Here is a 57450-nt window from a genome sequence, read left to right on the forward strand (position 1 = left end):
TGGTGCTTGGCTCTTTGGGAGATAAGTTGTGTTTGTGTAATTGGGTAAAAGAGAAACATCCGGGCAGGGTAGACCAGAGATTGCAGACTGGGCTGAAAGCCGGTTATGAAGAGGGTGCATCGGATGTGCTTCAGGAAGCAATCGGGCAATTAGAAGCTTATTTTCGGCGCGAACGGGTTGCTTTCGATATCCCCCTGCTGACAATAGGTACAGCTTTCCAAATGCGTGTATGGCGTGCTTTGCAGGAAATTCCATACGGGCAGACGTGTTCTTACGGAGAACTGGCAATGCGTATCGGGTGTCCCAAAGCGGTACGCGCTGTGGCTAATGCGAATGGTGCCAATGCCATTTCCATATTTATCCCCTGCCATCGGATTATAGGAAGTGACCGTTCCTTAACCGGATATGGAGGCGGACTTGAGGCTAAAAGATATTTATTGGAGTTAGAGACAATGAAATAATACATCAATATATTAGATTATGAATCCATTGACATTGATTGATAAATTCTATCCTGAAGAAAATGAATTGAAACGCATTTTGTTGGTGCATAGCCGTTCGGTTACGGATAAGGCACTTGCGTTGGCAAAGAAACATCCCGAACTGGACTTGGACTTGACTTTTATCGAAGAGGCTGCGATGCTTCATGACATCGGCATTTTCCTGACCGACGCTCCGGATATCCAATGCTTCGGGACGCATCCTTATATTTGCCACGGTTATTTGGGGGCAGATTTGGTGAGGAAAGAAGGTTTCCCGCGCCATGCGCTGGTGTGCGAACGGCATACAGGGGCAGGGCTTTCGTTGCAGGATATCGAGGAGCAAGGCTTGCCTGTTCCCCACCGGGATATGGTGCCGGTCAGTTTGGAAGAAGAGATTATTTGCTTTGCCGACAAGTTTTTCTCGAAGACCAAACTGGATAAAGAGAAAAGCATCGAAAAGGCACGGAAGAGTGTGGAAAAGCATGGAGGCAATGGCGTGCAGCATTTCGACCGTTGGTGCGAGCTTTTTTTATAGTCTTAAAAATACATTAAAAACAGAAGCATCTGCGTGTATTTACGGGAGAATGTTTACTTTTGCAACGCATTGTGTAAAAAAAGAATGAATGACGTCATTTAGGAAAACAACATATTTGTTCTTGTCTTTGTTTTTTATGAGCTGCTGTTTTTCGTTATATGCCGAGGCTCAGCGTGTTAAAGGAAAACGGGCGAGAAAGGACAATGCAGGGCTCCGTACGGATTCCCTGCCATCGGATTCATTGTTGCCCGATTCGTTGGCAACAGATAGCCTTATGTCCGATTCGCTGGCTTCAGACAGCTCAGATAAACAGCCTTTGGATGCTCCGGTCGTGTATGAAGCGAGCGATTCTATTGTTTTTACCAAAGGGGGATATGCTCATTTGTATGGGAATGGTAAGGTGAATTATCAGAATATTGAGCTGACTTCTGCCAAGATTTCCATGAATATGGATAGCAGTACCGTATTTGCCGAAGGGGTAATGGATACGGCTGGAGTCGCTTCGGGCACTCCGATATTCAAAGACGGCGAGACACCGTATGAGTCGAAAACCATGCGTTATAATTTCAAGACCAAGAAAGGTTTTATCAACGATATCATTACCCAACAGGGAGAAGGGTATGTGACTAGCATGAACGCCAAGAAAGGTCCGGACAATGATATTTACATGACACAAGGAAAGTACACGACTTGTGACAATCATGAACATCCGCACTTTTACTTGAAACTTTCGATGGCAAAGGTGCGTCCTAAGAAAGATGTAGTCTTTGGACCGGCGCAGCTGGTGGTAGAGGATGTGCCTTTGCCCATAGCCGTTCCGTTCGGTTTCTTCCCTTTCAACAGCACTTATTCTTCTGGTTTCATCATGCCGACATACGGTGACGAGATGAACCGTGGTTTCTATTTGCGTGACGGAGGATATTATTTTGCCATTAGCGACAAGATGGATTTGAAATTATTGGGCGAAATCTATACCAAAGGTTCCTGGGGGCTTTCGGTGGCTTCGAATTATAGCAAGCGATACAAGTATAGCGGCAGTTTCAATGCCAGTTATCTGGTAACAAAGACGGGCGAGAAGAATATGCCCGACTATGCCGTTTCGAAAGACTTCCGTATCCAATGGAGCCACCGGCAGGATGCCAAGGCAAACCCGAACAGTTCGTTCTCGGCAAGCGTGAACTTTGCGACCAGCAGTTACGACCGGTCCAGCTTGAGTACGTTGTACGACCCTTCTTCGTATAGCAATAATACAAAAGCGTCCAGTATCAGCTATTCGCGTAACTTTCCCGATATCGGATTGAATATATCGAGTACGTTCAATATTACGCAGAACACGCGCGACTCATCGCTGACCATGACTTTGCCCGACGTAAACATTTCGTTGAGCCGTATCTATCCGTTCAAGCGTAAGAAAGCGGCAGGTAACGAACGCTGGTACGAAAAGATTTCGTTCCAGTATACGGGTGCCTTGACCAACAGTGTGGATACCAAGGATAACTTGCTGTTCAAGACCCCGTTCTCGCAATGGGAGACCGGTATGCGCCACAATATTCCGGTTGAGGCGAACTTTACCTTATTTAACTATATCAACATTACGCCTTCATTCAATTATACGGAGCGTTGGTATACCAAGAAAATTATGCGTAGTTACGACGAACAGGCGCAAGAAGAAGTGCGTGATACCATCAACGGTTTTCATCGGGTGTACGATTACAACATGGCAGTGTCGATGAACACGAAACTGTACGGTATGTATAAGCCGTTGTTTTGGAAAAGCAAAGATATTACCATCCGTCACGTGTTAACGCCAAGCGTAAGTTATACATATACGCCTGACTTTGGAAGATCGAAGTTCGGCTATTATGAAACATATACTTATACGGACGAGAACGGGGAAGTCCGTACTACGGAATATTCTCCTTTCGAGGGCATGCCGTATGGTGTGCCGGGACAAGGCGTGTCGCAAACCGTCGCCTTTTCGCTTCAGAATAACTTGGAGATGAAAATGGCTTCAGACAAAGACACTACGGGGTATAAGAAAATCAGCTTGATTGATAATCTGACGGCAAACTTGTCGTACGATATCGCCCAAAGACGTTGGAGTAATTTGACGATGAGCGCCCGTTTGAAGCTGACCAAGAGTTATACCTTTAATATGAACGCTACTTTTGCCACGTATGCCTATAAGTTTGACGAAAACGGAAATGTAGTGACCAGCGACCGCACCGAATGGTCGTACGGGCGTTTCGGACGTTTCCAAGGATATAGCGGCTCGTTCTCTTATACCTTGAATAATGATACATTCAAGAAACTGTTCGGCAAAGGGGATGATAAAGATAAGGAGAAAGACAAGAAGAAGGGAGATTCGGAGGAAGAAGACGGAGATGAAGAGGAAGAAAGTACCGATAGCCAGCCTTCTCCCAACCGGAAGACAGAAAATGCGACGCTTGATCCCGACGGGTATCTGGCTTTCAAGATGCCGTGGAGCTTGAGCTTGAGTTACAGTTATAGCATCCGCGAAAATACCAGTGCGAAGATTAACATCAAGAAGATGCGTTATCCGTATGCGCTTACGCATTCATTGAATATTTCAGGAAATGTGAAAATCGGCAGCCGTTGGAACGTTACGTATTCGAGCGGGTATGATTTTACATCGAAAGAAATGTCTATGACCACGGTTAATATCACCCGCGACCTGCACTGCTTTAATATGAGTTGCGGTCTGGTATTCGGTCCGTTCACATCGTATAATTTCTCCATCCGTGCCAACTCCAGCATGTTGACCGATGCCTTGAAATGGGACCAGCGAAGCAATACGGGTAGCCAGGTGACGTGGTACTAAGCAATTGACAATTGAAATCACCAGTTAATCGGTGTTTCCCCGTGCTGCATCAGGTATTCATTGGTGCGGCTGAAGTGTCTGTTCCCGAAAAAGCCGTGGTAGGCGGATAGGGGAGAGGGGTGGACCGAAGTCAGTACGAGATGCTTGTTCCGGTCGATAAATGCTCCTTTTTTCTGCGCATACGAGCCCCATAAGATAAATACCAGATGTTCCCGGTTGGTTGCTAAAGCGCGGATAGCTGCATCCGTAAACTCTTCCCACCCCTTGTTTTGGTGCGAACCGGCTTGATGAGCACGGACGGTGAGTGTGGCGTTGAGCAGCAGCACGCCCTGTTGCGCCCAACGGGTAAGGTTTCCGCTGGCAGGAATCGGGGTCCCCAAATCGTCGTGTATTTCTTTGAAGATATTCTGCAGTGAGGGTGGAAACGGCACGCCGTCATTGACCGAAAAGCACAGTCCGTGCGCTTGTCCGGGACCGTGATAAGGGTCTTGTCCGATGATTACGGCTTTTACTTTATTATAAGGACAAAGATTGAAGGCGTTGAATATCAGCTTTCCCGGCGGATAAACGGTCGTATTGTGGTATTCTTGGCGTACGAAATCAGTCAGCCGGACGAAATAGTCTTTCTCGAATTCGGGAGCCAGCACTTGCTTCCACGATTCTTCTATCTGTACATTCATGGTCTTTTCTTGTTTTGATTTTGCTGGTAAAGATATAAAATTCATCACAGAAGACACAGAGGCATACAGAGTTTTTTGAAAATAAAAACGAAAAACTCCGTGTGCCTCTGTGTCTTCTGTGATGATGAATTGTTATATTAACTGCATTCCCAATTCAGCGCATTCTTTCCGCATTTCTTCGGGCCAGATGCTTGCCTGTATTTCGCCAATATGTGCTTTCTTCAGATAAAGCATGCAGAGGCGTGACTGGCCGATACCGCCGCCAATGCTAAGCGGTAACGAACCTTCAAGCAGACGTCTGTGGAAATAGAGCTTGGTGCGTTCTTCTTTGCCTGCCAGTTCCAGCTGTTTCAGCATAGCTGCCTTGTCCACACGGATACCCATCGAAGACAATTCGAGGGCACGTCCCAATACACAGTCCCATACCAGCAGGTCACCGTTCAGACCGGGCAATCCGGTCTTAGGGTCAATGGTTGTATAGTCATCATAGTCCGGTGCGCGTAAATCGTGAGGCATGCCGTCGCTTAGTTTGCATCCGATGCCGATGATGAATACAGAACCGTATTTTTCAGTGATGAGGTTTTCACGTTCCTTCGGTGTCTTGTCCGGATACATATCCAGCAACTCTTGTGCATGGATGAAATGGATGTCATGCGCAAGGAATGACGTGATTTGCGGATAAGCTTCGCAAATCATATATTCTGTGCGGCGCATGGCAGAATAGATGCGGGTTACGATGCTTTTCAAAAACTCTATGGTGCGTTGTTCGGGTGTGATGACCCGCTCCCAGTCCCATTGGTCTACATACAAGGAATGCAGATTGCCCAATTCCTCGTCGGCGCGGATAGCATTCATGTCCGTATAGATGCCATATCCCGGTTCCACATGATAATCTGCAAGAGTAACTCGTTTCCATTTGGCAAGCGAATGCACCACTTCCGCCTGTTGGTCGGCAAGGTCTTTGATAGGGAAGGTTACCGGACGTTCTACACCGTTCAGGTCATCGTTGATACCCATTCCTTTTAAAACGAAAAGAGGGGCAGTTACTCTTCGCAACCGCAGTTCCGAAGATAAGTTTTGTTGGAAAAAATCTTTTATCTGTTTGATACCCAACTCGGTTTGTTTCATGTCGAGCAAGGGCTTGTAATTGGTTGGTTTTATTAGATAGCTCATAGCCTTTCGTTATTAGTTGTTTATAAAGTTATGCAAAGGTAGAAATATTTTGCAAAAATGCAATGGATTTTCAAAAGATATTATCAGAATGTAAGCATTCGATAAACTACAGTCATTAAATATCTATATAATGATAGCGACTGTTACTATTGGATTCATAGTGACAGTCGCTATAGTTTTGTTGAACCTGTATGTTGACGTTGTGGTTAGTTGGCGGATTCTACAGTTTGTTTGGTCAACAGGCTCTCCGGATGTTGCAGTTTCCATTTGTGCGGAAGAAGGTTAAGCAGTTCCTCATCAGCGGACTTCTTATGATACGGCATTTGGGCAATGATATCCTTCAGGTAATCCCTTGGGTTCACATCGTGTGCCTTGCAGGTGGCCAGCAGGGAACAGATTACAGACATGTTAACGGCAGCCTCGTGATTACCGCAGAAGAGATAGTTCTTGCGCCCCAAAGCAATTGGCCGGATGGCATTTTCCGCCAGGTTGTTGTCCAAAAGCAGGCGTCCGTCCTCCAGGCATCTCATCATGTTGTCCCATCGGGTATAGGCATACGAGACAGCTTTGCCGATTAGCGATTGGGGACTGTATTTGATGCCTTCCGTTTCCATCCACGTCTTCATGGCCTCCATGATTGGGCGTGTCAGTTCCCGGCGTTTCGCTTTGCGTCCGTCGAACGACAAGCCCGCCTTATCGCAGCAGTGCTCAATCCTGTACATGTACTGTATCTGGGCCAGCCCATATTCGGCTTCCTTTTTGTTTTCACCCAAGGCATGCTCAAAATCACGGCGGATATGCGCCATGCAATTGACCAGCCGCACGTCGGGGTTGGTCTTGAAGGCTGTCTCATAGCCTGCAAAACCGTCGCATTGAAGGTATCCTTTGAAGCGGTATTGGCTTGCCAGTGATTCGATGACTGATCCGGCCCGGGATCCCATGTCATAATGGAAGATGACCAGTTTTTCCATGACAGACCTGACCATCCAGAGGTATTCCTTTTCCGCCTTGTGCTTTCCTCTGTTGATGACCGGGATGGTGGTCTCGTCCGCCTGCACATAGTCGCAAGAGAAGACCTCTTTCTTAAGCGACTCATACAGGGGCTTCAGCAGTTCTACCGTCTTCTTGAACCATCCGTCCAGCGTGCTTTCCGTAAGGCCTTTCAGCCCGAGATGCCTGTATTGCCGTATCTGACGGTAGAACGGGACGTGGTATTCATACTTCTGAAGCAGTATCTCGGCAAGCAGGCTGGTATCAGCGATGCACTTGTCAACAGGCATCAGCGGCATGGGGGCAATCTCCACTCCTTTCTGTCCAGCCGGAGGAAGCATGGTGCTGTCCTTGAGTGCATATTTGGGACGGATGATTTCCTTGACGTAAAGCATGCCCGGCTTGTGTTTGACGACTTTTGTTATCTCTTCGCCTATTCTACGGTATAAAGACAGGTCAACACCTGTCGGTTCTATTGTCTCGGTCTCCAGTACGGGTAAGTCCTCTATCATTTTTCGGTTCTGACGATTCTGCTTCCGTACTTCCGCCGATTCCTTTTCAATCTTCCCAACGGCTTCGTCGCGCTTTTCTTCCGCCTGATGTTGGAGTCCGGCAAACTCGTCTGCAAAAAGATCGGGGATATTAGGGTCATATGCGCGAAGCTTCTCCGATTTACGCCCAAAGAGCTGACGGTTCAGCCATGCGACCTGAGCCGTCAGCTCCTTGATGCGCGCCTGCAGTTTTTCATTCTGCTCAGCCTGTTTTTTATTAGTGGCAGACAATGAAGCAATAGAGGCATTCAGCCCTTCTATCGTCTTGAGTAATATAGCTTTTTCATCCATTGCCTGTCTCTTTTTTACTGATGTAAAGATACTAATTATTAATGGATTATACAATAATACCAGCACTTTTTTCAATAAAAGACATGTCATACATGGTACTCCTTACGCTCTGCCCTGAGCCGCCGGAGCCTCTGCCCCGGGCTTTCCTGAATGCCCTCGACCATCATTACCAGGTCACGCCATTCCATGGGATAACTGTCTGATTCCGGGTCGTATTCCGGCAGTTTGAAGCGTCCGGCCTCCAGCCGTTTGACGTACATCACCATGCCGCCGTCTTCCGCATGAAGCAGCTTCATAAGCCTGCGGTTGGAGCCGATGAAGATGAAGACATCGCCGTTCTTCACCTCACTTTTCATCTTTTCATGCACCACCCCGCACAGCGAACTGATGCCCTTGCGCATGTCCGTCCTGCCGGGACACAGGAAGTAGCGCATCGTGTCGTTCAAGTTAAACATGGCCCTCCTGCAGACTTTGGTTCAACACTTCCATCAACAGCTTCTCTGAGCCGCTTCCAAAGTGGGCACGGAGCCCGTTGGGAAACAACAAGGACACGCCGTAAGGAGCCTGTTCATCCAAGGACAATTCTGCTGTTGGCCGTTTGATATTGATCGGAGCCAGCTCTTGTTTGATACTGTCTTTCTCGGCAGAGTATTTCTTTTGCCAATAGTGATAGGTGGAATAACTCACTCCTATCTGTCGTAGGTACGACTTCAATGACAGGCCGCTTTGTTGCACCTGCATTTCTAATTCTTCAAATCCAGTTCTGTTCATTGCTATTCGGTTTGATTGTTATGTGGGGCAAAATTACAATCAAACTATAGGGCATGCAATGTGTATTTCTTAGAATGCTTACATCAGAATGTAAAATGATAAAACTTTTTTATAGGAAAAATGACAATCTGTTTCCTCCTTTGTTTCCTGATAGACATTCACATAATAGGTGTTTGAGCTTATAGGTATTTATAGTCTTGTCTCTTCGGAATTGCAAATCCTTTTTGATGATGAATTACAAATCCGGCAAGGCTGTAGAGGGCGTTTTTGGGGGTGATAACAAAAGTACGGATACAAAAAACCCACTAAAGTAACTTCTTTAGTGGGTTTTTATCCGTTTATGACCCGGTAGTCGTACACCCGTGGGGAGTCGAACCCCAATCGTCGGAACCGGAATCCGATATTCTATCCATTGAACTACGGGTGCGTTTTTTTAATTGCGGTGCAAAAATACAATTATTCTTTTATCTATCCTAATGATTTGAGAAAAAAATAATGTTGATAAGTAGAAGCTGTTTTGAATTTCTCCAAAAAGTTTTTCTTGGCTTGATGTATTCGTTTTCGTGTGTGCTTTGGGCGATTTTTTGGTCCTTTTCGCTCCTGTTCTTCGTCAGATAGCCCGCTATCTTCCTCATCACAGAAGCGGAAATGCCTCAAAAACTCATCCCAAATCATCGCACGATAAATTCAAAACAGCTTCTAAGAGACCGTTTTTTATCACTTAGTTCCTATGTTTGTAATGTGGCTATCTTTCGTTAGCACATTACAAACATAGGAACTAAAGCTTTGCTATTTCTTTTGGACTAAGTCCGGTAGCTTTCGCTATGATATCTGTAGAAACGCCTAAACGTTTCAAGTTTTGTGCATCCTCCAGTTTACTTTTAGCCATTCCTTCTTTTATACCTTCTTCTCTTCCTTCTTTTATACCTTCTTCTCTTCCTTCCCGCATTCCTTTTTCTCTTCCTTCCCGCATCGCGTTCTCCACTCGGTCCTGCATGTCCTCCTCGTAAATACGGCTCACATAGAAACGGTCTACTGCCTTATCATAAGCCACACGGTTCGCTTCCGACAGGTTCGCTACGGCAGCCAGCCGTTCCAGATGCTTGAACACCTGTTCCTTCAGCGCATCCGGCATTCTGTTCCATTCGTTCATATTCTTCAGTGCATAGATTAGTTTGTCATACAATGTCTCGCATTCCTCCAGCTGCTTGGTGAAGTAAGGGAACTGCAAGTATATCTGCCGGAAGTGCGGATTCACCGTCCGCCCGTTCTCACGGTCTGCTACCACCGTGTCCGTACGGAATTTCGGCTCTAACTTCCCTTCCTTGAAGTTCATCAGGAATATTCCGTATACGGTTGAGAGTTTGTAGCGGTCACCGTAGCGGAGGGGTGCTTCACTTACCGTGTCCGACACACTGTCTTTTCCTCCAGACGGCAATTCCACTTCATCCGTTATGGGACGTTCTATCAACCGGCTGATGGCACGGCATACATAATACAGCGTACGGTCCAGAAAATTGCTGTGCCACCGGTTCTGCATCTCCACGATGATGTATTCCCCGCCCGAAGTCAGGCAATACAGGTCGAAGATGATTCCCCTGTCGTTTACGTTGTCCGAATTGTCTTCCTTGTCGATGAACGTCAGGTCTTCAATGTGATGCTCCCCCGCAAGCAGCTCGTTCAGCAAGGTAATGAGCAGTTCCTTGCTGGCAGGTTGCCCGAAGATGATCTTGAAGCCGATATCCGTAAACGGGTTCACGAAATGGGCCATGTATCTTTCTCTTCTTTTCATGTCTCAAAGATAGGAAAACTTGGGAAGATTCACAAATTTGCGTGTGGAGAAGTTTCTAAAGTTTTCACTTTTACAGCACAGTGACTTATGGATTTGTTCCATTTCTCACTCTTGTAACGGATAAAAAGCCTTTTGAAATCTACACTACTGTACATATCACCAAACTTTTTATATTGACAGTGCGAAGGTAGGCACATCTATCTGAACGGGCAATACGTCAGTTTTGGACGCTTATTGGTGATTGATGCAAATCCCTTTCAAATACCATTCATACAGACGATGGATGCCTTCGTCTATCTCCACTTTGTGATGCCATCCTAAATTATGCAGTTTGGTTACATCCGTCAGCTTACGCATCGTTCCGTCCGGTTTTGTGGCATCCCAGCGCAGTTCTCCCTTGAAGCCGATTTCTTTCACAATCTTTTCGGCAAGTTCTTTTATGCTCAGTTCTTTTCCTGTGCCTACGTTAATGTGACAGTTGCGGATTTCCTTATCACCCTCTTTATAGGTGTCTTTGAAGTCTACGTTCAACAATACATGTACACTGGCATCTGCCATTTCTTCACTCCACAGGAACTCACGCAGGGGCTTGCCTGTTCCCCATAATATGACAGCTTCGGGCGTGATGCCGAACTTGGCCAACTTTTCCAGTATCTCTTCGCTGGTGTTACTGCCGTTCACGCCTTCCACCGGGCGCAAGTCGATGTCCTTGCGCACGGCTTCCCAGTTCCCTTCGTTCAGGCATTTGGCAAGATAGACCTTGCGTATCATTGCCGGAAGCACGTGGCTGTTCTCCAAGTGGAAGTTGTCATTCGGCCCATACAGGTTGGTAGGCATTACGGCAATGTAGTTCGTGCCATATTGCAGGTTGAAGCTCTCGCACATTTTCAGTCCGGCTATCTTGGCGATGGCATACGGCTCGTTGGTGTATTCCAAAGGAGAAGTGAGCAGCACTTCTTCCTTCATCGGCTGGGGAGCCTCACGCGGATAGATGCAAGTGCTTCCCAAGAACAGCAGCTTCTTCACATGGTGGCGGAAGCTCTCGCCGATAACGTTCTGCTGTATTTGCAGGTTCTGGTAGATGAAGTCCGCACGGTATTGCAGGTTTGCCATGATGCCGCCGACATGTGCCGCTGCCAATACCACGGCGTCAGGCTGTTCCTCATCGAAGAAACGCTTTACGGCAGTACCATCCAATAAATCCAGTTCTTTATGACTGCGTCCTACAAGGTTTGTATATCCTCTCTGCAAGAGGTTGTTCCAGATGGCGGAACCCACCAGTCCATGGTGTCCCGCCACATATATTTTCGATGATTTTTTTAACATGATTGATACCTCGTCACCTTATTTTACGATTCCTTTCTCCAAATATTCGGCAAGGTTGGTGCGCACTTTCTGTCCGGCATCCTCAGCGGCTACCTTTGCCATATCAGCATCTACCATGAGTTTTACCAATTCTTTAAATGTAGTCTTTTCCGGGTTCCAACCCAATTCAGCCTTCGCCTTAGTCGGGTCTCCCCATAAGTTCACCACATCCGTCGGACGGAAGAAATCAGGCGAAACCTCTACCAACACCTTGCCGGTAGCCTTGTCTATGCCTTTCTCGTCAATGCCTTCACCTTGGAACTCCAGTTCGATGCCTACATGCTTGAATGCCTCGTAACAGAATTCACGTACACTGTGCTGCTTACCCGTGGCGATGACGAAATCCTCAGGCTTGTCATGCTGCAGGATAAGCCACATACATTCCACGTAATCCTTGGCATATCCCCAGTCACGAAGTGAAGACAGGTTACCCAAATACAGTTTCTCCTGCTTGCCCTGCTTGATGCGTGCGGCGGCAAGCGTAATCTTGCGTGTCACGAATGTCTCCCCGCGCCGTTCACTCTCGTGGTTGAACAGAATGCCCGAACAGCAGAACAATGTTATATGCCTCACGATATTCCTTCACAATCCAATAACCGTATAGTTTTGCCACGGCATACGGGCTGTAAGGATGGAAAGGCGTATTCTCGTTCTGCGGCACTTCCTCCACTTTGCCATACAGTTCCGAAGTGGAAGCCTGATACATGCGGCAGGTATCAGCAAGACCACACTGGCGGATGGCTTCCAGGATACGAAGCACTCCCGTAGCGTCTACATCAGCGGTAAATTCTGGGGAGTCAAAGCTGACCTGCACATGGCTTTGAGCGGCAAGGTTATATACCTCCGTAGGACGCACCTTGTTCATCACCTGAATCAGGCTCATCGAATCTCCCAAGTCCGCATAATGCAGGTGGAAATGCGGCTGTCCTTCCAGATGGGCGATACGTTCGCGACAGTCCACCGATGAACGACGGATGGTGCCGTGTACGTCATATCCTTTTTCTAATAAAAACTCGGCAAGGTAGGAACCGTCCTGACCTGTGATACCGGTGATTAATGCTACTTTTCTCATTGTATATGAAATCTATCTTTTTGATTTTTATAGGAGTTATTCTAAACATTGCTTGTCATTATCCTCAAACCAGCCGACAATAGCTTCTTCAATTGATGAAACTTATAAAATTCCATCAAATGATTCTTTGTAACTTTTAATATGTAATCCATGTTTTTGAAAAAAAGTCTTTATGCTACTTAAATGCAACAATGTCTTTTTACTAAATTTAGAACTACCTCTTAAATGATTGTGTATCATTACAGCATCTGGATAATAAATAACAGGTCTATTCATTTTCCATGTTCGTAAACAAATATCTTCATCTTCCATATACAGAAAATAATCCAAATCAAAACCTCCTAATTCAGCAAACATTTCTCTTGACAGAAACATTGCAGCACCAATAGCCCAGTCTACCGCTTGTGTTTTACCAAAATCCAAATGCTTGCATAAATAATTTTCTACATTCCTGTTAACGGCATTATCTTTCCCTTTTGTTATGATTCTCGCCCATAACGTACTTAATGAAATAAATCCTCGTACAGAATATTGTATAGAACCATCAGGATTCAGTAATTTAGGTACGACCATCCCTATTTCTGGATAATTATTGGCATATTGATAGAGCTTATCTAAACTATCCGGTTGTAAAATTATGTCCGGATTGATAATAGCTATATATTTACCAGTAGAAGCCAAGACACCTTTATTGTTGTTTTCTCCAAATCCTAAAGGTTTTTGATTGACGATAATCTTTATTTGCGGATAATATTTCTTGATATATTCTACACTTCCATCCGTAGAACAATTATCCACATAAATCATCTCAAAAGAAACTTTGGGCTTGTTATTACCGAAAATAGAAGATAATAATGACCTGAGATATGAAAGATGATTCATACCCACAGTAATAACTGAGACATTAATCATATGATTTTTGTAATAAAAGTTACAATTTGAACCGAGAGTTTGTTTGTCACGTGGGATATGCCAGAACAGCCATGAAGCTTTGCCGTTCCTATTACACTATGATAAGTGGCGGCCATCTCAGCACCCGCATCACTGCCATAATGAAGTGAATTGTTGCGTTGAGTTGTCAGCTTTCGAATGGTCCGCTCCGCAAGATTATTGTCAATCGGGAGTTCACCGTCATTCAAGTAAGCAAAGATCTCTTTTCAGGACCGGTTCAGGTAATTAAGGGCTCCTGTATAATATTGGCTTCTGAATTCTGAATCCTTTGACAGTTCACTGACCAACAGACTGCGCAATTCTATCAGGAGTTCTTTCGTTTCCATGCTTTGCCTTCTAGAAAATGTTATGGGACTTTGTTCTTGACACAAAACGATTGGAGAGATTCTCCATGAGGCAATGCCTCGCTCTGGTACTGAAAGTAAAACCTTTCAAGATCTTCACTGCTATACATAATCTTTTTTTAGTTCGCAGCAAAGTTATTCCTTTCAATTTGACTGCTTACAAAATTTTAGAAATCATAAATACATATTCTTATTTTACCTTGCCCCTAATTTCGGCATGTTTACTTGCCCCAACCTTAACAAGAAAAAGTAAAAAGGAATAATGCAAAACTGTATAGACGTTCCTAAATACAATAGAAATAAACATATTCCAATACTCAATGTAACATAGTATTTGATGCGGAATGAAAAACGTTTGTCATAATGGCTCATAAAAAATTTGGTCCAACGCTCTTGCGGCAACCCTTTTCCTCCTGAACATATTTCTATCAATTTAATAATAGGATAAGATAGGAATAATACCAAAATGCTAATTCCCCAATTTTGACTATAAGTTGAAGTAAATAAAAATAATGGCATACAATATCGATAAGCTGTCAAGACTACAATAAAATATAAATTAATTCTTCCGCGAATTCCATTGTATAACATATATATAGGTATTATAGACCAAAAGGACAGTATGACAACATAAGAAACATTCCAATAAATAAAAATGCAGGACAGGAGCACTCCTATTACTAACCTAAACCCATAAATAATGACTTTATATTTTTCGTAGTATGCCAATCCTGAAGGACTGATTCTTAATGTAGGGTGCTTTTCTTTCTTTATTGTCTCACAATCATTTTGGATATAACCTATTTCATAAAAGTTATAAACCCCAACAAGCGAGAGTAGAGTTTGTATTGTAAAGAACGCTTCTTGATTGGCTAAATACATAGCCAATAACACAGGGATTAAATACTCTGTTCCCCATACTAACACACCTAATTTGCTACGTCGTAAAAATCTGGTTTTAATAGCATAAACGAACGGGATATAAAACATTAACATGCTATGATGTTTGCATTCCAGCCTTTTTTCTTCAATAGTCGTTCCCATTTTTCCTTTGTTTTAGGATATACTATAATATTTTTCTCTTTAGCTTTTTCCAGCAAAGTCATATCCGATAAATCATCGGTATAAACACCTTCAAAATATCTTTCAAAGTCAGCAAATATTTTTTCAACTTTACGCCCTAACAAGTCAACAGATAATTTTCCTTGGCATACGCCATTTTGATATGCAAGCTGAGAACTGTAACAACTTTGGCAAGGTACATGTCTGGATATGATATCTGCAATAAAATCGAGCGTTGCAGATACGATAATAATTTTATTGTGGGGATCCAACGACAATGATTTTAGTGAATCAATAACCTTTACGTTTTGATGAGGAATGAGATATTCATTATAAAAAGATTGTGCAGCATCTTTTAGTTCATCATAAGTATAACCTTTAAGAAAACACAAGGCTATGATTCTTGTCATATCCATACGCAACAATTTAACAGCAATCTTGTTAAAAAGGCGCCAAACAATTGTTTTTCGCAGAATATTATAATAGCGATAATAAATGTTTGTATCTTTCAAGAAATATTCAAGGAAATCAAAAGTTGTGTTTGAACGATAGAGAGTACCACAGATATCAAAGATATAAATTCTATTCATGTCAGTAAAATTACGGCTTGATTCATATCCTTCGTCCTCGCCTAATAATTTTATCATAAAGCAATCTAAAGAATTTGTTATAAAGAACATTCCCAATACAACGTATAATAGGATTATCATATTTGATGATAAAGTCGGCATCCGGCGACATCCGCTCGGGCAGAAGTGCTTTAATTGCCCTGTAGCGCTCTTGCAGCGACTCATTAAGATTGCCACTTGCCCCTGCCTTCTCGCAGGCACAGACATTGACTGATACGTCAAGATAAGAGCAATTATCAAGCACCAATGCCTTAAAGAAAAACTCCGTATCACTCACGATTTTGTAATTTTCATTATACATATATCGCTTCATCACTGCTGCCTTTATAAACGCAGCCTGATGATTCATACTGTTTTTAAGGAAGAAAGTCAGCGATAATTCTGTCGGCTTGGGCGGTCTTATCTTGTAGTTTTCGGCATAGCCAATGCCGGTCACAATAGCCTTTTCCTGTTGTAGAAAAGGGGTTATTTGTTCCAATGCCAGTTCATTGCAAAATATGTCACCGGAGTTCATGAAATTAAGATAGTCGCCGCTGCTCATTCTTATACCCTTGTTCATAGCATTGTAGATACCTGAGTCTTTTTCAGACACATAGCTTAAATCAGCGATGCGAGGTATGTAGCTTTTAATCACATCCACACTTTCATCCGTACTGGCTCCATCTATCACTATGACCTCATAATCTCTGTAAGACTGACATGATACACTTTCAAGCGTGGCCTTCAACCCCATCGCATTGTTGAAGTTGACGGTTATAATACTTACTTTCATTGTTTATTTAAATATTCGAATACAAATTAGAAGTACCCAATTAGCAAATCTGCTTACACTAGTCCCTGTATAAATTTGCGCACCAAATCAAAAAACGCTGTGGAACAGCGATGTGGTTCATGATACTTTCGTACCTTCTCCATGCCCAAACGAGCCATGGATTCATAATGAGATGGTTGTGCAAGAATATCCTCTAATATACCAGGCAATTGATCGGCATATCTATAAATAATACACGATTCTTTATCTCGAACAGCTATATTTTCTAAGGCTACATTAGTACCTATAGTCAACAAACCATTGGCAATAGCATCCAACGTTTTACCTTTTGTACCTGCACCTACTTCTATCGGATAGAGGAATATGTCATATTTAGCTATGCTTTCCACATAATTTTCCACCCAACGTACAGAAATAGCATCACAACCGGATTCTTTCAACACATTACAGCATTTCTCCCATCCTGCTCCTATAAAAGTAAAACTGAATGATTTTTTAAGATGGTCGTCCATACGGGTCAAAACTGAGACTATTTCATCCATGGCAGAAATTGTACGTTCATCATATGCACCGGCAAACAGAATCTGCAAAACCGGTTTTGAGAAATCTATTGTAACATGATCTGCCAATTCATAATGCGGATGATACAAGAAGAAGTATTTTTTATCGGGCGCAACCTTTCTTACTACCTCAAGATCTTCTCTACCTACCACATGATAAATAACATTGCTACCTACAGGATATCTCATCTGTTTAACTGTAGAATAAGTGACCTTTGCTAATCCTAAATAGAAAATAAGGCTCCTGAAACTGTATAGGTCAACTATCTGGCGATAGTAAGTTAATGAAGGGCTATCGGGACCAGTTATAACATGCTTAAACTGAGGCAAACGTTTACTTAACCCAATAAAAGTGTCCCAATAATGCCAAATCACATCCGGTCGGTTAGCCGTCAACTGTTTTAGTTGCTTATCGGAGGGTTGGATATAACAAAATAAAGGGTAATTGAAAAACACTCTTGCCATTGTCAGGTCATATCTTACCAGAAAGGAGTACCAGCGAGGCAATCGCCAAACATGTATGCGCAAATTCAGTGATTGCTCTACTTGTCGGATCTGATCTACCTCAATCTTATTCAAATTGAAAGAAAATACTTCGACATCAATGTCTGAATTCCGATGTTTCAGTAAATAATAAGGCAAGGCTGAAGGTCCACGAACATTTTCGCGCGTAGGTGTAAAAAGTGTTAGTAAACTGACTTTCATAATGAAATATTGTTGTTTCGGTTATACCAATTTGGTTAATAGTTTCTTAGTTTGATGAAGTTTGGTTTAAGTTAGACATGTATGAACTTTCATAACATTTTATCGCAATCTCCCATGAATTATAAGAATATTGGGTGACTCCCGTTAAACTCATATTTAAGCTCCTTTGGACGTTTTCCTATCACCTTTGCCGGCACCCCCCCCCACAAGTGTGTAGGGGGGTACATCCTTGGTTACTACGGCTCCTGCAGCAATCACAGCACCTTCTCCGATAGTCACATCGTGTAAGATAATGGTACGCGGATCAATCCATGCTCGATCTTCAATCTTTACAGGACCGCAATGTTCGGGATTACATGCAAAATAAGGATCACGATAGTCGTGCTGAAGAGTCCAAATATGCACACCCGAAGCAAAGCAAACATTTTTACCAATTTCTATACCCTCTCGTGCATCTAGTATAGCATTGTCGCCAATGATACTTCCACGGCCGATTTTCAACGATGTAGGATTACGAATTTCAGCACCTGTATAAATCACCACCTTATCTGCCATATCTATCAGGTAGATATGCCGATAGAAGAAGTTACGTATATGATGAGATGGTATTTCACTGATCCATTTCAAAGCCAAGCGCTCTACATAACCATTACTCGAAGCACAGATATAGTTACGGGCTTTTTCAAACAAGTTCCGTCCTTTGCAAAATTTCCCTTTTACACGACGCGCCTCATGAGAGTACAACCATAACAGCGGTGAAGTCAACAACAAGATTAGTAGCCTATAGAATATGGCCACAAAAAGAACGATGAGTAATAACATCAATTGATTCATAATAGATATTTGAAATAATGTTTACAGTGACCTTTATCTGATTCGTTTTCTTCTCTCCACAGCCATAGTCTTTTGCAGCAGTACAAAGAGTGCGTAGTAGATAACAATATCCTTGAGTTGTGTAAAACTCATTCCGGCAATAGAACCGACAAAAAAGCTGATAAAGAGGATAAGTGAAGCGAAAGCCAAAGGGTGATTGCGGTAGCGATAAAAGTAGAGACCTATATATCCCCAAAGACAGAGCAGAATAATAGTGCCCAATATGCCAAACTGGGTGACACAATTACCCCAAGCAATGTCATACGATCGAAGCACCTGACTGTCGTTTGTACCATCGTAACTGTTCACGGCAAATCGGCAATATTTTCTCATGATCGGTTCGTCATCAGGAATGTAAGGCAGGCCCATCAGTTGCTCAGGCAAGGGACGTTCTGAGAGATAAGTTGCTCGCTCATAAAACCAAGCCACACGATAGAGCAAGGTGGTTTCCTCACCTTGTCCCTTATAACCGGTGGCATAATTTTTATATTCGCCTCTAAATATGCCTTCTATGTCGCCACCTGTTCCGCGATTTTGAAATGAAGTCTGCACAATGACCAAAACTGGAGTAAGTAGTATGAAGCCAAGAACCACCCATTTGAAATATTCTTTTCGTTTCCAACATATACCCAAAAGTAGCGAAGCCATGGTAATCAAGATGCTTGTACGCCCCATTGTTGCCAATCGCATCAACACATACGTACCTGGCACTAGTAGTTTCTGCTTAAAACGCCACAAAACAAAGGTCTTACCCGTGAATACACTGAGAAACAGAAACATATTTGCGTAGGGCGGCATATTGGTAAATCGTGAAAATCCACCATAGTCTGCACTGGCAACAACATCTTTGGTATTAAGCAGCAGACTTTGGTTAAGCGGTAATTGAAATATAAACAATATAGCCGTAACGAATGTCAGCGTGCCCAACATACGGAATGTTTTTACAAGATCTGTATAACTCTGGTCTCTGATTATAAAATAGGCAAGCACAAATAAATGAAATCTAGCCATTCTAATAACATAAACATAGGGTACCTCATAATAGATAATGGAAAACAATGTCACGGCCATTATGAAAGCAAGCATCCACCATACACGCTTGGCCAGTCTGTCGAGCGAGAAAAACGACCAGTCTCGTATGGCTACATGATAACCGCAAATTAGCAGTATGAATGCTAGAGACATATCATCTATCTTAAATGTGCCTTCACCATAAGGGAATATACTGCATCCATTACCCAGACAAATGAAAAACAAAAAGAGCGACCAAGCTCTGTGACGCTTGTAGAGCACAAGCATCAGAAAAAATACAATCAGTGAAATCACAACGTTTTTATTTCAATATCTATTACTTAATCTTTTACTAATCTTCTCAACTTCTTTTCCCCATTAAATAGCGATTCTCTGCCAATGTCATAGGGGATTCGGATAGTTATGGGCTATTTGAGGATAGTCACCAAATTTTATTAATATGAATAGACACTCAAATAAATGCTTATATCTTTTTGATGAACTTAGCCGGATTTCCTCCCCAGACCTCATTGGCAGGTACATCGTCTACGACAACACTTCCAGCCGCAATCATGGCATGATCTCCTATGGTGACGCCTTTACAAATGATGGAACGTGCACCGATGAATACCACGTCACCAATAGTTATGGGCGCATTACGAGGGTTCTCGATATCTTTTTGCCTGTCTAGTCTTTTATGCCAATCTGTAGAATGGAAATTTGTATCCATAATCAGGCATCCAGCACCTATATTAACGTGATGACCTATCTGTATACGTTCATAGCATTGGATGATGGTATTGGTCATGCCAGAGTGTTCGCCTATTGTCAATGTGGCGTTGTCCCGTACACAAATCTTACAGCCATTGCCGCAGTCGATAGCTGCCATGATGCCGGAATTGGCGATAAAATCGTCACCGATTGAGACTTTGCATCCTTTACCTAAGTTCAAATAGGTGCGTCCGTTGAAATAACATTCCTTGGGGTCAAACTTTACCTGATGATACAATAGATAATGTTTTGCAGTCCAACTATAAAACCTGCGTTTTACCCCCCCCCCAATTTGTTAATAATTACTAATGATACTATTGGTAACAAAGACTTCAATCTCATATTTTATCGTATTTTTTTAATAATATTCTTTAAGCCTACCCATATTGGTAATCAATTGCCAATGCTCTTTAAACCATTCCTCGGGATTGTTTCACCATTTTGTTTCCAGCAAGAATTTTTTGATGTCTTCATCGTATCGGTATCCCTCGCAACCTCTTAGCCAGAAGACGGAATTCCTCCCATTTTGTCTAATTGTGTTACTTGTTTTAGGGTGATTATGTTTACTGTTTATGATTCTCTTTCATAACTGTCTATAAAGGAACTTTTGGTGCAATTTAAAATAGTGACATTGCTGTATTTTGAATAGTCAGCCAATATATCATGACTTTCAAACAGTCTTCCCCAATAAGCAATATATTCACTGACTTTCCAATATTTTCCATTGTCATTTCTCTTCAAGGGTTTAAGAGATACCTCCTTCTTATCATAAAAATGAGTATCGCGATTGCATAAATGATTGTTCTCATCCACACAAAGAGTTTCGAAAAAATTATGATCCACTCCATATACACGAACCGTGGAATACCCAGAATTAATGCCTACATATATACACATTTGTGCTACGGTTTCTATGCGTGGTATGGCCATCCCTTTTCTGTAAAAGAAAAAACGGAATCGTTCGAAACCTTTATACTCTAGATAGTTGAGCGGAACAATATGGAGGTGAGGGTTGGACAAATGACTGAACGCTTTGAATGCATTTAAATATACAGATGGAATATAGATATTTAAATCCCAATCCACGTTCTTTTGCAGCACGGCGAAGAGATGTTGTGCTTCCTGTTTTCGGTGAGTTTCTTTGAAAAACATCGGGTCAGCCAGACAATAATGTATCGGTTTGATTTTGAAGAAGATGTCTTCGAACGCGAAGTAATTCATGACGATGTAGTCCACTCCTTGAAAAACCGGATCGGTCTGTAGGGTGGGAATCACTCCTTTTAAGGAAGGCCCATTGGCCAATACAGCTACAGTGCCGTGGTATTGTCTCTTTATAGGATTGATATAAGCTCTGTGCCAGACGACCCGTAGCAAAAAGAGCGTAAACTTCAATGATTGGACGAAAAATTTAGCAATTTGTTTGATTAATATTTTCATTTTCTAAGTTTGAATTTTGTTTGAACTAACAGTAATAAGTCTTTATTAATGAACGCAAAGATACCCACAACTGATACAAAACCAATCAGGTTGAACCAATAGGGCGTTACCTGAAGGCTTGCGGCAACAATATACAATCCTGTGAGAACGAGCATCCATATGTATTTCCAGACGTTGGTGATTTGAACATATTTCCATCCGTACCAGATACGAGACAGTGCCATCACCACAAAAGAGAGCATTACTGACAGTGCAACTCCCCATATAGCCAAAGAAGGGATGAGTATGAAATTGAATAAAACAGCTGCAACCGCTCCCCACACACTGGAATAGAAGAAGTATTTGCTTGTGCGTGTAGCAGAGAAATTACTGCCAGCCATGCTTGACACACAGGAAAACACGGTGCCCAACACTAAAAGAGGAATATATTGCCATGCCTCAAAAAAGTCATCAGATGTGAAAAGACTGACTAGCAATTTGCTACACAGTGTGATGAGTAGCGATACTATCAACAGTCCTGTGACAACTGACCGGAATACTCGGTTGAAAAACACTTCATATCCCTTCTTTCCAAATTCCTCCAATACTGAAATCTGCCAAGAAGTGACAAACACCGTGAACAGCATACTCAGAATGCCTGGGAATTTATTAGCAACAGCAAATATGCCGATTGCATACATACCTAAATGAGCTTCCATTAACGGACGGTTTAGGGCACTGACCAGCCACCACATAATACCATTAGGAATTAACGGGATGGAATACTTTAACATTTCTTTGCATGCATTTATCGAAAACCGATGGCATGACCAATATGTATAACCTCTTGAAAATGTAATGGAATATAAAGCCGATAACAGGTATGCACCAATCATGCTCCAAACATATCCGTCCACTCCCCACTTGGGTATCAGCATAAATGCAAATAATGCTGTAAAGCCAGTGAGAACAATGCCCGTTATGCTGTAGACTTGTATTTTATCTATGCTGCGTGTAAACTGCTGTGCAAATTGTTGAACTATCATACCTGCAAGCATCCCATAAATCAACCATAAATTATCTGAGAAACTGTTATGTATGTCACATCGTTTAAATACAACACTGGCAACGCCAAAAATGAGGGCAGTCAGTCCAAGCATCAGGAATAAAAAGAATGATGCCGAAGAAAAATAAATTTCCTGCCGATCTCTATCAGCTCCTTTTGGAAAAATGAATATGGATTCCGCAATGTTGCAACTGACAAATCCTGTCAGGAATGTCACATACACTGTAATAATATCCGTTGATCCATAGTCTTCAACACTGAGCCACCGTGTATAGAACGGAAGCATCAACAGGCTGATCAATTTAGCCCCTGCATTGCCTATGAACACGAGCAGCGTATTTTTGCCAAGACGGCGATATTTGCCCATAGAAACAGACTCTATATTATTCAAAGTTATTTAACCACAAATCTATACTTTACCTCTGGATATATAAACTGGATATATAAACTTTCCTCTATAGACTTTACTCTCCAGCTTGCAAACATGCTCAACACTTTTTTCTTAATACTTCTACTAACTCTGCCATAACAAACTAAGTCGTTAAATACGTTTATGCGTATTTAAAATATGTTCAACAAAAAAGCCATTCTATAAACTCCCTGACAGCACCATTCCCACCAGAGAACCGTGATTGGAAATCTGTGATGTCTTGTACTTCTTTGACCGCATCGGCAGGACACCCAACAATTCCATGGTTTTCTTTTATGAGTCGAATACATGGAAGATCATTCAAATCGTCACCTATGTAAGCGCATTCTCTTAACATGACATTATGCTCTTTGCAATATGTCATGAGGTGTTCTTTTTTGTTCTTAATTCCTTGATGTATTTCAGATATGCCAAGTTCCTTACAGCGTCTCTCTACAATTTCAGAACATCGTCCTGTAATGATTATCGGAATAATACCATTGGGTAATAAGATGTCGTGGATTCCATAACCGTCCTTTATATCGAAAGCCTTCATCATTTCACCATTGGCTCCCATATAAATCTTGCCGTCTGTCAACGTTCCATCGACATCCATTACCAAACATTTGATTCTTTTATTCATAACGGGATGGCGTGACAAATTTTACATCAATACTTTCTAAGCGCAGTTTTGAAACAAAGTTTTTATAATACCTGTTTCTTCTGTCTGCTTGTTCCTCGTTTACAGGCCGACGTAAATTCGGGTCATAATAGTTCTCATTGATATTTACCGAGAATCCGTCCAAACCTGCAAGATAGATGCTCCTAACCCCACAGGCTTTCAATAGGTTTGCTGCGATTACAAATGAAGAGTCGTGTGTGCGATCATCGATTTCAATCCAATTCTTGTAGTTCAATATTTTAACATTACCTCTCGCACCTTTAGAAACATTAGAAGTAGTGATGATAGGGATGCCATTATTTATAGAATTGTCAAAGACATCTTTCCTTGTTGTAAGTAAATAATCAACTTTAGTCTCACCAGTCAGATTAAGACCAATGGAAACAACATTCTCCCTGTCTTTGATTACATCAATCTGAGAAGAATATGCTAACAGGCTCTTACCAGGAGCAATAATAAGTACCTCTTTCCCCTCAAAAGCAGTCTTCAATTCCTTTACCACATTTGAATCATCAACCGTCTTGCTTTCGTTGTAAGCTCTATATAGTTCTTCTGCATATTCCTTGTCAAAGGAGATTTTCTTTTCTTCTTTAATGAGGCTCAACAATTCGGCAACCTGGTCTATCGGAAGCATGTGCTTGTTATAAAAATGGCTCGCATAACTGGGCGTACAATGATTGGCGGACGATAGGTAATATTCGGGCGCATACCCCCAATAAAACTCAGAATGCAACTGGTTTATCACCTTGTCTATCACTTCCAGCAAAGGGGCTATGTGGTAATGACCTCCATAATAAAGGTTGAGATGCTCTAACAAAAGCTCTGTATTCAAGTTCCCGGCTCCTTTTCCCATACCCATAATCGAGGTGTCCAGCATTAAATCTCTGTTAGTCGGGAATTGGAGCATGGCACAAGCGTTGGAATAGGACATCTGAAGATTGTTATGAGAATGAAAGCCCAACAACATCGAAGGTATGAGATTGTGGTCAACAAGATTGAGCATCCTGCTCATGTCATTAGGTCGCATTTCTCCAAAACTGTCAACAACGTAGAAGCCTGAAGCCTGCGGCAATTCGGTGTTGACAAGCTCAATCAATTCCAAAAGCTCGGCATCGCTATAGCGGAGTGTAATCATGGGTTGGATATACAGTTCGTATCCTTTCTCCATAATCTGTTTCCCTATGGTCACGATGTCGTGCATGTTTTTTTTATGAAAAGCGACCCGTATGCCGTCTATATAGTTTTCAGTCCTTGAAGGGAATTTTTCTACCGAATATTTCCCATAATCCATCATGGCAACATATTTTATACCCGCTTTCTTTTCTTTCAACAAGGTGTCACTGATTGCAGGAATGGAAATCCACTGCGTACGTCCGGATTGGGTTCCCTTATTCTCATCGAGATAACCCATTTCTATGACATTCACGCCAGATGCTTCCTGTGCAGCAAGTATCTTTTCCATATATACTTGTCCGAAATTGAAGTTGTTAACACACCCTCCGTCTCTGAGAGTGACATCTAAAACATTAATTTTTCCCATTGTATTTTTATGTTAGAGATTTATCTTATCGAATATTTCAGCCAATTCAAAGTCTTCCGGCATATCTATGTCTATAGCTTCCTTAAAGGATACTTCTTTGATGAATGGTTTATGCCCGATTCTACGATGATAGTTCAGGAACACTTCTTTCGTGAATACATATACACCAGATGTTTCTTGATATATTGGAGTCAAATCTTGTGTCCTTGGCACATTTGTAGCATCAAAATTTAAAGGTTCGCCGTTTTGCCAAAGATAATCCTGAAGTTTCACGGCACAGAAAGCGGAGTCATATTCTCCCGATTTCACTGCTTCAATGCACAGCTTCATTGTTTCTTTTGTAATGAAAGGAGCGGTTGCATGTGCATATACATAAATGTCGGCCTTTTCTATTTCCATGAAAGCAGTGAAGATTTGCGTGAAGTTTGAGGTTGGCAAATCAAGTTCTGGTGATCGTTTTATAAAATTCACTCCTTGCGGTAAATAGTGGGTCACGCTTTCATCACTACAAAAAACGCATATCTTATCGCATAAATTTGTTGCTTTAAGATTGTCTAATTCATGCTGCAATAGTGGTTTATTTCCCAACATTCTCGTATTTTTGCCCGGACAACGTTCGTTGTGAAGTTTAATGGGCATAATTGCACAAATTCTCATGATTTTTGTTTTTTGAAATATATTTATAGGTATAGGCGTTTAAGCCGCACCAATTGAGATAGAATCGCTACCTTTGTAGCATGGGAACCAGAAATCAATTCAAAGGCGTGAACTCAATTAAATTCTACCAGCGTTTTGTGTCAGATGACGAATGTTACAAGTATCTGGCGGATATTAAATGGGAGAATGGCTACATTTGTAAAAGATGTGGTCACACCCACTACTGTAAAGGGACAAAACCATATTCGAGACGTTGCACCAAGTGCAAGCATGATGAGAGTCCGACAGCAGGCACAATGTTTGACAAATTGAAATTTCCTTTGCTTATCGCGTTCCATATAGCATTCAAAATCAGCACTAAAAAGAAAGGGATGTCTTCTTTGGAATTGTCGGAAGAGTACGAATTACGGCAGAAGACTTGTTGGGAATTCAAGCGAAAGATACAGTATGCAATGAAAAGCTCATGCAAGTATCCGCTTAATGGTCAAGTCCATGTCGATGAATTCTATATTGGCGGAGAGGAAGAACAGAAACGTGGTCGTTCCAAAGGGAAAAAGCGCCTAGTTCAAGTCGCACTTGAGATATTGCCCGGCAAGGGCGTCGGCAGAGCGTATGCGCGAGCCATAGAAAATGCCTCGGCAGAATCCCTGAAACCATTGTTCATCGATCACATATCCAAAGAGGCTGAAATCGTCACTGACGAGTGGAACGGCTATTTGCCAATAAAATCCGACTATCCAAAGCTAACACAAAGGAAATCCGAAGATGGATCGTCATTTCCCGATATACATATACACATTATGAATATCAAGGGATGGTTGAGGGGAATACATCATCACTGTTCAAAAGCGCAGCTCCAAGGCTATCTTGACGAGTATCATTTTCGATACAATAGACGCAATAACATGGACACAATATTCGATGTGCTTATCAGACGGATGGCTAATTCAGAACCTTTTAGACTGCAAACCAATAAATTGCGTAGTGCGACTTAAACGCCTATGCCTATATATTTATTTAATACGTTTCGCAATATGTTGTATTCCACCTATTAATAATGCCAACAATTGCGGGCACCATTTCTGCATGAGCTTTTGGATATATATGCATATAAGAAGTAAACGTCCAATTCAGACGTACCCCTTGCATTACAAGCGGTACGCCTAAAATAAAATTAAAATCCGGTTGATTTTTACAATTTGTTAGTACTTATGCCGATGGTTGAGGGCATAAGTTTTCATAGTCGTAGTTACCATAAAAAAATGAATAGTTAATAGTGAACAATGAATAACATTTAAGCCAGAAACTTCTCCCACACATCCAATGCATACGGCACACCATAATCTTCGTATGTCTCTGTATGCATCAATTTCTCCATTCCGTCTTTCAAACGCTGTAACTCAGCATCGGGAAAATTCCCATTCTTGATAGAGCTGATAATTGCCTCCATCATGTCTTGGCAAACATAGTCGGGACTGTACATGTCATCGAAATAGTTGTAATGTTCGTCTCCCACGAAGTGGTAAGCGAGGCTTTCGAGTACTTCAAGCAGGACGGTTACGGCTTCGGCGTAGTTGCCTTGGCTTAACGATTCACGAACCGCTTTCTGATAGGGTGAAAGCAGGCTTGCAATAGTGTCACAATCATCATCTATGTTGCTTTCATTGAATATGGCTTCGATTTCCGCTTTTAGCGGAGTCAATTCGATGTCAGTACGTGATGTGTTGTTCATACGCTGACGGATATAACTCATTTTAAGTTTGTGAGTTTATGAGTTTGTGAGTTGACATCCTGCCCTTGTTTTTATGAAGATACCTTCGCGGGGAAACGGTTCGTAAGCGTTCGATTCAGACATCCCCTACATTACAGACGGTAGGCCTAAAATAAAATTTAGATGTAAGAAGCTGTTTTGAATTTCTCCAAAAAGTTTTTTGGGGCTTGATGTTTCCGTTTTCGTGTGTGCTTTGGGCGATTTTTTGGTCCTTTTCGCTCCTGTTCTTCGTCAGATAGCCCGCTATCTTCCTCATCACACAAGCGAAAATGCCTCAAAAACTCATCCCAAATCATCGCACGATAAATTCAAAACAGCTTCTAAGAACGAGTAAGTATGCTACTTAAGCAAGAATTCTTCCGGAGTATATACCGGAATATCCGAAAAATAAAAGTCTTTTTTGTTGCGGGTGATGATGCAGTCTGCCGCGGCTTGCTTTGCCGAGAAATATTGCAGGGCATCTTCAAAATCTTTAGCTCTCAATAATAAAGCCGCATCAATACTTGTTTCTCCTGTGGTTGCAATTTGTACATTGGAACGCAACTCATCCAATAGTCCGTACCATTCGCCCAACGGCATTCCTTTTTTTGTAAGGTATGCCACATTGGCAAAGGTTAAATCTGAAATTATCAGTTGGTGGATACCATCGTCAGCCATTTCGAATATCGGGACAATTGCATGTACGAAAGGTTCACGGAATTTCACAGCATCTACCACTACATTGGTGTCTAAGAATAATTTCATCTTATATTCCGTATTTTTCCCTTAAATAAGCCTCTTTTTCTTTTTTCCAGTCATCATTCTCATCAATGAAAGGAGCTGCTCCAAATAATCGGCGTAAATGCCCTTTCACATGAAGATTGTCCAACTTCGCTTCAATTTCCTTGCGGCTGCAAACCTCCGGATTTTCATGCATCGTTCCCGTTTCTTTGTCCACAAGCAAACTTCCGGCAAGTTTGTTAATAATCAACAGTTTGACTTGGGTGGGTTGCTGTAAAAGCATGTCCATTATTTGATCAGAAAACTCTGACACAGGTGGCTTTACCGCATTAGGACTGCTGTATGAAAGCCCTGGTTCGCTGACCATGCCCGTGGTCTCTTTTTCTATTGGTTTGTATTCTTTCATAAGACGTTCCTCCTTGTCTTGTTGATTCTGATAGGACAAAGCAAGTTCTTTGTCCTCTGTCTACAAAGTTAGCAATTAATTCTCAGATGGCAAAAAACTTGCGCAATTAACAATGGACAAACGGACAATTATTTAGCTCTGCAAACATCCCATGTAGGGGCGTATTGTATGCGCCCGAATGCGTTAACTAATCCACGTGGATGTTTTTGGGCAGGCAAACCCTGCCCCCTACAAGGCATTTGGGCAAAATGAGGACATTCGTACTGCTTTTTTAAAGGATATATACTGCATCAGCGGTTGCAGTATATATTCATCAGCAGTTGCAGTATATATTCATCAGCGGTTGCAGTATATATTCAACTGCCGATGCAGTATATATTCATTTTTCGGGTGTACTATCCTGTATGTTCTGTTCCGCCTGCTGCGCGTTCGGAGCGATGAGGTTCTGGCCGCCGTTGATGATGCAGACAAACTGGGGGTCTTCCCGTTCGTGGAGCTTGTCTATCTCATCGTGGTACTCCTTGGGCATTATCCAGCGGAGAAGGCACTTCACGTGCGAGAGGTCGGCGTTGCGGTTTGCATTCAGGTATTCCTGAGCGGCGGCTATCTGCCTGAGATAAGGTATCTCAAAATGCTCTTCCCGGATGGATTCGATGACTGCTTCCGCTATTTTCTTTATGAACGCGCTTTTTTTCATTGGCCAAGAGTTTCAAGTGAAATGCCGGAAATGCGTAAAGTTTCCCGGTGACTTGTCCTCTTGGAATGAGTATCGGGTTCATGACAGGGCGGTCTTTTCAGACAGGTTCAGGGACGTTTCTTGGGACGGTTCATCCATGCGTCGTTGATGCGGGCACGGATGTTGTCGACGGTCTTGCCTTTTTCAAGCTTGGAAGCAAAAGGCAGCAGGAGGCTGATGAAGCGTTCTTTCACCATTTCTTCGGGGAAGAGTCTGGGCTCTTGTTCCACCATCTCCACCACGACACGTGCCAGCTCGGTAGCCGACCGGCACTCGCCGATGAGGGAGAGATAGCGGCCGAGGTTCTCCTTATTTATATATAGGGCAAGCTTCTGCGCTTCGGGAGGTTCCGTTTCCTGAGCGGACTTGTCGGGAAGCGGATGTTCCGGAAAGTAGCTGCCGTAGAAATTCTGCACGGCTTCCGTAGCGTTGGGGAGGATCTGGTTGTTTCCTCCGTTTATGTTTATGGTTATGTCGGACACGACAGCAATTAATAATTAACAGTTAATAATTAATAAAATGAATATCCGCATTTTACCTAATTGACTGTAGGGGCGTATCGCATACGCCCTGAAGGCATCCGCATGGATAAGTGGACACATTCGGGCGTATGCGATACGCCCCTACATGGGATGTTTGCGGATATTCAAAATTAATAATGCCAATGGGTTATAGTAGAACAAAATTGATTTGCGAAAAAATTCTTGATGTATTGTCATAATCGAATGGAGTTTCCATTGGAAATGGGCACTCAGCATGACAAATGATTTTCGCATTTTAGAAGCTGTTTTGAATTTATCGTGCGCTGATTTGGGATGAGTTTTTGAGGCATTTTCGTTTGTGTGATGAGGAAGATAGCGGGCTATCTGACGAAGAACAGGAGCGAAAAGGACCAAAAAATCGCCCAAAGCACACACGAAAACGGATACATCAAGCCAAGAAAAACTTTTTGGAGAAATTCAAAACAGCTTCTTATTTCTGATTGGCTATAAAAGGGAATTAGATGGAGTTATCGCCCGCTTGACGGGCTGGGAGTTAGATGCCAATGCCTCTTGCATTGTTTCTGTAGAGACGATGTGCACATCGTCTTTACTACGTGGCATATACAAAATGCACAAATAAATACTGCGTGAAGTATAACTTCTGAACGAAGTGATAACTCCTGTGAAACATAGCTACGTTTAACTCCTGATTCGCATTAATAATGGATAGCTTAGAACCTTTGTTTTCTCAACCGGTTGTCAATGGTTTGTCAACGCTTGTCAACCGAATTGATTTCGCCTTTCCGGTGCAGTACCTTTGCATTGTCATCAGAAATGAAGAACGAAAAATGATGAATGAATAATTCACTCCCGGGACATTTAAGTTTGACGTTCCCTGATGACAAGCAAACATAAGTTTAACCCTTAAAAACAGTTTAAAGTATGATTAATTACTCTACCTATTTATGGAGAAACCCGTTGGACGAAGAAGCAGCTGAAATGGCATACGCCAAAAACCAGGTAACCAAAACGATGACTTTTGACGAGTTCGTGAAACACATCGCCGATCACAACGGGGTGTTTACCCGCGGTACGGTGAAAGGCGTGGTGAGCGACACGTGTGCCTGTCTGGTCGAGATGCTGCTGAACGGCTGCAAAGTGCAGTTCGGTGAACTGGGCACCTTCGGCATTTCCCTCACTTGCGAGCCTGCCGATTCGATGGAAGAATTTACTGCATCCAACATCAAGACGGTAAATATCGTGTTTACTCCCGGCGAGGACTTCGAAAACCTGCGCTCGCGTGCCGAATTTGCTCCGGTAGCAAGCCGCCTGGCACAGAAGGCTACACTGAAAGCCGAGAAATCCGGTGAAACTACTGTGGACCTGGAAGCGGCGAAACGGAAGCCTGCTTCTGTTCCGGAAGAACCCGGCGTATGATTCTTTCCTTTCCCAGGTCTTTCTGAAACGCGGATTCTTTAATTTAACCTTGCAGGGCGGATAACGAATCTGCCCTGCAACAATAAATTGCCATGCGATTATTCATCCTTATTATTCATTTAACCACTAAACGTATGAAAACAAACTGGAAAAACATTTTGCTTTACATCGTCAAGTTCATTGAGTTGTTGATAACCGGTGCTGCCGGAGGAGCGATAGCCAGCGGCCTATGAGAACCATTACACTGATTATCGTGCACTGTTCTGCCAATAGGGCAGGCAGTGCCCTTCGGATGGCAGACATCGACAGCTACCACCGCTCGCTGGGCTGGATAGGCTGCGGTTACCATTACGTCATTCCTACGGACGGGACTATTGAACCGGGCAGGCCCGAAGAAATGGTCGGGGCACATTGCAAGAACCATAACCGGCATTCGATTGGAGTTTGTTACATCGGCGGACTGTCTAAGGACGGAAAGCCTGCCGACACTCGGACGGATGCCCAACGCATTGCCTTGCGCAACCTGCTGGAGCAGCTTCACCGGAGATATCCCGACGCCCTGATTGTGGGACATAGGGACTTGGACCCGCAAAAGGAATGCCCTTGTTTTGATGTGGCGAACGAGTACCATGACTTGCAACCTCGCTAAACGCTGACTCTCTCTGGAAATGACGGCAGCCGTCACGGTTTTCACCGGTAAACGTTGCAAAACGGCTGTGCCGTGAAAGCTGTCGTCATATTATCATACTTTTTAATATATCTTCTCTTGTTCCACCAACTGGTTCAGTTGTGGCATCATCCGTTCAATCACGTGGCTGCGCACCTTGCTGTTGCGGTCAAAGTCCATGTCATCAAGAATGTCATCCACCGTGTCGTCCTCCATGTCGCCGCCATATCCTGCGGCAACCATTCCGATTGCCTGCAGTTTCCTGACTTTGGATGCAATGGCTGCATTGCGTGCCGCCGCTGCCAGTTCGTAAGGAAAGACTTCGTACAGAAGGTTGCAATAACGCAGCAGTTCGGGGAACCCGTCAGACTCAGTCAAGTATGCCGCCAGCATCTCTTTCTCCAACTTGCGCAACAGGTAAAGACCTTTCAAAGTTGGCAATTTGACCGCTAAAGGCTTGCTCATCATCAGAAACAAGGCGTGAGAAACGATGATATGGTCTTCGTCAGGATGCAAGGCAAACATCCGTTCTTCCGGCTTGCAGGTTTTCTGCAATTCGGCTTCCATCCGGTCGAACATCTGCTTGCGCATCTCTTTTTGTGAATCTTGTTTCATTTTGAAAAGGGTCGTGTTTCAATCCCTGATGAGCCGAGTGGAATAACAGTCGACAGGGGGAGGCTGAATGAGGCATCGGAACGCTTGTCTTCCGATGTTCTATCCGCATCCGAGGCTTCAACATGAGGATGCTCAAGTCTCATCTCTATCAGGATGGATTCAAAAGAATCTTCAAGACCATGCTCTTTCAAGAAGCGGGTCATATACATAGCCAAGGCTGCTTCAGCATTTTCCGCTGTGTTTAAGGAACTGCCAATGAGTTCTTCCCAAGGAAGACCGGTAAATTTTTGAGCTACTGAGGGCAAATCATTTTCCATAAATGTCTGACGATGTAAAATGCGGTCGAATTCATCCGTTACGGATTGTACCGTCTGCCGGCTTTCCGTAGACAATGATACGATAGCCGGGCATCCGGGACAGGTGAATCGTTCGCCAAGCAGCAGTCCGCTGAGGGTGAAAGGAATCTGCGACCGACATACAGGGCATGTCAGAGTTTGTGGAATGTCCTTTAGCATAGAGACTGTTATCTTCTTATTTCAACCGGGTAGGAAGTGTAGTATGGTTACAACAGGTCGCTTATGCTTACGCTCTTGGTCATGCTTTCCCACGAATGCCTTGCGACGGTGAGGTTCAGCGGATAACCAAGCTCCATCATCTCGCCCAATTTCTTCAGGCTGTAATTGATGCGGTGCAGGAGGCTGTCATACTGTCTCCATTGTTCGCGCGGGTCTTTTGCCGTGATGATGGGGAAGAGGAGGAGCGTGCCTTTCTGCCTGTAGCGGTCCGCTATTTCTTGCAGTACCGGTTCCCAGGGAATGGAGATTTCCTTGCCGGTAAGATGCTGGCGGTAGGTGAGCTGTCCGTTCCGGATGTTCCCTTTTGTCAGGCGGAGAATGTCATCGCTTCTCATGCCGCGGGCATAGACGGAAAACAGGAAGATGTCGCGGGCGAAGACGATTGACGGATGTTCACCGCTTAAGTCCAAGTCGCGCATACGTTTTACTTCCGCAAGCGTCAGGCCGTTCTTCTCTTTCTTGACGCGGTAGCTCACGTCCATGCCTTCGAAGGGATTGCTGTCGGCGGCAAGGCCGTCATTGACGGCAAGCTTATAGACTCGCTTCAAATTCCGGATATAAAGGGAAATGGTGTTGCGTCCCAGCTCCTGATTCTTTAGCCACGTGTGGTAGTTGCGCATCAACAAGGCGTCGAAGTCCTTGAAAGGCACTTCGTTCTTGCCCAAATAGGCGATGAATCTCCTGAGATACATTTTCAGCTTGTTGGCCGCGTCATACCGTCCCTCATCCCTCAGTTTCTCAACGCGGGAGTTGGCGTAGGCGATGAAGCCGAAACCTTCCAGTTCCTCTCCAGCCCCTCTCCAGCTCTCCCCATGAGGGGAAAGGGTAACGGCTGCCGTCTGTATTTTTTCTTGTCTGTTATCCACTTTCTGTTAGGATTTGTGTATTTTCCTAGTGTTTATGCAGAGGGGGTATCTCAGTTGATAATTAACAATTAATAATGCGAATCAGGAGTTAAACGTAGTTATGTTTCACCGGAGTTATCACTTCGTTCAGGAGTTATACTTCACGCAGTATTTATTTGTGCATTTTGTATATGCCACGTAGTAGAGACGATGTGCACATCGTCTCTACAGAAACAATGCAAGAGGCATTGGCATCTAACTCCCAGCCCGCATTGACGGGCGATAACTACCTATAACTCCCTTTTAACTCCTGATTGGCATTAATAATTGATTTACTGTAGTACGTTGTCAGCTCTTAATAGTGCAGCCACACCGTCCGCAGATACCTGCGCCATACGGCAAGGTGGTTGGTGGTATTGATTTCCTTGCAGATGCGGACGCAAGTCTGTATCAGCTTGTCCTTTGCCGCGTCTTTTTCTTGAACAGAAGACCGGATAGCAAAGACGTTCAACGTATCTTTGCCGACCTTAAAATCCTGAACGGCTTTTACGGCTGAATCCGCATCCGTCAATACCTTATATAATGTTGGGGCATAGTTGCGGAAAGACTCGATAAGTTTTTCCGTATTTGTAGCTTCGTTACGGATTGTCTGCACACCGCCCGACACCAACTTCTCGTTAGCTTTTCCTGCCGTTAGGAAATATTCGCGGAGAAAATCGTTCCAGTTGGCGAAGAAGATAAAGCCCTGCCCCTCCAGCCCCTCTCCGGCTCTCCCCATGAGGGGAGAGGGGTTAGATTGTTCTGTCACAGCCCTCTCTCCACGGGAGAGAGGGGGGAGAGAGGCTATGTGGGCATAATACGTAGTGGTTATTTGTCCGTCTTCCTGCCTGCTGGGATAGTAAACCTCTTCGGTGATGTCCACCCTGCGGATGATTTCCGTAAAATTCTTATGTTGAAGTTCCACCTCGTTCTTGCCTTCTTCCAACTCTGTGCCGGATGTAGGCGTCAGGAACGAACGCAGGAGAATCTTTTGCCAGTTTTCCTTCACATATCCGGGAGTGTCATGTTCGTAGCGGGCAAGGTTTATCAGGAGTTCAGCTTCCTTGGTAGTCAGTCTGGCAAGACGGCTGCCCAATGTTTTCGCACCTTTCTTGTCCAGTTCCCGACAGAGATTGGTCAATGACAAATCGACAGCAAGGCGTTCCATCAATTCATAAAGCATGGGCTGCGTGCGTTCTCCGTAGCCGCAAGCCTGCAGGATTCCGACAAGCAGGTCAACGGCACGCCCTTTTTCCGTGCCTATAGACAGGCGGTCGCCCTCGGCATTGTGGAGACGGACGACGTGCAGGTCGGAGGCATTGGGATAGGTGACGGTCAACCAGCTGCCCGGCACCATGCCTTGCACGCGGAACACCAGTCCCTTTTTGCGGTGGAAGCGGCAGATGTAGCCTTCTTGGCCGGCAAGCGGACCGTCGACCACGCGTACAATCTCATTTGCCTCGCCCTCTTTCGCATTGAAGGCATAGTCCGAGTAAGGACGCTCCAATACAATCACCTTGTCGGCGTAATTCTCGTTATAGTCACGGAAAGCGCGCATCTGCGATTCGGGTATGGTGCAGGGTGTGGCTTTCTCCTCTTCCGTACGCTTGCGGTTGTAGCGGATATAAGCGTCGGAACAGTTGTCTCGAAGGAACTCAACTAACGCACTTTGGGTGGCAAGCACGAATACATAGCCATCGAAAAGAGGCAGGCGCTGTTCATTGTCACCCAGGCGCACGTAGACTTTGGTATGTGTGGGGTAATAGACTTCCAGTATGTTCCGGAGCTTGTCCTTTTCACGTTCAATGCGTGCGCACAATTCCGGTTCGTGCCCGGGTTTTGTGCGGACAAGGAACCATCGGTAATCTACGTTGTTGAGTTTGTCGGACAACATGATGGATTTGCGATTTACAAAGTACTATTTACGGTGGTTAATCCCCATTTACAACACAGCCCAATCGTAAATTGTAAATGAACAAGGCATTCCTTACGTTACCCTCATGACAATCGCATGACGGCTAACCGATACCTCTCCGAATTTGAATCACCACGCTTTGCAAACTTTTTTAGGAAGTTTTCGGGCTTGTCTTACAGCATTCTTTAGGTTTAGCGGCAGTATTCCGGAGTAAAAACTCAGCAACAATGACTTGCCGTTGTTATGTGACGAGAAGTGAAAAGCGCAATGCGCTTTAATGTTTTTGCTTCCATATCACAAATGCTTGATATTTAATCAATTAAATCTTTTTAAGTTCACCGCTTTACCTTTGTTTTATATTATGAAACGGAGGATTTTATAACACGCTGAGAATCAACAAGCAATGAGATATATTTCCGAAATTAGTCAAACAAATGCAGCTTTTTGAAAAACTAAATCACGAAGCTTGAAAAAATTTTTTTGACCGTAAATTCCTTAGTATTAAATCTTTTTACTACATTTGCAGCGTTTCTTTCCGCTTCATAATATACAGCATGTTTGGTTGAAGAGATTCCGGTTGTTTTTAGAGTTCGTTTAAATTTTCCAATAAAGTAATATTCTATCAGCTTCTTTTTTGTTTTGAGGATATTCATTTAAGTATGCGAATCGGGAGTTAAAAGGGAGTTAGATGGAGTTATCGCCCGCTGGACGGGCTGGGAGTTAGATGCCAATACCTCTTGCATTGTTTCTGTAGAGACGATGTGCACATCGTCTCTACTACGTGGCATATACAAAATGCACAAATAAATACTGCGTGAAGTATAACTCCTGAACGAAGTGATAACTCCTGTGAAACTTAACTACGTTTAACTCCTGACTCGCATTAAGTATAATCAATGCTTGGGTGTTCGCAAAGAAAAAGCCGCCTCAAATTTTGAGACGGCTTTCAGAGCGGAAGACGGGACTCAAACCCGCGACCCTCAGCTTGGAAGGCTAATGCTCTATCGACTGAGCTACTTCCGCATTGCAATTGGGGTGGGCAAGGATGGATTCGAACCACCGAAGGCGTAAGCCAGCAGATTTACAGTCTGCCCCATTTGGCCACTCTGGTACTTGCCCTTTTTATTTTTTTAGAGCGGAAGACGGGACTCAAACCCGCGACCCTCAGCTTGGAAGGCTAATGCTCTATCGACTGAGCTACTTCCGCATTGCAATTGGGGTGGGCAAAGATGGATTCGAACCACCGAAGGCGTAAGCCAGCAGATTTACAGTCTGCCCCATTTGGCCACTCTGGTATTTGCCCTTTTTAAATGAAGAATACTTGCTTCGCAAGACTGAAAGATATTCTTCATTTTTTCAATTGCGCTGCAAAGGTACTACTATTTTTTTAATTTGCAAGTAAAATCAATCATTTTTATTGCATCTACTGCGCATTCGTCTCCTTTATTTCCCAATTTCCCGCCTGCACGTTCTTCGGCTTGCTGCATATTGTTGGTGGTAATCAGGCCATAGATGACCGGAATGTCGCTTGTAGCGTTCAGGTAAGTAATACCTTGGGTAGCTCCCATGCATACATAATCAAAGTGAGGGGTATCTCCGCGTATGACGCATCCTAAGGCAATCACGGCATCTACTTTTCCACTTTTAATTAATTGGGCAGAACCGTATGTCAGTTCGAAGCTTCCCGGTACGGTTTTTACCAAGATGTTTTCGTCTTTGGCTCCGTGTTTCTTTAATGTGTTTAAAGCTCCGTTCAGGAGGGAACCGGTAATGTGTTGGTTCCATTCAGATACAACGATACCGAAGCGCATGGCGGATGCGTCAGGCACGGAATGGGTATCGTAATCGGATAAGTTATGGTAGGCTGTAGACATGTATGGTAGTTAATAATTGATAGTGATTAAATGCAGAGGCGCAAAAACATCGAGGATTATTTCCTTTGCGTTTTTGCGCCTCTGCGTTTGATTAAGAATTATTTAATAGATGCGCGTTCGATGTACTTATCGATGGTCATAGCTTGGTATGATGTCGCGTATTTGGTTTTGATTTGTTTGTAAGCATCTACAGCTTCGGCATTCTTGCCTTGCTTTTCCAGGATTTGTCCGGCTTGGAGCAGGAATATCGGGCTGAGGGTAGTGCTGTTTGCCTTGTCTGCCGCTTTCAATAATGTAGCGGCTGCTTTGTCCAATTGTCCCATTTGTGCATAGCAGTTGCCCATTGTGCCCAGAATAGCGGGAGCTACCATGTAATCGTCTGCACTGAATTTATCGAGGTAGGTTGTCGCTTCTTCGTATTTGCCCAATTGTGCATAGCAGAGTCCGCAATAAGCGTTGGCAAGGTTTCCTGCATCTGTACCGCTGAATTCATCCGCGATTTTCAGGAAGCCGGTATATCCCAGGCTGTCCCCGTTCAGTGCCAATTCGAATTCATTGTTCCCGAAATATTGTTCTCCTTTGAAGAGGGCTTCGGATGCTTTCAGCTCATTCGGCTCTCCGATGAAATGATTGTAACCTACAATGCCGCATACGATAACGACAATAGCTACTACCACACCTATAAACAGGTTTTTGTACTTTAATAAGAATGCTTCGGAAGTGTTCAGCGCTTCGTCTACATTCAACGGATCGTGAGTTTGTTTTTGTTTTGACATTTTTCTTATTGTTTTTTTATTATTTTCGTGAAATCCATTTTCGGTCAGCAAAAGTAGTTTATTTCTGTTTATAAACGAAATTTGCGGGCATGTTTTTTTATCAATCTTCCTTTTATTCGTATTTTTGTGGCTTAAAAGAAGAATACTTATGTGGTTGAAGCGTATTTCTATATTGAATTATAAGAATCTGGAGCAGGTGGAACTTGCTTTTTCGAAAAAGCTGAATTGCATTATCGGGAAGAACGGAATGGGGAAGACCAACCTGATGGATGCGGTGTATTATTTGTCTTTTTGCAAGAGCGCGACCAATCCGATTGATTCGCAGAATATTCTACATGAAAGGGATTTCTTTGTGATACAAGGCTTTTACGAGACGGATGGCGGCGAGCCGGAAGAAGTGTATTGCGGATTGAAACGCAGGCAGAAAAAGCAGTTCAAGCGGAACAAGAAAGAATATTCGCGCTTGTCGGACCATATCGGACTGATACCGCTGGTGATGGTTTCGCCCGCCGATTCGTGGCTGATAGCCGGGGGAAGCGAAGAACGGAGGCGGTTTATGGACGTGGTGATTTCGCAATTCGACCGGGAATATCTCGATGCATTGATCCGGTATAACAAAGCCTTGCAACAACGGAATGCCTTGCTGAAGGCTGAAATCGAGCCGGAAGAAGAATTGATGGCTTTGTGGGAGGAGGCGATGGCTTCAACGGGGAAACTTGTTTTTCAGAAGCGGAAGGATTTTGTGGACGAGTTTATTCCGGTATTCCAATCGTATTATGCCTATATTTCGCAGGGAAGGGAACAGGTGAGCCTGATGTACGAATCGCATGCGGCTCATGGAAATCTTCTGCAGCTCCTGAAAGAAAGCCGCCAGCGGGACCGTATCTTGGGATATTCGACCAAAGGGATACACAAGGATGACTTGATTATGGAGTTGGGCGGTTTCCCGATGAAACGGGAAGGTTCGCAAGGGCAGAACAAGACGTATTTGATAGCATTGAAATTGGCACAGTTTGATTTTTTGAAGCGTGCGGGGAACCGGACGGTGCCGATTGTCTTGCTGGATGATATTTTCGACAAGCTGGACGCCTCACGGGTGGAGCAAATCGTGAAGCTGGTGGCTGGAGATAATTTCGGGCAAATCTTTATTACGGATACCAACCGTGAGCATTTGGATAAGATATTAAGTGAAGTGGGCGAGGATTATAACTTGTTTGAAGTTGAGGGCGGATGTGTTTCAATGCGTGAAAAGGAGGGTGAGGCATGAAGCGGAACAATACCGAGCAGGTGGGCGATGTGATTCGGCGTTTGCTCAGGCAGGAAGGTCTGGAAACGCCTCTTAATGAATATCGGCTGGTGGAGGCGTGGAAAGATGTAGTAGGTCCGGTTATAGCCCGTTATACGCAGAACCTGTATATCAAGAATCAGGTGTTGTATGTGCATTTGTCTTCTTCGGTCTTGCGTCAGGAGCTTTCGATGAGCCGGACGCTCTTGATACGTAACCTGAATACTCACGTGGGGGCGCAGGTTATTGTGAATATTGTGTTCCGGTAAAAGCGGGTCAGTACATTCTTCCGTTTTCGGTCCATACTTCGTCCATGGGCTTATCCCAATCATCGGCAGGAAGCGGTGTTTCACGAAGTTGGAACTGGAAGCATATACCTATTTTGTATAGAGAGTCTTTTTGCAAGAGGCGGTCGTAATATCCTTTGCCCCGTCCCAACCGATTTCCTTGGCGGTCGAACGAAACGCCGGGGATAAGGGCAAGGTTTATCGCATCCGGATTGGTTATCGCTTTTCCCACAGGTTCTTCGATATGGAAATTCCCCGGTTTCAAGTTGGCTTTTCCGGTATATTCCCGTAGTTCGAGTTCGTTTCCTTTTACAACGGGAAGAATGATTGTTTTCTTTTTGCTCCATTTCTCTACGAATGCGTGAGTCTGTACTTCATCGGGCAGGGAATAATAGAGCAATACCGTACGGGCAGACTGGAAAAGGGGGTGATTTTCCAGCTGGTTCCATACTTGGGCAGAGAGCAGTCCGAGTTCTTCCTGTGTATGTTGTTTTTTCTTTCGGGTTATTTCTGCCCGGATTTGCGCTTTGGTTTGCATGAGTTAATGTGCTAATGTGCCAATGTGTCAATGTGCCAATGTGTTAATGTGTTAATATTTATCCTTATTAGCACATTATTTATTAGCACATTCGCACATTTTATTCATTCGCACATTCGATTAAGATTCTTTTTCTTCCGGAGCTTTCGGGAATGATTCTCCTTTTTCCAGCACTTCGAGGGCTTTTTGTACGGTCTTGTCTGTATGGTTGCTATACTCGATGTAGGCTTCGATGCCCAGCATGTTGTAGATGATGTTTCCGTACAGGTTTTCATCGAAGAGCTTTTTGGATTTATACATCAAGATGTTCCGGCGCTTCAAGCCTTTCTTTTCGGCATACGAAGCGAATTTTTCCAGCAATTTTTGCGTCTTCAGGTAATCCGCCATGCTATCGGGGGTGGAGTATTGTTGAAGCGTGCTCCGGTTCTTGTCCGTATAGTCTAAGGTATAGCGGATGATAAGCCCGCGCGAAGCCGCCATGCGGAAGTAAGAGGTGATTCCCGTTGTGTCTTGCGGTACGAAGATATCGGGCATGATGCCTCCGCCTCCGTATACCGTACGTCCCAGGCGGGTGTAATATATTTCTTCCGTGTTTTGCTTGATACTGTCCGCCGAGAAGAATTCGCCGTGCTCGTAACGGGTAATCAGGTCCATTTCATATTCCGAGTCGTTTCCTTTTTGGTAAGGTTTTTGGATGCAGCGTCCCGAAGGGGTATAATAACGGGCTATGGTCAGGCGGATAGCCGAACCGTCGCTGAACTCAATGGGTTGCTGTACCAATCCTTTCCCGAACGAGCGGCGTCCGATAATCGTTCCCCGGTCATTGTCTTGGATAGCACCCGCGAAGATTTCGCTTGCCGATGCCGACCCTTCGTCCATTAATACCACCAGCGGAATGTTCTGGCTGCTTCCGGTTCCGTTGGAGGTATAGTTTTCCCGCGGTGATTTACGTCCTTCGGTATACACTATCAGGCTGTTTCCCGGAAGGAATTCATTAATCATTTGGATAGCCGCAGCCATGTATCCTCCTGTGTTCCCGCGCAAGTCGATAATCAAGCCCTGGTAATTCGCCTGGTTCAGCTTGGCAAGGGCTACGAGCAGTTCGGGATAGGTCGTTTCTCCGAATTTGTTTACTTTGATGTATCCGAAGCGTTCGTTAATCATGTATGCCGCATCGATGCTTTTCACCGGAATATCCCCCCGCACGACGGAGAAATGCAGGATTTCCTGTTCTCCCGGACGGTACACGCCCAGCTTGACGGTGCTTCCTTTTTCTCCTTTCAGGCGGCGCATGGCTTCTTCGTTTGTGACTATCTTTCCTACAAATACCGAATCATCCACTTCGATGATGCGGTCTCCGGCGAGCATGCCTACTTTCTCCGAAGGTCCTCCGGGGATGACGCTGTTCACGTGGATGGTATCGTCCTGAATGGTGAATTGGATGCCTACTCCGCTAAAGCTTCCTTTCAGGTCTGAGTTGACCGCTTCGAGGTCTTTGGCGGGGATATAAGCCGAGTGAGGGTCCAGTTCGCCCAGAATCTGGGGCATGGCTTCCTCCACCAGGTTATACATGTTGACCGTATCTACATATTGGTCGTCAATGATGCGCAAAAGGGCATTCAGCTTGTTCGATGAAGTATTGATGATGCCTAATTTATTGCCCGAAAAGTGATTGGCATAGAATGTCCCAATCAAGATTCCCACCACCACGCACACGGCGAGCAGGAGGGGCATAAGCCGGTTTTTGTTATTGTTCGTCATACGTTTTTATTCATTAAGGTTTAAAAATGCCACTTCGATATTCGCACGTTTCAAGAGGTCGAGCCCGTCTTCCAGGCGGTATTTCTCCGCATATACCACGCGCTTGATGCCTGCCTGGATGATAAGTTTGGCACATTCGATGCAAGGGGAGGCGGTTACATAGAGGGTAGCTCCTTCGCTGCTGTTGTTCGAGCGCGCTATTTTGGTGATGGCATTGGCTTCGGCATGCAGTACGTAGGGCTTGGTCAGTCCGTTTTCGTCTTCGCATACGTTCTCAAATCCTGCCGGAGTCCCGTTATATCCGTCGGAAATAATCATTTTGTCTTTTACGATCAAGGCTCCTACTTTCCTTCGGGTGCAATAGGAGTTTTCGGCCCAGATAGTGGCCATGCGCATGTAGCGTTTGTCTAATATTTCTTGTTTGTTATCGTTTGCTTCCATATATATCTAATTAGTTCCTGAATAAATCTACCGGGCAGAACTGGATGAAATGTTTTTTGTCCATGTCGAAAAGTTTGATGAAATTCCTTGAGTCTCCCCGATAGAACTTGGCATTGCTGATTTCATCGAAAAACGTCTTGTCGAGTCCGCTGGGCGTACCATTGGCGTTGACGCGTATCGAGAAGCTCCGGTCTTTTCCGTTTGCGCTCCACGTGCCGGTAAAGGTAAACGCGTTTCCCTGCCCTTCCACCGTCCCGTCTTTCGAGAAACGGATCACGTATTTTTCCTTGTCTTGGGTGATTTGTGCCAGCTCGCTTCGGGTAAGGGAGGAGGTGGACTTATTATCATCTTCCCAATTATTGGTGTCGTACGAACCAATCCAGTGCCAGGTTTGTCCGCTGGCGAAAATCTCGAAGACATCATCTTCTTGATTGCATCCGCTCAGCAGGATTGCCAGGCATATTCCGATGTATGAGATGTATTTTTTCATGTTGTTTCCTTTTTATATGATTCCATTCCGTTTCAGCAATGCGTCTATTGTAGGCTCTTGTCCCCGGAAACGCTTGTATAGCGTCATCGGGTGTTCTGTCCCGCCTTTTGACAGGATGTTCTCGCGGAACGATTGGGCTGTTTCCGCATTGAAAATCCCTTTTTCCTTGAATACCGAGAACGCGTCGGCATCCAGCACTTCCGCCCATTTGTAACTGTAGTATCCGGCGGCATATCCTCCCGACATGATGTGGCCGAACTGGACACTCATGCAGGTGTCGGGCACCGTAGGCAGGGTTTGGGCACGTTTCCACGCTTCTTGTTCGTAGGCGCGTACATCTCCTTCGAAAAGTGTGCGGCGGGTGTACCATGCCATGTCGAGCAGCCCGAAGCTTACTTGGCGGAGGCAGGCGTATGCCACGTTGAAGTTGGAAGCGTCTACAATCCGCCTAATCCATTCGTCCGGAAGGTTTTCTCCTGTTTGATAATGCGTTGCAAAGGTATGAAGAAATTCCTTTTCAATGGCAAAGTTTTCCATAATTTGCGAAGGAAGTTCCACAAAATCCCAATAAACATTGGTGCCGCTCATGCTTTTGAAGCGCGTGTCGGCGAACATGCCATGCAGGGCATGCCCGAATTCGTGCAAGAACGTGGTCACTTCCTGGAAGGTCAGCAATGCCGGCTTGTCGGGAGTAGGTTTCGTAAAGTTCATCGTGACCGATACATGCGGGCGGCTATTGGTTCCGTCGGCTTCTTTCCATTGCTCTTTGTAGCTGGTCATCCAGGCGCCCGATTTCTTTCCGGCACGCGGGTGGAAGTCGGCGTAGAGCACCGCCAGGTAGCTTCCGTCTTTATCGTATACTTCGTAGGCTTTGACATCGGGGTGATAGACCGGAATGTCCGGATTCTCTTTGAAGGTGATTCCGTACAGGCGGGTGGCAAGCCCGAATACGCCTTTGATTACGTGGCTTAGCTCGAAGTAAGGGCGGAGCGCTTCTTCGTCGAGGGCGTATTTCCTTTGGCGGAGCTTGTTGGCGTAATACGCGAAATCCCAGGGCATCAGTTTGAAATCCGCTCCTTCGGTCTCGCGTGCCAGGGCTTCTGTTTCTTCCACTTCCTTGCGTGCGGTGGGGGTATAGGCTTCCAGCAATTGGTCGAGGAGGCGGTAGACGTTCCGGCTGTTCTCCGCCATGCGTTTGCGCAATACGTAGTCGGCAAAGTCGGTGTAACCCAAGAGCTGGGCGATTTGCATGCGCACGTTCACCAGTTGCTTCACGATGCCGAGGTTGTTTTGCCCGTTCTCGTGCGTACATTGGGTGTTGTAGGCAAGGTAAAGTTTTTTCCGTAAGTCCCTGCGGGCGCTGTATTTCATAAAGGGCACGAAGCTGGGGGCGTGCAGGGTGAAAGTCCATCCCGTCTTCCCTTTTTCTTGTGCCGTCTGTGCCGCGGCTTCGAGGGCGCTTTCCGGAAGTCCGTCTACGTCTTCTTCTTGTGTCAGGTCCAGTTCGTAGCTGTTGGTTTCCTTCAGGTGGTTTTGCGAGAAGCGCAGGGTGAGCGTGCTCAGCTCCATGCTCAGCTTGCGGAACTCGGCTTTTCCGGCATCCGAAAGGTTGGCTCCGTTCCGCACGAATCCGTCGTAGGTCTTCTCTAGCAACTGGCGTTCTTCGGGCGTGAGGTCCAGTTGTCCGCGTTGCTCATATACGTGCTTGACGCGTTGGAAAAGTTTTTCGTTCAGTCCGATGTTGTTGCTGTGCTCCGAGAGTTCGGGCATGAGCTTTTCGGCGATGGCGTCCAGTTCATCGCAGGTCTCGGCGCTCATCAGGTTGAACATGACCGTTGTGACCCGGTCGAGCAATCCGCCCGACTGTTCCAGTGCCACGATGGTATTGCCGAACGTGGGTTCTTCCGGGTTGTTGATAATGGCTTCGATTTCTTCGTCTTCCCGGCGCATGCCTTCGCGGATGGCAGGCTCATAGTCGGGCAAGGTGATTTTGTCGAAAGGGACCGTCCCGTGTGGGGTCGTATAAGGTAATAAGAAAGGATTTTCCATAAGAATTATATATTGTCTGTAGATTGGTTATGCGTGAGCAGGGCGTTCATGTCCGGAATCTCGATTTCCCTCCGGCTGAGTGATACCAGTCCTTGTTGTTTCCAGTCGTTCAACACTTTCGAGATGTTGATGCGTGTGTCGTCGAGCAGGTTGGCGAGGTCTTCCATCCGGGCGTGAAGCTTTTTATAGCCGGAGGTTGTGGCACACCGCAGGAGCAGGAAGTTGATGATTTTTTCCTGCGTGTTGCCGATGTGTGTGTTCCACATGCGGCGGTAGAACGTCTGGGTGCGGTTGCAGAGCAGGTTCACGAAGTTGAGCTGGAAAATGGTGTATTTGCTTAATTCCGCCAGCACATACGATTTGTCGATTGTGACGATGTGGGTGCTGCTCAAAGCGGAATAGGAAGCGTTGTATTGCGGATGCATGCCGAATAGCGAATAAGGCTCGATGACATGCGGGGCGTCCAGGGTTTCGTAAAGCGTGTAATGGTGTGTCTTGTCTGTCGATTCGGACAGCACTTTGCCTTGCAAGACGAAGGTAAGGCTGTTGCATGCGTCGTCTTGTCTGGCGATATAATGTCCTGTAGGGTATTTCTGAAAATGCAGTTTTACTTTTTCCAATATGTTTGTAAAGTCTTCTTTGCAGAGGCCTTGGAACAAAGGAAGCAATAAAAGCTTGTCGTACATACTGTTTTCTTCCATCTGGCTTTAACTTTATTAAGTTATCATTTTAACAGACAAAGGTAAACAATATTCTGATATGTGGTGTGTCTTTCACCTTTTTTAATCGTAGCTTTTCCCGAAGTTTCTTTCGCTATCTCGTTTCTTTCTATTATTTTTGTGAACAAAAATTAAATTGACGGACTATGGGAAGATTGGATTTACAAGAATGCATCAGCGCGTTTATCGTCTTGTTTGCGGTGATTGACATTATCGGGGCGGTGCCTATTATACTGGATTTGAAGCAAAAAGGGCGTGCGGTCAATGCCTGGCAGGCGACCTTGATTGCTACGGCGTTGCTGGTAGGCTTCTTTTTTGCCGGCGACATGATGCTGAAGCTCTTTCAGGTCGACATCGCTTCGTTTGCGGTGGCGGGTGCGTTTGTGATTTTCCTGATGTCGCTCGAAATGATTCTGGATATTGAGATTTTCAAGAATACAGGGCCGATCAAGGAGGCTACCCTTGTGCCGTTGGTTTTCCCGCTATTGGCGGGGGCAGGTTCGTTCACTACGTTGCTCTCCCTCCGTGCGGAGTATGCTACCGTTAACATTCTGGTTGCTTTGTTCCTCAACATGGGATGGGTGTATCTGGTGCTGAAGATGACCGACCGTGTGGAGCGGCTGCTGGGAAAGGGAGGCATTTACATCATCCGCAAATTCTTCGGGATTATCCTGCTGGCGATATCGGTCCGCCTGTTTACGGCGAATATCACCTCGCTTATCGAGCAGTTTCATTGATAGCTTTTATATTGAACACAGAGGCACAGAGACACGGAGGAATTAAATTATACTTTAAGCGGCATTAACATGTGTATTTTACGTCACGCCGTGACGCACGATAAATTCAAAACAGCTTCTAAATAGACTCTGTGTCTTTGTGTCTCTGTGTTCCATTCCATTTCAATAGAGCTTCTGTATCAGGTCGCTTCGTCCGATGCGCCTTAGCTCGCGGATGATGTGCGGGCGTTCTTCGGGCTTGTACCAGAAAAAGAACATGCGCTGGGCGAGCTTTTCCTTTTGCGTCTTTGCCGAGAAGACCGGCTCCAGCGTATAGGGATGTATGCCCGTGTACCATGTTTCCGTGGCTACGGTCATGGGGGTGGGCGTGAAGTCTTGCACTTGTTCCAGGTGGAAGTCCAGCCGTTTGGTGATGACCGCCAGTTCCGCCATGTCTTCTTCGGTGCATCCGGGGTGGCTGCTGATGAAGTAGGGGATGAGCTGTTGGCGCAGGTTCAATTCGCGGTTCAGGCGGTCGAAGATGCGTTTGAATTCGTAGAATTGCTCGAACGGGGGCTTGCGCATGATGTCCAATACCCGCAGGCTTGTATGTTCGGGTGCTACCTTCAGGCGTCCGCTTACATGTTTCACGATGAGTTCGCGGGTGTATTCGGCGGTACTCCGATTTATGGCGGGGTCTTTGCTTTTGTGCAGGAGCAGGTCGTAGCGCACGCCGCTTCCGATAAAGCTTTTCTTGATGCCCGGCATCGCGTCCACGCTGCGGTAGATGTCCAGCAGCGGGCGGTGGTCGGTGTTCAGGTTCGGGCAGATTTTCGGATGCACGCACGAGGGGCGCTTGCATTTCCGGCAGAGGGTCTCGTCCGTGCCGTGCATGGCGTACATATTTGCCGAGGGGCCTCCCAGGTCGCTCAGGTATCCCTTGAAGTCGGGCATCTCGGTAATGGCTTTCACTTCTTTCAGGATGCTCTCCTTGCTCCGGCTCACGATGAACTTGCCCTGATGTGCCGAGATGGTGCAGAAGGCGCATCCTCCGAAGCAGCCGCGGTGGAGGTTCACCGAAAACTTAATCATATCATACGCCGGGATGCGTTTCCCTTTGTATTTGGGGTGGGGCAGGCGCGTGTAGGGCAGGTCGAACGAACGGTCCAGTTCGCCTTGCGTCAGGGGCGGATAAGGCGGGTTGACCACCACCGTCCGGCCGCCTGTCTCTTGCCAGATACGTGCCGCTTCGTATTTGTTCGATTCTTCCTCGATGTGGCGGAAGTTCTGTGCTTGCTTGCGCTTGTCGGCAAGGCATTCTTCGTGCGAGAAGAGGCGCATGTCGGTTTCCGTAGGGCGGAAGTCCTTGCTGGGGACAAGGTATGCTGTTTGTGGAATATCGGTAGGCAATACAGGCACAGCTTCCATGCGCCGGCACAGTTCCACGATGGGTTTTTCGCCCATGCCGTATATCAGCAGGTCGGCTTTCGAGTCAATCAGGATAGACGGGCGCACTTTGTCCTGCCAGTAGTCGTAATGCGTCAGGCGGCGGAGCGAGGCTTCGATACCTCCCAGCACGACGGGCACGTCGGGGTACAGCTCTTTCAGGATGCGGGTGTAGACGATGCTCGGGTATTCGGGGCGCATGTCGTGGCGTCCGTCGGGCGTATAGGCGTCTTCGCTCCGCAAGCGTTTGTTGGCGGTGTATTTGTTGACCATGCTGTCCATGCTTCCTGCGCTTACGCCGAAGAAAAGCCGTGGCTTGCCCAGTTTCTTGAAGTCGCGCAGGTCGTCGCGCCAGTTGGGTTGGGGCACGATTGCCACCTTCAGCCCTTCCGCTTCCAAGATGCGCCCGATAACGGCGGCTCCGAACGAGGGGTGGTCGATATAGGCGTCGCCGCTGAACAGGATGACGTCCAGTCCGTCCCAGCCTCTCAGTTCCACTTCTTTCTTGGTCGTGGGCAACCAGTCGGTCAGTTGATAGTTCCTCAAAATCAATGTCTTTCTATTGTGATTTTTAGTTAGTCAGAAATGAATTGCGAAAAATTGCCGCATACATCCGCAAATGCGTGTGCGTTAGAAACATACCATGTTAGCCCTGTGGCGGGAAGACGCCACAATGTGACGTCTCTACATTCGGATGGCGCTCCCCCTACAAGCTATTTGGTAAAATGCGGAATTCATTTAGATTAATCTGTGTAATCTGTGGTGAAAACCTTTTCAGTTCAGCGGTTCGTTCAGCACATCGGGGCTGAGGCTTCCTTCTTTTTCGTGCTCCCATTTGATGTAGAGCTGGATAAGGTTGAACAGTCCCAGCGCCTTCATGTTGTTGTGGTAAATCACGTCGATGCACAGGTCGAGCAGGTCTTTGCTGTCTCCTTCCATCGAGGCGATGAGCGAGCGCACGTTCAGCTTCAGTTTGTCGAGCACCGATTCGTCTACGATTCCGTTGCTGTCTATCAGGTGCTGGAACAGCGCGTATTTCTCGATGGTCTGCAAGTGTTCTTCCGATATCTCCAACGTCCGTGTGCCGGACTGGTTTGCTTGTATGGTATACATGGTTGTCGTATGTTTAAAGTTTATTGTAAAGCAAAGATAACATTTGCAAAGATACGTTTTTATTTTTAATTCTGCAAGGGCTTTTGAGTGGGTTGTTGTAAAAATATGTAAGCGAATGAAAGAAGTTGTGCTGATTATAGTCAATCAGAAATGGATTGCGAAAAATCCGTTAATCCTTTATGTTGAACACAGAGGCACAGAGGCACGGAGAAATAAATATATAGAGAAGGTAAAGACCATAGAGCCAGACTTTTACTCTGTGAACTCTGTTCTCTCAAAAAAATAAAGCTCTGTGTCTTTGTGTCTCTGTGTTCCATTCCATTTTTTCGCAAACCAATTTTGTTTTACTATAAAACGAAGCTTTTTTTGTGACAGTGTGACAATTGTGACAAATGACAATAACTGAAAATGATTTTCTATCCGCCAAGGAAAAAGTGTGACTAAAATTTATATATATTATATATAAATATATATAATATATATAATATAAATATATAACTTTTCTCTTCTTTCTTCCGTTTTCTGAAAACATTATTGTCATTTGTCACAATTGTCACAATTGTCACGTTTGCAAGGGTTGTTGCGCAAGAAAAACGCGTCTGTTTGCATAACCTGTTCCATATATATGCGCGTGCCTTCGGAAATAGTTGCTCCGCGTCGCGCGGGCAGGTGCGCGAGGCACTTGTATAATTCAAAATTTTTCCGTACCTTTGTGGCGTAAAGCTAAGATATACATAATGTTTGGAGAGATAAGGTGGTTTCAAACTACCTTATCCCGTCCGGCTGGAGATAACCTTGTTTCAACCAAGGTCATCTGACAAGCAAATGTGGGGGCAGGGGAGCGCCTGCAGGGGCTTTCTTGCCGGGCGTGCGGCGAGGATGTTTGGGACGCGGGGCGAAAATCTTTTCCACTTGGCGCATGGTGAGGATTTTCTTGAACTTGGCGTAATAGGTTTCTTTAGTCTCGACGCGTTTCTTCTGGCACTCGAAGCAAGCCTGCATCCGTTGGTCCAGCTCTTCATCGGTCAGCTCGCTTTTGCGCGGGCGGCTGGCGGAATCGGGAGCGGCGGGACGGCATTCCGCCAGCGCCTGCAGGTATTCCTTGTAAAGCGGGAGGAACTTGGCGGAGGTTTCATCGTCGAGCAGCAGCTCTTTGTTCATGCGCATGGCCTGGCGTTCGATGCGTTGTTCGTCGGTAAGGCGTTCTCTTTTGCGTTCGGGAACTTGGGCAAAGAGTGAGGTGGTGCATATCAGCGCACCCATTACGAGGTATAAATGCATTGTTTTCATGTTCTTTTAAGTTTTTGAGTTTTTAAGTTTTTAGTTGGCCCGATTCGTTTTCCGGTACCGGGTGAAAAACGGAAAACGGGCTGTTCCGCGCGTTTACTATTCAGACAGGCGGGGCGGGAAGAGGTTTAATCGGTTTAATATATTTTATGTTTATAGATATCCTTAAAATGCCAATGTAGGGGCGTATCGCATACGCCTGGGTGCACCAACTTATCCACGTGGACGCTTTCGGGCGTATGCGATACGCCCCTACAGGCAATTTGGCAACATGCGGAATTCTAAGACCTGTATGTTTTATGTTCTTTCGGCTGAAAAAAAAAGGATTGCTGGAAGCCTTTGTCGACAAACTATGTTAAAAGGACGTTTTTTAAAAAAGAAAACTTTTGAAATTCTTGTTTATTAATAATGTTGTGAAAATCAATTTGTTGTGTTTTGGTTTTGGAAAACTTTCCGGATAGTTCATAACTTCTTGCTGTTTTGTTTTGTAAATTGGAAAAACATTTTTAGCTTTGTATCGTTCGTTGAAGGCGAACGGGACTTTATCCGGAAATACACTAATTCAACACTATATTATCGTGGAAAAACAAACGTACAGTTACGACGAGGCATACGATGCTTCGTTGGATTATTTTAAAGGAGACGAGCTTGCCGCCCGCGTGTGGGTGAACAAGTATGCCGTGAAGGATTCTTTCGGGCATATCTATGAGAAATCGCCCGAAGACATGCATTGGCGCATTGCGAATGAAGTGGCACGCATCGAGGCCAAGTATCCGAACGGATTGAGCGCGCAGGAGCTGTTCGGCTTGTTCGATCATTTCAAGTACATTATTCCGCAGGGAAGTCCGATGACGGGCATTGGGAATGACTATCAGATTGCTTCGTTGTCGAACTGCTTCGTAATCGGGCTGGACGGATCCGCCGATTCGTATGGGGCCATCATCCGCATCGACGAGGAGCAGGTACAGCTGATGAAGCGCCGCGGAGGGGTAGGGCACGACCTGTCGCACATCCGCCCGAAAGGTTCGCCGGTAAAGAACTCGGCGTTGACTTCTACCGGGCTGGTGCCATTTATGGAGCGTTATTCCAACTCTACGCGCGAGGTGGCGCAAGACGGACGCCGCGGGGCGCTGATGATGACGGTATCTATCAAGCATCCCGACTCGGAAGCTTTCATCGATGCCAAGATGACCGAAGGAAAGGTTACGGGAGCCAATGTGTCGGTGAAGCTGGACGATGAGTTTATGGAAGCTGCCGTGGAAAACCGCCCGTATGTGCAGCAGTTCCCTATCGGTTCGCCTCATCCGATGGTGAAGAAAGAGATTGACGCTTCGGCTTTGTGGAAGAAAATCGTGCACAACGCGTGGAAGTCGGCAGAGCCGGGCGTGTTGTTCTGGGACACGATTCTCCGCGAGTCGGTGCCCGATTGTTATGCCGACTTGGGTTTCCGCACCGTGTCTACCAACCCGTGCGGCGAAATCCCTCTGTGCCCGTACGATTCTTGCCGTCTGCTTGCCATCAACCTGTATTCGTATGTGGTCAATCCGTTTACTCCGGAGGCTTATTTCGATTTTGATTTGTTCAAGAAGCACGTGGCTTTGGCACAGCGCATCATGGACGACATCATCGACCTGGAGCTGGAAAAGATAGAGAAAATCATGGAAAAGATAGATTCCGACCCCGAAAGCGAAGAAGTGAAAGGTACGGAGCGCCATTTGTGGGAAAAGATTTACCGCAAGTCGGGCATGGGACGCCGTACGGGCGTGGGCATCACTGCCGAAGGCGACATGCTGGCGGCTTTGGGATTGCGCTACGGGACGGAAGAGGCGACCGAGTTTGCCGAGCGGGTGCAGAAAACCATTGCGTTGGAGGCATACCGTTCTTCGGTTGTTATGGCAAAGGAACGTGGCGCGTTCGAGATTTACGATACGGAACGCGAGAAGGACAATCCGTTCGTGAACCGCTTGCGTGAAGCCGACCCCGGGCTTTATGAGGAGATGAAGAAGTACGGCCGGCGTAACATCGCGTGCCTGACCATTGCTCCTACGGGGACCACCAGCCTGATGACGCAGACCACTTCGGGCATTGAGCCGGTGTTTATGCCGGTTTACAAGCGCCGGCGCAAGGTGAATCCGAATGACGAGAACGTGCGCATCGACTTTGTGGACGAAACGGGAGACGCTTTCGAGGAATATCTGGTGTTCCATCACAAGTTCCTGGCGTGGATGAAGGTGAACGGTTATGACCCTGACAAGCATTACACGCAAGAGGAAATTGACGACCTGGTGGCGAAATCTCCTTATTATAAAGCGACTTCGAACGACGTGGACTGGCTGATGAAGGTCAAGATGCAGGGACGCATCCAGAAATGGGTGGACCATTCGATTAGCGTGACCATCAATTTGCCGAACAACGTAGACGAAGAGTTGGTGAACCGCCTGTATGTAGAGGCATGGCGGTCGGGCTGCAAGGGATGTACGGTGTACCGCGACGGTTCGCGTGCAGGCGTGTTGCTTTCTGCCAAGAAGAAAGACGACAAGAAAGAGGAAGAATGCCATTGCAAGCCTCCTCAGGTAACGGAAGTCCGCCCGCGTGTGCTCGAAGCCGATGTGGTGCGTTTCCAGAACAACAAGGAGAAATGGGTGGCGTTCGTCGGTCTGCTCGACGGTTATCCTTACGAAATATTTACCGGTCTGCAAGATGATGACGAGGGCATTGTATTGCCGAAATCGGTAGTCCGTGGCCGCATCATCAAGAATTATGACGAGAACGGCGTGAAGCGTTATGATTTCCAGTTCGAGAACAAGCGTGGATATAAGATGACGATTGAAGGATTGTCCGAGCGCTTCAACAAGGAGTATTGGAATTATGCGAAACTGATTTCAGGCGTGTTGCGCTACCGGATGCCTATCGAACAGGTTATCAAGTTGGTCAATTCGCTCCAGCTCGATAGTGAGAATATCAATACGTGGAAGAACGGTGTGTCGCGTGCATTAAAGAAATATGTGCTCGACGGCACGGAAGCCAAAGGCATGAAATGCCCGAATTGCGGCAATGAGACCTTGGTTTATCAGGAAGGTTGCCTGATTTGCAAGACTTGTGGTTCTTCGCGTTGCGGATGACTTTGCTTTTCACCACAGATTACGCAGATTTATAAAAATTATATTCTTGATTTATAGTAGAACAAAATTGGTTTGCGAAAAAATCTTGATGTATTGTCATCCTGAACGAACGTGAAGGATCTCGTAGACATCCACGTGGGCGCATCCGAGATGCTTCACTTCGTTCAGCATGACAAATGATTTTTCGCATTTTATTTCTGATTGACTATATTTTAATCTGTGTAATCTGTGGTGCTTTAAAAAAGAGGTATGGAAGAAACAGTAAAACATCATTTGTTGGACCGGGTGAAGAAGAACCCGTATGTCAATCATTTGGAGATTGATTTTCAAGAGATAGAAGAAGGCCGTGTGGTAGGGCGCATGCCGTTGAAGCCCGAACAGCGCCAGTATAGCGGAGTGGTGCACGGAGGGGTGTTGGCGGCATTTGCCGATACGGTAGCCGGATTTGCGGCTTATACGATGACGCCTACCGACCGGGATGTGCTGACGGCAGAGCTGAAGACTTCGTTCTTGCGTGCGGCATGGGGCGACGAGCTGGTAGGGATAGGCACCGTCGTGAAATCGGGGTTGAACTTGCAGTTTGCCGAGTGTGAAATCTATTGCGACGGCAAGCTGGTGAGCAAGGCTTCGGGGACATTTTGTGTGGTGCATTCTCTGATTTAGGCGTATGAAAGCGGAAGCGATGTATATCCGTCTGGACGGGTTGAAATTTTATGCCCGTCATGGTGTGTTTCCTCAAGAAACGCGTGTAGGTGCGGAGTTTACCGTCGACCTGTGTTTGCGTACCGATTTCTCGCAAGCGGCGGAGACCGATGCCTTGGAGGGAACTGTCAGTTATGCGGAGGTGTTCGAGCGGGTAAAGGCGGAAATGGAAATTCCTTCCCGTCTGCTGGAGCATGTCGTTTATCGGATAGCCCGCCGCCTGCTGGACGATTTCCCTAATGTCATGGAAGTCACTATCGGCCTGTATAAGCAGAACCCGCCCATGGGAGCCGATTGCCGCCGGGTGGGGGTAGAGGCGAGGTATGCACGGAATTAGTTGACAAGGAAACAAGTTGGCAAGGTTTACATATTACAAAGCCTTGCCAACTCGTCAACTGAATAGCGATTTACCTTTCTCCTATCGGCGTGTACGTTACTTCTTCCAATACGTTTTTGTATGCCGGCCGGATGATGCGTCTTCCTTCGAAGTTCAGTTCTTCGATGCGGTGGGCGGTCCAGCCTACGATGCGCGCCATGGCAAAGAGCGGTGTGTAGATTTCTATCGGCAGCCCAATCATTTCGTAGATAAAGCCGGAATAGAAGTCCACGTTCGAGCATACTTGTTTCTTTGTGCCCTTTACTTTCTTGAAACATTCAATGGCGCGTTGTTCCAGCAATTCCAGGAAGGCAAATTCTTTTTCGCACCCTTTTTCGGCTACCAGTTCGCTGGCAAGTTCTTTCAGAAGCACGGCACGCGGGTCGGAAATAGTATATACGGCATGGCCGATTCCGTAAATCAGTCCGCTCCCGTCGTATGCCTCTTTGTGCAGCATCCGTATCAGGTAGGTGTCTATTTCGTCGATGTTGGTCCAGTCGGAGATGACCTCTTTCAGGTGGTGGAACATCTTTACCATCTGGATATTGGCTCCGCCGTGTAGCGGGCCTTTCAGCGAGCCGATGCCGGCTGCAATGCTCGAATAGGTGTCGGTGCGGGTAGAGCTGGTGACACGTACGGTGAAGGTGGAGTTGTTTCCTCCTCCGTGTTCTGCCTGAAGCACCAGCAGCAGGTCGAGCATCCGCGCTTCCAGAGGGGTATATTCCTTTTTCATCATGTAAAGGAAGTTTTCGGCTATCGACAGGTTTTCATGCGGGTGCCGGATGTGGAGCGAACGGCCGTGTATGCTGTGCCGGTAAATGTTGTAGGCGTATGCGATGATGGTAGGGAACTTCGAGATGAGTTCGATGGACTGGCGCATCAGGTTGTCGCGCGAGATGTCATCGGGGTTGGGGTCGAACGTGTACATTTCCAGCACGCTGCGCGCGAGGATGTTCATGATGTTCTGTCCTTCCAGGTCGATGATGTTCATGGTTGTCTTCTTGTCGAGCGGCATGTTGTCGTTTATCAGTTCCTTGAAGGCATCCAGCTGTTCGTTGTCGGGCAGTTCTCCCGAAAGGAGCAGGTATGCTACTTCTTCGAATCCGAAGCGTTTTTCCTTTAGCAGGGCATGTACGATGTCGGCAAGGTCGTATCCCCGGTAAAAGAGTTTTCCGGGAATCGGTTTCAGCCCTTCTTCCGTACGTTCATATCCCACTACGTTGCCTATCTTGGTCAGTCCTACCAGCACGCCGGTCCCGTCTTCGTTGCGCAGCCCGCGTTTCACGTTGTATTTCGTAAATAGTTCATTGTCGATGCGGCAAGCCTGCTTGGCGCATTCCGAAAGCTTGTATACGATGTATTCTTTTTTCATGAGTAGTACAAAATTTAAATGATATTTATTGGAAACGCAGATTAAACCGATAGGTAAATAATCTGCGTTGCTGAACTGACAGATTATTTAAACGAATCAGAGTCAGTTACTGCTTAGCGCATCAATCACCCGTTGTCCGAATTCCATAGTGCCCAAGGGTTTTCCGTTGGGCATGAAGCGGGCGAGGTCGTTGGTCGCTTCTCCCGCTTCGAATAGTTTCTCCAAGGCTTGCGTGATGAGGGTTGCGGCTTCTTCCCAGCCTAAATGTTCCAGCATCATGACCGAAGAGAGCAGCATCGAACAAGGGTTGACGATGTTTTTTCCGGCGATGTCGGGAGCCGTGCCGTGGGTGGCTTCGAAGATGGCATGCCCCGTTGCGTAGTTGATGTTGGCTCCGGGAGCGATTCCGATGCCTCCTACCATGGCGGCAAGCTGGTCGGATATATAGTCGCCGTTCAGGTTCAAGGTGGCTATTACCGCATATTCTTCAGGCTTCAGCAGGGTGTTTTGCAGGAACGCGTCGGCTATGCAGTCTTTGATGATGACCTTTCCGGTGTTGGCGGCATCGGCAAGGGCGGCATTTGCCGATTCTTCTCCCAGGTCTTTCTTTATCTGGTTGTATTGGTTCATGGAGAAAGTCTGGTCGGGAAACTCTTGCTCTGCCACTTCATATCCCCAGCGTTTGAACCCGCCTTCGGTAAATTTCATGATGTTGCCTTTATGCACCAGTGTGACGGAAGTCTGATGATGCTGCAAGGCATACCGGATGGCGGAACGTACCAGCCGTTTGCTCCCTTCGGCGGAGACCGGTTTTACGCCGAAGGACGAGGTCTCGGGGAAACGTACTTTGCTTACTCCCATCTCGTCGTGAAGGAAGGTGTAGAACTTCTGGGCTT

At 45.5% G+C, this 57450-nt stretch carries 57 protein-coding genes, 5 tRNA genes and 2 pseudogenes (2 of these 64 running past the window's edge); 13 read left to right on the plus strand and 51 right to left on the minus strand.

The genetic code is table 11. The features are described 5' to 3' along the window. From BACSA_RS00260 to BACSA_RS00270, 3 genes are all read left to right on the plus strand, one after another. Positions 1 to 461: the 3' portion of a methylated-DNA--[protein]-cysteine S-methyltransferase gene (locus tag BACSA_RS00260; protein WP_013616127.1), read on the plus strand. It extends 55 nt beyond the left edge of the window; 461 of the gene's 516 nt are visible here — the last part of the coding sequence; its start codon lies beyond the left edge, outside the window; it ends in the stop codon at positions 459 to 461. A gap of 19 nt (positions 462 to 480) precedes the next feature. Further along, positions 481 to 1017, plus strand: a complete 537-nt coding sequence (locus BACSA_RS00265) for an HD domain-containing protein (protein ID WP_013616128.1) — start codon at positions 481 to 483, stop codon at positions 1015 to 1017. An 88-nt stretch (positions 1018 to 1105) separates the two neighbouring features. Next, complete coding sequence (locus BACSA_RS00270; protein WP_013616129.1) at positions 1106 to 3859, plus strand: putative LPS assembly protein LptD; 2754 nt, start codon at positions 1106 to 1108, stop codon at positions 3857 to 3859. A 17-nt stretch (positions 3860 to 3876) separates the two neighbouring features. Here the strand turns inward: BACSA_RS00270 and BACSA_RS00275 are convergent, their stop codons facing one another. The 24 genes and pseudogenes from BACSA_RS00275 to BACSA_RS00390 form a co-directional block, all read right to left on the minus strand. Then, on the minus strand, positions 3877 to 4539 hold the full coding sequence (locus BACSA_RS00275) for a uracil-DNA glycosylase (RefSeq protein WP_013616130.1): 663 nt from the start codon (positions 4537 to 4539) through the stop codon (positions 3877 to 3879). A gap of 132 nt (positions 4540 to 4671) precedes the next feature. Next, positions 4672 to 5712, minus strand: coding sequence for an aspartate--ammonia ligase (gene asnA, locus BACSA_RS00280; protein WP_013616131.1), 1041 nt, complete (start codon positions 5710 to 5712; stop codon positions 4672 to 4674). A 206-nt stretch (positions 5713 to 5918) separates the two neighbouring features. Next, positions 5919 to 7544, minus strand: coding sequence for an IS66 family transposase (gene tnpC, locus BACSA_RS00285; protein ID WP_013616132.1), 1626 nt, complete (start codon positions 7542 to 7544; stop codon positions 5919 to 5921). Between the two features lie 86 nt (positions 7545 to 7630). Further along, positions 7631 to 7999, minus strand: coding sequence for an IS66 family insertion sequence element accessory protein TnpB (gene tnpB, locus BACSA_RS00290; RefSeq protein WP_013616133.1), 369 nt, complete (start codon positions 7997 to 7999; stop codon positions 7631 to 7633). Further along, positions 7992 to 8315, minus strand: coding sequence for an IS66 family insertion sequence element accessory protein TnpA (gene tnpA, locus BACSA_RS00295; RefSeq protein ID WP_013616134.1), 324 nt, complete (start codon positions 8313 to 8315; stop codon positions 7992 to 7994). Before tnpA ends, tnpB begins: the two co-directional genes overlap by 8 nt. A 355-nt stretch (positions 8316 to 8670) precedes the next feature. Further along, positions 8671 to 8742 (minus strand) — tRNA-Arg (locus BACSA_RS00300). A 41-nt stretch (positions 8743 to 8783) separates the two neighbouring features. Further along, positions 8784 to 8990 carry a hypothetical protein gene (locus BACSA_RS19995; protein ID WP_041583799.1) on the minus strand — a complete coding sequence of 69 codons (207 nt, stop codon included), beginning with the start codon at positions 8988 to 8990 and terminating at the stop codon, positions 8784 to 8786. A gap of 103 nt (positions 8991 to 9093) precedes the next feature. Next, positions 9094 to 10086: a PD-(D/E)XK nuclease family transposase gene (locus tag BACSA_RS00310; RefSeq protein ID WP_013616135.1), complete on the minus strand. Its 993-nt coding sequence runs from the start codon at positions 10084 to 10086 to the stop codon at positions 9094 to 9096. Between the two features lie 252 nt (positions 10087 to 10338). After that, positions 10339 to 11433 (minus strand): GDP-L-fucose synthase family protein, encoded by a 1095-nt coding sequence (locus BACSA_RS00315; RefSeq protein ID WP_013616137.1) that lies wholly within the window; start codon positions 11431 to 11433, stop codon positions 10339 to 10341. An 18-nt stretch (positions 11434 to 11451) separates the two neighbouring features. Next, positions 11452 to 12544: pseudogene (gmd, locus tag BACSA_RS00320) on the minus strand (GDP-mannose 4,6-dehydratase). Between the two features lie 102 nt (positions 12545 to 12646). Then, a complete protein-coding gene (locus BACSA_RS00325; RefSeq protein ID WP_013616138.1) occupies positions 12647 to 13456 on the minus strand; it encodes a glycosyltransferase family 2 protein in 810 nt (269 codons plus the stop codon). A 62-nt stretch (positions 13457 to 13518) separates the two neighbouring features. Continuing rightward, positions 13519 to 13830: pseudogene (locus BACSA_RS00330) on the minus strand (IS66 family transposase); the annotation flags it as partial. Positions 13831 to 14034: 204 nt separating this feature from the next. Continuing rightward, positions 14035 to 14883 carry a hypothetical protein gene (locus BACSA_RS19695; RefSeq protein ID WP_144005161.1) on the minus strand — a complete coding sequence of 283 codons (849 nt, stop codon included), beginning with the start codon at positions 14881 to 14883 and terminating at the stop codon, positions 14035 to 14037. After that, positions 14829 to 15548 (minus strand): haloacid dehalogenase-like hydrolase, encoded by a 720-nt coding sequence (locus BACSA_RS00340; RefSeq protein WP_041583801.1) that lies wholly within the window; start codon positions 15546 to 15548, stop codon positions 14829 to 14831. The genes BACSA_RS19695 and BACSA_RS00340 overlap by 55 nt, the downstream gene beginning before the upstream one ends. Beyond that, the gene (locus BACSA_RS00345) at positions 15514 to 16302 is read right to left on the minus strand and encodes a glycosyltransferase family 2 protein (protein WP_013616141.1); all 789 of its coding nucleotides are present in this window, start codon (positions 16300 to 16302) and stop codon (positions 15514 to 15516) included. The genes BACSA_RS00340 and BACSA_RS00345 overlap by 35 nt, the downstream gene beginning before the upstream one ends. Positions 16303 to 16355: 53 nt before the next feature. Further along, positions 16356 to 17567: a glycosyltransferase gene (locus BACSA_RS00350; protein ID WP_013616142.1), complete on the minus strand. Its 1212-nt coding sequence runs from the start codon at positions 17565 to 17567 to the stop codon at positions 16356 to 16358. A 156-nt stretch (positions 17568 to 17723) separates the two neighbouring features. Further along, positions 17724 to 18401 (minus strand): acyltransferase, encoded by a 678-nt coding sequence (locus BACSA_RS20780; protein ID WP_013616143.1) that lies wholly within the window; start codon positions 18399 to 18401, stop codon positions 17724 to 17726. 33 nt (positions 18402 to 18434) lie between these two features. After that, positions 18435 to 19766, minus strand: coding sequence for a hypothetical protein (locus BACSA_RS00360; protein ID WP_013616144.1), 1332 nt, complete (start codon positions 19764 to 19766; stop codon positions 18435 to 18437). Between the two features lie 169 nt (positions 19767 to 19935). Continuing rightward, on the minus strand, positions 19936 to 20460 hold the full coding sequence (locus BACSA_RS00365) for an acyltransferase (protein ID WP_013616145.1): 525 nt from the start codon (positions 20458 to 20460) through the stop codon (positions 19936 to 19938). Between the two features lie 332 nt (positions 20461 to 20792). After that, on the minus strand, positions 20793 to 21659 hold the full coding sequence (locus tag BACSA_RS00370; RefSeq protein WP_013616146.1) for a hypothetical protein: 867 nt from the start codon (positions 21657 to 21659) through the stop codon (positions 20793 to 20795). Beyond that, positions 21656 to 23071: a lipopolysaccharide biosynthesis protein gene (locus BACSA_RS00375; RefSeq protein WP_013616147.1), complete on the minus strand. Its 1416-nt coding sequence runs from the start codon at positions 23069 to 23071 to the stop codon at positions 21656 to 21658. The genes BACSA_RS00370 and BACSA_RS00375 overlap by 4 nt, the downstream gene beginning before the upstream one ends. A gap of 205 nt (positions 23072 to 23276) precedes the next feature. Beyond that, positions 23277 to 23756: a KdsC family phosphatase gene (locus BACSA_RS00380; RefSeq protein WP_013616148.1), complete on the minus strand. Its 480-nt coding sequence runs from the start codon at positions 23754 to 23756 to the stop codon at positions 23277 to 23279. After that, a complete protein-coding gene (locus BACSA_RS00385) occupies positions 23749 to 25335 on the minus strand; it encodes an aldolase catalytic domain-containing protein (protein WP_013616149.1) in 1587 nt (528 codons plus the stop codon). Before BACSA_RS00385 ends, BACSA_RS00380 begins: the two co-directional genes overlap by 8 nt. Positions 25336 to 25347: 12 nt before the next feature. Continuing rightward, complete coding sequence (locus BACSA_RS00390; RefSeq protein WP_013616150.1) at positions 25348 to 25992, minus strand: acylneuraminate cytidylyltransferase family protein; 645 nt, start codon at positions 25990 to 25992, stop codon at positions 25348 to 25350. 80 nt (positions 25993 to 26072) lie between these two features. Here BACSA_RS00390 and BACSA_RS00395 point away from each other — a divergent pair, with 80 nt between their 5' ends. Continuing rightward, positions 26073 to 26987, plus strand: coding sequence for an IS1595-like element ISBasa1 family transposase (locus tag BACSA_RS00395; protein WP_013616151.1), 915 nt, complete (start codon positions 26073 to 26075; stop codon positions 26985 to 26987). 299 nt (positions 26988 to 27286) lie between these two features. Here BACSA_RS00395 and BACSA_RS00400 read toward each other — a convergent pair whose 3' ends face one another. The 6 genes from BACSA_RS00400 to BACSA_RS00420 form a co-directional block, all read right to left on the minus strand. After that, a complete protein-coding gene (locus tag BACSA_RS00400; protein ID WP_245546561.1) occupies positions 27287 to 27724 on the minus strand; it encodes a hypothetical protein in 438 nt (145 codons plus the stop codon). A 158-nt stretch (positions 27725 to 27882) separates the two neighbouring features. Continuing rightward, complete coding sequence (locus BACSA_RS19050) at positions 27883 to 28059, minus strand: hypothetical protein (protein ID WP_169311428.1); 177 nt, start codon at positions 28057 to 28059, stop codon at positions 27883 to 27885. A gap of 43 nt (positions 28060 to 28102) precedes the next feature. Further along, positions 28103 to 28507 carry a type II toxin-antitoxin system VapC family toxin gene (locus tag BACSA_RS00405; protein WP_013616153.1) on the minus strand — a complete coding sequence of 135 codons (405 nt, stop codon included), beginning with the start codon at positions 28505 to 28507 and terminating at the stop codon, positions 28103 to 28105. Position 28508: 1 nt separating this feature from the next. Continuing rightward, positions 28509 to 28889 (minus strand): hypothetical protein, encoded by a 381-nt coding sequence (locus tag BACSA_RS00410; protein ID WP_041583803.1) that lies wholly within the window; start codon positions 28887 to 28889, stop codon positions 28509 to 28511. 379 nt (positions 28890 to 29268) lie between these two features. After that, complete coding sequence (locus BACSA_RS00415) at positions 29269 to 29586, minus strand: hypothetical protein (protein ID WP_013616155.1); 318 nt, start codon at positions 29584 to 29586, stop codon at positions 29269 to 29271. A gap of 107 nt (positions 29587 to 29693) precedes the next feature. Continuing rightward, positions 29694 to 30107, minus strand: coding sequence for a hypothetical protein (locus BACSA_RS00420; protein WP_013616156.1), 414 nt, complete (start codon positions 30105 to 30107; stop codon positions 29694 to 29696). Positions 30108 to 31049: 942 nt separating this feature from the next. Between BACSA_RS00420 and BACSA_RS00425 the strand changes: the two genes are divergently transcribed. Both BACSA_RS00425 and BACSA_RS00430 read left to right on the plus strand, forming a co-directional pair. Then, positions 31050 to 31544 carry an HU family DNA-binding protein gene (locus tag BACSA_RS00425; protein WP_013616157.1) on the plus strand — a complete coding sequence of 165 codons (495 nt, stop codon included), beginning with the start codon at positions 31050 to 31052 and terminating at the stop codon, positions 31542 to 31544. Positions 31545 to 31773: 229 nt separating this feature from the next. Then, entirely contained in the window at positions 31774 to 32193 is a 420-nt protein-coding gene (locus tag BACSA_RS00430) for an N-acetylmuramoyl-L-alanine amidase (protein ID WP_013616159.1), read from the plus strand. Between the two features lie 102 nt (positions 32194 to 32295). Here the strand turns inward: BACSA_RS00430 and BACSA_RS00435 are convergent, their stop codons facing one another. The 10 genes from BACSA_RS00435 to BACSA_RS00485 all read right to left on the minus strand — a co-directional run bounded on the left by BACSA_RS00435 (position 32296) and on the right by BACSA_RS00485 (position 38850). Next, positions 32296 to 32826, minus strand: coding sequence for a hypothetical protein (locus BACSA_RS00435; RefSeq protein ID WP_013616160.1), 531 nt, complete (start codon positions 32824 to 32826; stop codon positions 32296 to 32298). Further along, positions 32823 to 33143, minus strand: coding sequence for a hypothetical protein (locus tag BACSA_RS20485; protein WP_245546562.1), 321 nt, complete (start codon positions 33141 to 33143; stop codon positions 32823 to 32825). Before BACSA_RS20485 ends, BACSA_RS00435 begins: the two co-directional genes overlap by 4 nt. 245 nt (positions 33144 to 33388) lie before the next feature. Then, a complete protein-coding gene (locus tag BACSA_RS00445) occupies positions 33389 to 34267 on the minus strand; it encodes a tyrosine-type recombinase/integrase (RefSeq protein WP_013616162.1) in 879 nt (292 codons plus the stop codon). A 334-nt stretch (positions 34268 to 34601) separates the two neighbouring features. Then, positions 34602 to 36179: a transcription termination/antitermination NusG family protein gene (locus tag BACSA_RS00450; protein WP_013616163.1), complete on the minus strand. Its 1578-nt coding sequence runs from the start codon at positions 36177 to 36179 to the stop codon at positions 34602 to 34604. Between the two features lie 971 nt (positions 36180 to 37150). Continuing rightward, positions 37151 to 37223, minus strand: a tRNA-Gly gene (locus tag BACSA_RS00460). Between the two features lie 13 nt (positions 37224 to 37236). Then, positions 37237 to 37319: transfer RNA gene (locus tag BACSA_RS00465), tRNA-Tyr, on the minus strand. Between the two features lie 15 nt (positions 37320 to 37334). After that, positions 37335 to 37407, minus strand: a tRNA-Gly gene (locus tag BACSA_RS00470). A 13-nt stretch (positions 37408 to 37420) separates the two neighbouring features. Then, positions 37421 to 37503 (minus strand) — tRNA-Tyr (locus tag BACSA_RS00475). Between the two features lie 76 nt (positions 37504 to 37579). Beyond that, entirely contained in the window at positions 37580 to 38074 is a 495-nt protein-coding gene (gene ribH, locus BACSA_RS00480) for a 6,7-dimethyl-8-ribityllumazine synthase (protein ID WP_013616164.1), read from the minus strand. Positions 38075 to 38172: 98 nt separating this feature from the next. Next, positions 38173 to 38850: a tetratricopeptide repeat protein gene (locus BACSA_RS00485; RefSeq protein WP_013616165.1), complete on the minus strand. Its 678-nt coding sequence runs from the start codon at positions 38848 to 38850 to the stop codon at positions 38173 to 38175. Between the two features lie 148 nt (positions 38851 to 38998). Between BACSA_RS00485 and recF the strand changes: the two genes are divergently transcribed. Both recF and BACSA_RS00495 read left to right on the plus strand, forming a co-directional pair. Then, positions 38999 to 40117 carry a DNA replication/repair protein RecF gene (gene recF / locus BACSA_RS00490; RefSeq protein WP_013616166.1) on the plus strand — a complete coding sequence of 373 codons (1119 nt, stop codon included), beginning with the start codon at positions 38999 to 39001 and terminating at the stop codon, positions 40115 to 40117. After that, on the plus strand, positions 40114 to 40404 hold the full coding sequence (locus BACSA_RS00495) for a DciA family protein (RefSeq protein ID WP_013616167.1): 291 nt from the start codon (positions 40114 to 40116) through the stop codon (positions 40402 to 40404). The genes recF and BACSA_RS00495 overlap by 4 nt, the downstream gene beginning before the upstream one ends. A 7-nt stretch (positions 40405 to 40411) precedes the next feature. Here BACSA_RS00495 and BACSA_RS00500 read toward each other — a convergent pair whose 3' ends face one another. From BACSA_RS00500 to BACSA_RS00525, 6 genes are all read right to left on the minus strand, one after another. Then, complete coding sequence (locus tag BACSA_RS00500; RefSeq protein ID WP_013616168.1) at positions 40412 to 40960, minus strand: 5-formyltetrahydrofolate cyclo-ligase; 549 nt, start codon at positions 40958 to 40960, stop codon at positions 40412 to 40414. A gap of 120 nt (positions 40961 to 41080) precedes the next feature. Further along, positions 41081 to 42694 carry a S41 family peptidase gene (locus tag BACSA_RS00505; protein WP_394358874.1) on the minus strand — a complete coding sequence of 538 codons (1614 nt, stop codon included), beginning with the start codon at positions 42692 to 42694 and terminating at the stop codon, positions 41081 to 41083. A gap of 33 nt (positions 42695 to 42727) precedes the next feature. Continuing rightward, positions 42728 to 43162, minus strand: a complete 435-nt coding sequence (locus BACSA_RS00510) for a dCMP deaminase family protein (protein WP_013616170.1) — start codon at positions 43160 to 43162, stop codon at positions 42728 to 42730. 10 nt (positions 43163 to 43172) lie between these two features. Further along, positions 43173 to 43652 (minus strand): DUF4847 family protein, encoded by a 480-nt coding sequence (locus tag BACSA_RS00515; RefSeq protein WP_013616171.1) that lies wholly within the window; start codon positions 43650 to 43652, stop codon positions 43173 to 43175. A gap of 12 nt (positions 43653 to 43664) precedes the next feature. Further along, positions 43665 to 45701, minus strand: coding sequence for a M3 family metallopeptidase (locus BACSA_RS00520; protein WP_013616172.1), 2037 nt, complete (start codon positions 45699 to 45701; stop codon positions 43665 to 43667). Positions 45702 to 45706: 5 nt separating this feature from the next. Next, the gene (locus BACSA_RS00525; protein ID WP_013616173.1) at positions 45707 to 46402 is read right to left on the minus strand and encodes a Crp/Fnr family transcriptional regulator; all 696 of its coding nucleotides are present in this window, start codon (positions 46400 to 46402) and stop codon (positions 45707 to 45709) included. 164 nt (positions 46403 to 46566) lie between these two features. On the opposite strand from BACSA_RS00525, the gene BACSA_RS00530 reads away from it, so the two are divergent. After that, a complete protein-coding gene (locus BACSA_RS00530; RefSeq protein ID WP_013616174.1) occupies positions 46567 to 47157 on the plus strand; it encodes a MarC family protein in 591 nt (196 codons plus the stop codon). 162 nt (positions 47158 to 47319) lie between these two features. Here BACSA_RS00530 and BACSA_RS00535 read toward each other — a convergent pair whose 3' ends face one another. Further along, entirely contained in the window at positions 47320 to 49128 is a 1809-nt protein-coding gene (locus tag BACSA_RS00535) for a YgiQ family radical SAM protein (protein WP_041584136.1), read from the minus strand. A gap of 228 nt (positions 49129 to 49356) precedes the next feature. Next, on the minus strand, positions 49357 to 49695 hold the full coding sequence (locus BACSA_RS00540; protein ID WP_013616176.1) for a hypothetical protein: 339 nt from the start codon (positions 49693 to 49695) through the stop codon (positions 49357 to 49359). Between the two features lie 115 nt (positions 49696 to 49810). Here BACSA_RS00540 and BACSA_RS20000 point away from each other — a divergent pair, with 115 nt between their 5' ends. Further along, positions 49811 to 49981 carry a hypothetical protein gene (locus tag BACSA_RS20000; protein WP_013616177.1) on the plus strand — a complete coding sequence of 57 codons (171 nt, stop codon included), beginning with the start codon at positions 49811 to 49813 and terminating at the stop codon, positions 49979 to 49981. Positions 49982 to 50505: 524 nt separating this feature from the next. On the opposite strand, the gene BACSA_RS18820 is transcribed toward BACSA_RS20000, so the two are convergent. Further along, positions 50506 to 50985, minus strand: a complete 480-nt coding sequence (locus BACSA_RS18820) for a hypothetical protein (RefSeq protein ID WP_013616178.1) — start codon at positions 50983 to 50985, stop codon at positions 50506 to 50508. Between the two features lie 575 nt (positions 50986 to 51560). Here BACSA_RS18820 and BACSA_RS00550 point away from each other — a divergent pair. The 3 genes from BACSA_RS00550 to folB all read left to right on the plus strand — a co-directional run bounded on the left by BACSA_RS00550 (position 51561) and on the right by folB (position 55143). Next, positions 51561 to 54104: an adenosylcobalamin-dependent ribonucleoside-diphosphate reductase gene (locus BACSA_RS00550; RefSeq protein ID WP_041584138.1), complete on the plus strand. Its 2544-nt coding sequence runs from the start codon at positions 51561 to 51563 to the stop codon at positions 54102 to 54104. Between the two features lie 249 nt (positions 54105 to 54353). After that, entirely contained in the window at positions 54354 to 54767 is a 414-nt protein-coding gene (locus tag BACSA_RS00555) for a PaaI family thioesterase (RefSeq protein ID WP_013616180.1), read from the plus strand. 4 nt (positions 54768 to 54771) lie between these two features. Beyond that, positions 54772 to 55143 (plus strand): dihydroneopterin aldolase, encoded by a 372-nt coding sequence (folB, locus tag BACSA_RS00560; protein ID WP_041583805.1) that lies wholly within the window; start codon positions 54772 to 54774, stop codon positions 55141 to 55143. Positions 55144 to 55213: 70 nt separating this feature from the next. On the opposite strand, the gene BACSA_RS00565 is transcribed toward folB, so the two are convergent. Both BACSA_RS00565 and icd read right to left on the minus strand, forming a co-directional pair. After that, positions 55214 to 56554: a citrate/2-methylcitrate synthase gene (locus tag BACSA_RS00565; protein WP_013616182.1), complete on the minus strand. Its 1341-nt coding sequence runs from the start codon at positions 56552 to 56554 to the stop codon at positions 55214 to 55216. A gap of 102 nt (positions 56555 to 56656) precedes the next feature. Continuing rightward, positions 56657 to 57450, minus strand: partial view of an NADP-dependent isocitrate dehydrogenase gene (gene icd, locus BACSA_RS00570; protein WP_013616183.1) — the 3' portion only. 475 nt of this gene lie beyond the right edge of the window; only the last 794 of its 1269 coding nucleotides appear in the window; the start codon falls outside the window, past its right edge; it ends in the stop codon at positions 56657 to 56659.

Source organism: Phocaeicola salanitronis DSM 18170, from assembly GCF_000190575.1.
In the GTDB taxonomy this organism is placed as follows: Bacteria; Bacteroidota; Bacteroidia; order Bacteroidales; family Bacteroidaceae; genus Phocaeicola; species Phocaeicola salanitronis.

What these genes read in the sequence shown, in the direction of transcription:
- BACSA_RS00265 (WP_013616128.1), top strand. Translation starts at nt 481, where the DNA reads ATGAATCCATTGACATTGATTGATAAATTCTATCCTGAAGAAAATGAA.
- BACSA_RS00270 (WP_013616129.1), top strand. Translation starts at nt 1,106, where the DNA reads ATGACGTCATTTAGGAAAACAACATATTTGTTCTTGTCTTTGTTTTTT.
- BACSA_RS00275 (WP_013616130.1), bottom strand. Translation starts at nt 4,539, where the DNA reads ATGAATGTACAGATAGAAGAATCGTGGAAGCAAGTGCTGGCTCCCGAA.
- asnA (WP_013616131.1), bottom strand. Translation starts at nt 5,712, where the DNA reads ATGAGCTATCTAATAAAACCAACCAATTACAAGCCCTTGCTCGACATG.
- tnpC (WP_013616132.1), bottom strand. Translation starts at nt 7,544, where the DNA reads ATGGATGAAAAAGCTATATTACTCAAGACGATAGAAGGGCTGAATGCC.
- tnpB (WP_013616133.1), bottom strand. Translation starts at nt 7,999, where the DNA reads ATGTTTAACTTGAACGACACGATGCGCTACTTCCTGTGTCCCGGCAGG.
- tnpA (WP_013616134.1), bottom strand. Translation starts at nt 8,315, where the DNA reads ATGAACAGAACTGGATTTGAAGAATTAGAAATGCAGGTGCAACAAAGC.
- BACSA_RS19995 (WP_041583799.1), bottom strand. Translation starts at nt 8,990, where the DNA reads ATGATTTGGGATGAGTTTTTGAGGCATTTCCGCTTCTGTGATGAGGAA.
- BACSA_RS00310 (WP_013616135.1), bottom strand. Translation starts at nt 10,086, where the DNA reads ATGGCCCATTTCGTGAACCCGTTTACGGATATCGGCTTCAAGATCATC.
- BACSA_RS00315 (WP_013616137.1), bottom strand. Translation starts at nt 11,433, where the DNA reads ATGTTAAAAAAATCATCGAAAATATATGTGGCGGGACACCATGGACTG.
- BACSA_RS00325 (WP_013616138.1), bottom strand. Translation starts at nt 13,456, where the DNA reads ATGATTAATGTCTCAGTTATTACTGTGGGTATGAATCATCTTTCATAT.
- BACSA_RS19695 (WP_144005161.1), bottom strand. Translation starts at nt 14,883, where the DNA reads ATGGGAACGACTATTGAAGAAAAAAGGCTGGAATGCAAACATCATAGC.
- BACSA_RS00340 (WP_041583801.1), bottom strand. Translation starts at nt 15,548, where the DNA reads ATGATAAAATTATTAGGCGAGGACGAAGGATATGAATCAAGCCGTAAT.
- BACSA_RS00345 (WP_013616141.1), bottom strand. Translation starts at nt 16,302, where the DNA reads ATGAAAGTAAGTATTATAACCGTCAACTTCAACAATGCGATGGGGTTG.
- BACSA_RS00350 (WP_013616142.1), bottom strand. Translation starts at nt 17,567, where the DNA reads ATGAAAGTCAGTTTACTAACACTTTTTACACCTACGCGCGAAAATGTT.
- BACSA_RS20780 (WP_013616143.1), bottom strand. Translation starts at nt 18,401, where the DNA reads ATGAATCAATTGATGTTATTACTCATCGTTCTTTTTGTGGCCATATTC.
- BACSA_RS00370 (WP_013616146.1), bottom strand. Translation starts at nt 21,659, where the DNA reads ATGAAAATATTAATCAAACAAATTGCTAAATTTTTCGTCCAATCATTG.
- BACSA_RS00375 (WP_013616147.1), bottom strand. Translation starts at nt 23,071, where the DNA reads ATGGGCAAATATCGCCGTCTTGGCAAAAATACGCTGCTCGTGTTCATA.
- BACSA_RS00380 (WP_013616148.1), bottom strand. Translation starts at nt 23,756, where the DNA reads ATGAATAAAAGAATCAAATGTTTGGTAATGGATGTCGATGGAACGTTG.
- BACSA_RS00385 (WP_013616149.1), bottom strand. Translation starts at nt 25,335, where the DNA reads ATGGGAAAAATTAATGTTTTAGATGTCACTCTCAGAGACGGAGGGTGT.
- BACSA_RS00390 (WP_013616150.1), bottom strand. Translation starts at nt 25,992, where the DNA reads ATGAGAATTTGTGCAATTATGCCCATTAAACTTCACAACGAACGTTGT.
- BACSA_RS00395 (WP_013616151.1), top strand. Translation starts at nt 26,073, where the DNA reads ATGGGAACCAGAAATCAATTCAAAGGCGTGAACTCAATTAAATTCTAC.
- BACSA_RS00400 (WP_245546561.1), bottom strand. Translation starts at nt 27,724, where the DNA reads ATGAACAACACATCACGTACTGACATCGAATTGACTCCGCTAAAAGCG.
- BACSA_RS19050 (WP_169311428.1), bottom strand. Translation starts at nt 28,059, where the DNA reads ATGATTTGGGATGAGTTTTTGAGGCATTTTCGCTTGTGTGATGAGGAA.
- BACSA_RS00405 (WP_013616153.1), bottom strand. Translation starts at nt 28,507, where the DNA reads ATGAAATTATTCTTAGACACCAATGTAGTGGTAGATGCTGTGAAATTC.
- BACSA_RS00410 (WP_041583803.1), bottom strand. Translation starts at nt 28,889, where the DNA reads ATGAAAGAATACAAACCAATAGAAAAAGAGACCACGGGCATGGTCAGC.
- BACSA_RS00415 (WP_013616155.1), bottom strand. Translation starts at nt 29,586, where the DNA reads ATGAAAAAAAGCGCGTTCATAAAGAAAATAGCGGAAGCAGTCATCGAA.
- BACSA_RS00425 (WP_013616157.1), top strand. Translation starts at nt 31,050, where the DNA reads ATGATTAATTACTCTACCTATTTATGGAGAAACCCGTTGGACGAAGAA.
- BACSA_RS00430 (WP_013616159.1), top strand. Translation starts at nt 31,774, where the DNA reads ATGAGAACCATTACACTGATTATCGTGCACTGTTCTGCCAATAGGGCA.
- BACSA_RS00435 (WP_013616160.1), bottom strand. Translation starts at nt 32,826, where the DNA reads ATGAAACAAGATTCACAAAAAGAGATGCGCAAGCAGATGTTCGACCGG.
- BACSA_RS20485 (WP_245546562.1), bottom strand. Translation starts at nt 33,143, where the DNA reads ATGGAAAATGATTTGCCCTCAGTAGCTCAAAAATTTACCGGTCTTCCT.
- BACSA_RS00450 (WP_013616163.1), bottom strand. Translation starts at nt 36,179, where the DNA reads ATGTTGTCCGACAAACTCAACAACGTAGATTACCGATGGTTCCTTGTC.
- ribH (WP_013616164.1), bottom strand. Translation starts at nt 38,074, where the DNA reads ATGTCTACAGCCTACCATAACTTATCCGATTACGATACCCATTCCGTG.
- BACSA_RS00485 (WP_013616165.1), bottom strand. Translation starts at nt 38,850, where the DNA reads ATGTCAAAACAAAAACAAACTCACGATCCGTTGAATGTAGACGAAGCG.
- recF (WP_013616166.1), top strand. Translation starts at nt 38,999, where the DNA reads ATGTGGTTGAAGCGTATTTCTATATTGAATTATAAGAATCTGGAGCAG.
- BACSA_RS00495 (WP_013616167.1), top strand. Translation starts at nt 40,114, where the DNA reads ATGAAGCGGAACAATACCGAGCAGGTGGGCGATGTGATTCGGCGTTTG.
- BACSA_RS00500 (WP_013616168.1), bottom strand. Translation starts at nt 40,960, where the DNA reads ATGCAAACCAAAGCGCAAATCCGGGCAGAAATAACCCGAAAGAAAAAA.
- BACSA_RS00505 (WP_394358874.1), bottom strand. Translation starts at nt 42,694, where the DNA reads ATGCCCCTCCTGCTCGCCGTGTGCGTGGTGGTGGGAATCTTGATTGGG.
- BACSA_RS00510 (WP_013616170.1), bottom strand. Translation starts at nt 43,162, where the DNA reads ATGGAAGCAAACGATAACAAACAAGAAATATTAGACAAACGCTACATG.
- BACSA_RS00515 (WP_013616171.1), bottom strand. Translation starts at nt 43,652, where the DNA reads ATGAAAAAATACATCTCATACATCGGAATATGCCTGGCAATCCTGCTG.
- BACSA_RS00520 (WP_013616172.1), bottom strand. Translation starts at nt 45,701, where the DNA reads ATGGAAAATCCTTTCTTATTACCTTATACGACCCCACACGGGACGGTC.
- BACSA_RS00525 (WP_013616173.1), bottom strand. Translation starts at nt 46,402, where the DNA reads ATGGAAGAAAACAGTATGTACGACAAGCTTTTATTGCTTCCTTTGTTC.
- BACSA_RS00530 (WP_013616174.1), top strand. Translation starts at nt 46,567, where the DNA reads ATGGGAAGATTGGATTTACAAGAATGCATCAGCGCGTTTATCGTCTTG.
- BACSA_RS00540 (WP_013616176.1), bottom strand. Translation starts at nt 49,695, where the DNA reads ATGTATACCATACAAGCAAACCAGTCCGGCACACGGACGTTGGAGATA.
- BACSA_RS20000 (WP_013616177.1), top strand. Translation starts at nt 49,811, where the DNA reads ATGAAAGAAGTTGTGCTGATTATAGTCAATCAGAAATGGATTGCGAAA.
- BACSA_RS18820 (WP_013616178.1), bottom strand. Translation starts at nt 50,985, where the DNA reads ATGAAAACAATGCATTTATACCTCGTAATGGGTGCGCTGATATGCACC.
- BACSA_RS00555 (WP_013616180.1), top strand. Translation starts at nt 54,354, where the DNA reads ATGGAAGAAACAGTAAAACATCATTTGTTGGACCGGGTGAAGAAGAAC.
- folB (WP_041583805.1), top strand. Translation starts at nt 54,772, where the DNA reads ATGAAAGCGGAAGCGATGTATATCCGTCTGGACGGGTTGAAATTTTAT.
- BACSA_RS00565 (WP_013616182.1), bottom strand. Translation starts at nt 56,554, where the DNA reads ATGAAAAAAGAATACATCGTATACAAGCTTTCGGAATGCGCCAAGCAG.